Origin of the sequence: Arachnia propionica, from assembly GCF_003932785.1 — a bacterium.
GTDB lineage: Bacteria > Actinomycetota > Actinomycetes > Propionibacteriales > Propionibacteriaceae > Arachnia > Arachnia propionica_B.
The window spans coordinates 1-55,773 of sequence record NZ_RQYT01000005.1 but is presented as its reverse complement, the minus strand read 5'-3'; the positions used below and the strand labels follow the sequence as shown (position 1 = coordinate 55,773).

The 55,773-nt window shown below is 65.7% G+C and carries 59 protein-coding genes, 1 tRNA gene and 2 pseudogenes (1 of these 62 only partly in view); 36 read left to right on the top strand and 26 right to left on the bottom strand.

Features of this window, described 5'->3' with window-relative positions:
- From EII35_RS03905 to EII35_RS03890, 5 genes are all read left to right on the top strand, one after another.
- Positions 1–589 carry the 3' end of a glycosyltransferase 87 family protein gene (locus EII35_RS03905; RefSeq protein WP_125227155.1) on the top strand. The gene continues 986 nt to the left of window position 1, outside the view, so 589 of the gene's 1,575 nt are visible here — the last part of the coding sequence; its start codon lies beyond the left edge, outside the window; the stop codon is at positions 587–589.
- A gap of 78 nt (positions 590–667) precedes the next feature.
- The gene (locus EII35_RS03900) at positions 668–4,384 is read left to right on the top strand and encodes a multifunctional oxoglutarate decarboxylase/oxoglutarate dehydrogenase thiamine pyrophosphate-binding subunit/dihydrolipoyllysine-residue succinyltransferase subunit (protein ID WP_125227154.1); all 3,717 of its coding nucleotides are present in this window, start codon (positions 668–670) and stop codon (positions 4,382–4,384) included.
- Position 4,385: 1 nt separating this feature from the next.
- The gene (locus tag EII35_RS15825; RefSeq protein WP_185744152.1) at positions 4,386–4,562 is read left to right on the top strand and encodes a DUF6104 family protein; all 177 of its coding nucleotides are present in this window, start codon (positions 4,386–4,388) and stop codon (positions 4,560–4,562) included.
- Positions 4,562–5,698: a galactokinase gene (gene galK / locus EII35_RS03895; RefSeq protein ID WP_125227153.1), complete on the top strand. Its 1,137-nt coding sequence runs from the start codon at positions 4,562–4,564 to the stop codon at positions 5,696–5,698. Before EII35_RS15825 ends, galK begins: the two co-directional genes overlap by 1 nt.
- Before the next feature lie 135 nt (positions 5,699–5,833).
- On the top strand, positions 5,834–6,085 hold the full coding sequence (locus EII35_RS03890; protein ID WP_125227152.1) for a WhiB family transcriptional regulator: 252 nt from the start codon (positions 5,834–5,836) through the stop codon (positions 6,083–6,085).
- A 23-nt stretch (positions 6,086–6,108) separates the two neighbouring features.
- Here EII35_RS03890 and EII35_RS03885 read toward each other — a convergent pair whose 3' ends face one another.
- A complete protein-coding gene (locus EII35_RS03885; protein ID WP_125227151.1) occupies positions 6,109–7,554 on the bottom strand; it encodes a sensor histidine kinase in 1,446 nt (481 codons plus the stop codon).
- A gap of 85 nt (positions 7,555–7,639) precedes the next feature.
- Between EII35_RS03885 and EII35_RS16685 the strand changes: the two genes are divergently transcribed.
- Positions 7,640–7,714 (top strand): 50S ribosomal protein bL37, encoded by a 75-nt coding sequence (locus tag EII35_RS16685; protein ID WP_395858221.1) that lies wholly within the window; start codon positions 7,640–7,642, stop codon positions 7,712–7,714.
- A gap of 80 nt (positions 7,715–7,794) precedes the next feature.
- On the opposite strand, the gene EII35_RS03880 is transcribed toward EII35_RS16685, so the two are convergent.
- Positions 7,795–8,073, bottom strand: coding sequence for a zf-HC2 domain-containing protein (locus EII35_RS03880; protein ID WP_125227150.1), 279 nt, complete (start codon positions 8,071–8,073; stop codon positions 7,795–7,797).
- Positions 8,070–8,657, bottom strand: a complete 588-nt coding sequence (locus EII35_RS03875; protein ID WP_260464997.1) for a sigma-70 family RNA polymerase sigma factor — start codon at positions 8,655–8,657, stop codon at positions 8,070–8,072. Before EII35_RS03875 ends, EII35_RS03880 begins: the two co-directional genes overlap by 4 nt.
- Before the next feature lie 147 nt (positions 8,658–8,804).
- Between EII35_RS03875 and EII35_RS03870 the strand changes: the two genes are divergently transcribed.
- The 4 genes from EII35_RS03870 to EII35_RS03855 are packed head-to-tail and all read left to right on the top strand — an operon-like array spanning position 8,805 to position 12,416.
- Positions 8,805–9,302: a DoxX family protein gene (locus EII35_RS03870; protein WP_185744151.1), complete on the top strand. Its 498-nt coding sequence runs from the start codon at positions 8,805–8,807 to the stop codon at positions 9,300–9,302.
- On the top strand, positions 9,299–10,573 hold the full coding sequence (gene aroA / locus EII35_RS03865) for a 3-phosphoshikimate 1-carboxyvinyltransferase (protein WP_125227233.1): 1,275 nt from the start codon (positions 9,299–9,301) through the stop codon (positions 10,571–10,573). The genes EII35_RS03870 and aroA overlap by 4 nt, the downstream gene beginning before the upstream one ends.
- Positions 10,573–11,544: a ribosome small subunit-dependent GTPase A gene (gene rsgA / locus EII35_RS03860; protein WP_125227232.1), complete on the top strand. Its 972-nt coding sequence runs from the start codon at positions 10,573–10,575 to the stop codon at positions 11,542–11,544. The genes aroA and rsgA overlap by 1 nt, the downstream gene beginning before the upstream one ends.
- Positions 11,545–11,585: 41 nt before the next feature.
- Positions 11,586–12,416 carry an inositol monophosphatase family protein gene (locus EII35_RS03855; RefSeq protein ID WP_125227231.1) on the top strand — a complete coding sequence of 277 codons (831 nt, stop codon included), beginning with the start codon at positions 11,586–11,588 and terminating at the stop codon, positions 12,414–12,416.
- Positions 12,417–12,470: 54 nt separating this feature from the next.
- Here EII35_RS03855 and serA read toward each other — a convergent pair whose 3' ends face one another.
- The 6 genes from serA to EII35_RS03825 are packed head-to-tail and all read right to left on the bottom strand — an operon-like array spanning position 12,471 to position 18,556.
- The gene (serA, locus tag EII35_RS03850; RefSeq protein WP_125227147.1) at positions 12,471–13,661 is read right to left on the bottom strand and encodes a phosphoglycerate dehydrogenase; all 1,191 of its coding nucleotides are present in this window, start codon (positions 13,659–13,661) and stop codon (positions 12,471–12,473) included.
- 21 nt (positions 13,662–13,682) lie between these two features.
- Positions 13,683–14,450, bottom strand: coding sequence for an ABC transporter ATP-binding protein (locus EII35_RS03845; RefSeq protein WP_125227146.1), 768 nt, complete (start codon positions 14,448–14,450; stop codon positions 13,683–13,685).
- Positions 14,447–15,268 carry an ABC transporter ATP-binding protein gene (locus tag EII35_RS03840; RefSeq protein WP_125227145.1) on the bottom strand — a complete coding sequence of 274 codons (822 nt, stop codon included), beginning with the start codon at positions 15,266–15,268 and terminating at the stop codon, positions 14,447–14,449. Before EII35_RS03840 ends, EII35_RS03845 begins: the two co-directional genes overlap by 4 nt.
- Positions 15,265–16,074: an ABC transporter permease gene (locus EII35_RS03835; protein ID WP_125227230.1), complete on the bottom strand. Its 810-nt coding sequence runs from the start codon at positions 16,072–16,074 to the stop codon at positions 15,265–15,267. The genes EII35_RS03840 and EII35_RS03835 overlap by 4 nt, the downstream gene beginning before the upstream one ends.
- Entirely contained in the window at positions 16,074–17,033 is a 960-nt protein-coding gene (locus EII35_RS03830; RefSeq protein WP_125227144.1) for an ABC transporter permease, read from the bottom strand. Before EII35_RS03830 ends, EII35_RS03835 begins: the two co-directional genes overlap by 1 nt.
- A gap of 2 nt (positions 17,034–17,035) precedes the next feature.
- Positions 17,036–18,556, bottom strand: coding sequence for an ABC transporter substrate-binding protein (locus EII35_RS03825; protein WP_125227143.1), 1,521 nt, complete (start codon positions 18,554–18,556; stop codon positions 17,036–17,038).
- A 97-nt stretch (positions 18,557–18,653) separates the two neighbouring features.
- On the opposite strand from EII35_RS03825, the gene EII35_RS03820 reads away from it, so the two are divergent.
- Positions 18,654–18,730, top strand: a tRNA-Met gene (locus EII35_RS03820).
- On the opposite strand, the gene EII35_RS03815 is transcribed toward EII35_RS03820, so the two are convergent.
- Positions 18,687–18,941: a helix-turn-helix domain-containing protein gene (locus EII35_RS03815; protein ID WP_260465007.1), complete on the bottom strand. Its 255-nt coding sequence runs from the start codon at positions 18,939–18,941 to the stop codon at positions 18,687–18,689. The genes EII35_RS03820 and EII35_RS03815 overlap by 44 nt on opposite strands.
- Before the next feature lie 490 nt (positions 18,942–19,431).
- Between EII35_RS03815 and EII35_RS16615 the strand changes: the two are divergent.
- From EII35_RS16615 to EII35_RS03755, 14 genes and pseudogenes are all read left to right on the top strand, one after another.
- Positions 19,432–19,620 (top strand): annotated as a pseudogene (locus EII35_RS16615) (helix-turn-helix domain-containing protein); the annotation flags it as partial.
- Positions 19,621–20,289: 669 nt separating this feature from the next.
- Positions 20,290–20,712, top strand: a complete 423-nt coding sequence (locus EII35_RS16390) for a hypothetical protein (RefSeq protein WP_260465009.1) — start codon at positions 20,290–20,292, stop codon at positions 20,710–20,712.
- On the top strand, positions 20,709–20,924 hold the full coding sequence (locus EII35_RS03805; protein ID WP_125227142.1) for a hypothetical protein: 216 nt from the start codon (positions 20,709–20,711) through the stop codon (positions 20,922–20,924). Before EII35_RS16390 ends, EII35_RS03805 begins: the two co-directional genes overlap by 4 nt.
- Positions 20,921–21,787: a type IV secretion system protein gene (locus tag EII35_RS03800; protein WP_125227141.1), complete on the top strand. Its 867-nt coding sequence runs from the start codon at positions 20,921–20,923 to the stop codon at positions 21,785–21,787. The genes EII35_RS03805 and EII35_RS03800 overlap by 4 nt, the downstream gene beginning before the upstream one ends.
- A gap of 127 nt (positions 21,788–21,914) precedes the next feature.
- A complete protein-coding gene (locus EII35_RS03795) occupies positions 21,915–22,478 on the top strand; it encodes a hypothetical protein (protein WP_125227140.1) in 564 nt (187 codons plus the stop codon).
- Between the two features lie 2 nt (positions 22,479–22,480).
- A complete protein-coding gene (locus EII35_RS16680; RefSeq protein ID WP_125227139.1) occupies positions 22,481–22,867 on the top strand; it encodes a PrgI family protein in 387 nt (128 codons plus the stop codon).
- Positions 22,815–25,223, top strand: a complete 2,409-nt coding sequence (locus EII35_RS03785; RefSeq protein WP_125227138.1) for a VirB4-like conjugal transfer ATPase, CD1110 family — start codon at positions 22,815–22,817, stop codon at positions 25,221–25,223. Before EII35_RS16680 ends, EII35_RS03785 begins: the two co-directional genes overlap by 53 nt.
- On the top strand, positions 25,213–27,189 hold the full coding sequence (locus EII35_RS03780) for a CHAP domain-containing protein (RefSeq protein ID WP_185744149.1): 1,977 nt from the start codon (positions 25,213–25,215) through the stop codon (positions 27,187–27,189). Before EII35_RS03785 ends, EII35_RS03780 begins: the two co-directional genes overlap by 11 nt.
- Position 27,190: 1 nt before the next feature.
- Positions 27,191–27,787 (top strand): hypothetical protein, encoded by a 597-nt coding sequence (locus EII35_RS03775; RefSeq protein WP_125227136.1) that lies wholly within the window; start codon positions 27,191–27,193, stop codon positions 27,785–27,787.
- A 105-nt stretch (positions 27,788–27,892) separates the two neighbouring features.
- On the top strand, positions 27,893–28,183 hold the full coding sequence (locus EII35_RS03770) for a hypothetical protein (protein WP_125227135.1): 291 nt from the start codon (positions 27,893–27,895) through the stop codon (positions 28,181–28,183).
- Positions 28,183–30,066 (top strand): sigma-70 family RNA polymerase sigma factor, encoded by a 1,884-nt coding sequence (locus EII35_RS03765; RefSeq protein WP_125227134.1) that lies wholly within the window; start codon positions 28,183–28,185, stop codon positions 30,064–30,066. Before EII35_RS03770 ends, EII35_RS03765 begins: the two co-directional genes overlap by 1 nt.
- Before the next feature lie 33 nt (positions 30,067–30,099).
- Entirely contained in the window at positions 30,100–30,264 is a 165-nt protein-coding gene (locus EII35_RS15815; RefSeq protein ID WP_185744148.1) for a hypothetical protein, read from the top strand.
- Positions 30,265–30,277: 13 nt separating this feature from the next.
- Positions 30,278–31,957, top strand: a complete 1,680-nt coding sequence (locus EII35_RS03760; RefSeq protein ID WP_125227133.1) for a VirD4-like conjugal transfer protein, CD1115 family — start codon at positions 30,278–30,280, stop codon at positions 31,955–31,957.
- Entirely contained in the window at positions 31,957–32,469 is a 513-nt protein-coding gene (locus EII35_RS03755) for a hypothetical protein (protein ID WP_125227132.1), read from the top strand. The genes EII35_RS03760 and EII35_RS03755 overlap by 1 nt, the downstream gene beginning before the upstream one ends.
- Before the next feature lie 70 nt (positions 32,470–32,539).
- Here EII35_RS03755 and EII35_RS03750 read toward each other — a convergent pair whose 3' ends face one another.
- From EII35_RS03750 to mobF, 3 genes are all read right to left on the bottom strand, one after another.
- Positions 32,540–33,670 carry an ImmA/IrrE family metallo-endopeptidase gene (locus EII35_RS03750; RefSeq protein ID WP_125227131.1) on the bottom strand — a complete coding sequence of 377 codons (1,131 nt, stop codon included), beginning with the start codon at positions 33,668–33,670 and terminating at the stop codon, positions 32,540–32,542.
- Positions 33,670–34,302 (bottom strand): hypothetical protein, encoded by a 633-nt coding sequence (locus EII35_RS03745; protein ID WP_125227130.1) that lies wholly within the window; start codon positions 34,300–34,302, stop codon positions 33,670–33,672. The genes EII35_RS03750 and EII35_RS03745 overlap by 1 nt, the downstream gene beginning before the upstream one ends.
- Before the next feature lie 70 nt (positions 34,303–34,372).
- Positions 34,373–40,648, bottom strand: a complete 6,276-nt coding sequence (mobF, locus tag EII35_RS03740; protein ID WP_125227129.1) for a MobF family relaxase — start codon at positions 40,646–40,648, stop codon at positions 34,373–34,375.
- Between the two features lie 576 nt (positions 40,649–41,224).
- Between mobF and EII35_RS03735 the strand changes: the two genes are divergently transcribed.
- Both EII35_RS03735 and EII35_RS03730 read left to right on the top strand, forming a co-directional pair.
- On the top strand, positions 41,225–41,587 hold the full coding sequence (locus EII35_RS03735; protein ID WP_125227128.1) for a hypothetical protein: 363 nt from the start codon (positions 41,225–41,227) through the stop codon (positions 41,585–41,587).
- Between the two features lie 73 nt (positions 41,588–41,660).
- Positions 41,661–41,984 carry a hypothetical protein gene (locus EII35_RS03730; protein WP_125227127.1) on the top strand — a complete coding sequence of 108 codons (324 nt, stop codon included), beginning with the start codon at positions 41,661–41,663 and terminating at the stop codon, positions 41,982–41,984.
- A 14-nt stretch (positions 41,985–41,998) separates the two neighbouring features.
- Here the strand turns inward: EII35_RS03730 and EII35_RS03725 are convergent, their stop codons facing one another.
- The 5 genes from EII35_RS03725 to EII35_RS03705 are packed head-to-tail and all read right to left on the bottom strand — an operon-like array spanning position 41,999 to position 44,987.
- Entirely contained in the window at positions 41,999–42,559 is a 561-nt protein-coding gene (locus EII35_RS03725; RefSeq protein ID WP_125227126.1) for a recombinase family protein, read from the bottom strand.
- Positions 42,556–42,954: a hypothetical protein gene (locus tag EII35_RS03720; protein WP_125227125.1), complete on the bottom strand. Its 399-nt coding sequence runs from the start codon at positions 42,952–42,954 to the stop codon at positions 42,556–42,558. Before EII35_RS03720 ends, EII35_RS03725 begins: the two co-directional genes overlap by 4 nt.
- A gap of 32 nt (positions 42,955–42,986) precedes the next feature.
- Positions 42,987–44,021 carry a zeta toxin family protein gene (locus tag EII35_RS03715; protein WP_125227124.1) on the bottom strand — a complete coding sequence of 345 codons (1,035 nt, stop codon included), beginning with the start codon at positions 44,019–44,021 and terminating at the stop codon, positions 42,987–42,989.
- A complete protein-coding gene (locus EII35_RS03710) occupies positions 44,018–44,269 on the bottom strand; it encodes a hypothetical protein (protein WP_125227123.1) in 252 nt (83 codons plus the stop codon). Before EII35_RS03710 ends, EII35_RS03715 begins: the two co-directional genes overlap by 4 nt.
- 37 nt (positions 44,270–44,306) lie before the next feature.
- Positions 44,307–44,987, bottom strand: a complete 681-nt coding sequence (locus EII35_RS03705) for a DNA-binding protein (RefSeq protein ID WP_125227122.1) — start codon at positions 44,985–44,987, stop codon at positions 44,307–44,309.
- Between the two features lie 201 nt (positions 44,988–45,188).
- Here EII35_RS03705 and EII35_RS03700 point away from each other — a divergent pair, with 201 nt between their 5' ends.
- The 3 genes from EII35_RS03700 (at position 45,189) to EII35_RS03690 (ending at position 46,557) form a co-directional block, all read left to right on the top strand.
- Positions 45,189–45,623, top strand: a complete 435-nt coding sequence (locus EII35_RS03700) for a hypothetical protein (protein ID WP_125227121.1) — start codon at positions 45,189–45,191, stop codon at positions 45,621–45,623.
- Positions 45,624–45,958: 335 nt separating this feature from the next.
- On the top strand, positions 45,959–46,228 hold the full coding sequence (locus EII35_RS03695) for a hypothetical protein (RefSeq protein ID WP_221739668.1): 270 nt from the start codon (positions 45,959–45,961) through the stop codon (positions 46,226–46,228).
- A complete protein-coding gene (locus EII35_RS03690; RefSeq protein WP_125227120.1) occupies positions 46,225–46,557 on the top strand; it encodes a hypothetical protein in 333 nt (110 codons plus the stop codon). Before EII35_RS03695 ends, EII35_RS03690 begins: the two co-directional genes overlap by 4 nt.
- A 4-nt stretch (positions 46,558–46,561) precedes the next feature.
- Here EII35_RS03690 and EII35_RS03685 read toward each other — a convergent pair whose 3' ends face one another.
- From EII35_RS03685 to EII35_RS03655, 8 genes are all read right to left on the bottom strand, one after another.
- On the bottom strand, positions 46,562–47,281 hold the full coding sequence (locus tag EII35_RS03685; protein ID WP_221739667.1) for an AAA family ATPase: 720 nt from the start codon (positions 47,279–47,281) through the stop codon (positions 46,562–46,564).
- Positions 47,282–47,583: 302 nt separating this feature from the next.
- The gene (locus EII35_RS15810) at positions 47,584–48,228 is read right to left on the bottom strand and encodes a hypothetical protein (protein ID WP_185744159.1); all 645 of its coding nucleotides are present in this window, start codon (positions 48,226–48,228) and stop codon (positions 47,584–47,586) included.
- Positions 48,228–48,983 carry a ParA family protein gene (locus EII35_RS03680; protein WP_125227119.1) on the bottom strand — a complete coding sequence of 252 codons (756 nt, stop codon included), beginning with the start codon at positions 48,981–48,983 and terminating at the stop codon, positions 48,228–48,230. The genes EII35_RS15810 and EII35_RS03680 overlap by 1 nt, the downstream gene beginning before the upstream one ends.
- Positions 48,980–49,372 carry a hypothetical protein gene (locus EII35_RS03675; protein ID WP_125227118.1) on the bottom strand — a complete coding sequence of 131 codons (393 nt, stop codon included), beginning with the start codon at positions 49,370–49,372 and terminating at the stop codon, positions 48,980–48,982. The genes EII35_RS03680 and EII35_RS03675 overlap by 4 nt, the downstream gene beginning before the upstream one ends.
- Positions 49,369–49,563 carry a hypothetical protein gene (locus EII35_RS03670; RefSeq protein ID WP_125227117.1) on the bottom strand — a complete coding sequence of 65 codons (195 nt, stop codon included), beginning with the start codon at positions 49,561–49,563 and terminating at the stop codon, positions 49,369–49,371. Before EII35_RS03670 ends, EII35_RS03675 begins: the two co-directional genes overlap by 4 nt.
- A 226-nt stretch (positions 49,564–49,789) precedes the next feature.
- Positions 49,790–51,145, bottom strand: a complete 1,356-nt coding sequence (locus EII35_RS03665) for an AAA family ATPase (protein WP_260464996.1) — start codon at positions 51,143–51,145, stop codon at positions 49,790–49,792.
- Between the two features lie 14 nt (positions 51,146–51,159).
- Positions 51,160–51,819, bottom strand: coding sequence for a tyrosine-type recombinase/integrase (locus tag EII35_RS03660; RefSeq protein ID WP_185744147.1), 660 nt, complete (start codon positions 51,817–51,819; stop codon positions 51,160–51,162).
- A 91-nt stretch (positions 51,820–51,910) separates the two neighbouring features.
- Positions 51,911–53,614 carry a recombinase family protein gene (locus EII35_RS03655; protein ID WP_125227115.1) on the bottom strand — a complete coding sequence of 568 codons (1,704 nt, stop codon included), beginning with the start codon at positions 53,612–53,614 and terminating at the stop codon, positions 51,911–51,913.
- Here EII35_RS03655 and EII35_RS15805 point away from each other — a divergent pair.
- The 6 genes and pseudogenes from EII35_RS15805 to EII35_RS16235 all read left to right on the top strand — a co-directional run.
- A complete protein-coding gene (locus EII35_RS15805) occupies positions 53,602–53,763 on the top strand; it encodes a hypothetical protein (RefSeq protein WP_185744146.1) in 162 nt (53 codons plus the stop codon). The two genes, EII35_RS03655 and EII35_RS15805, sit on opposite strands and share 13 nt — an antisense overlap.
- Positions 53,764–53,975: 212 nt before the next feature.
- On the top strand, positions 53,976–54,314 hold the full coding sequence (locus EII35_RS03650) for a hypothetical protein (RefSeq protein ID WP_125227114.1): 339 nt from the start codon (positions 53,976–53,978) through the stop codon (positions 54,312–54,314).
- Positions 54,315–54,323: 9 nt separating this feature from the next.
- Positions 54,324–54,500 carry a hypothetical protein gene (locus tag EII35_RS15800; RefSeq protein WP_185744145.1) on the top strand — a complete coding sequence of 59 codons (177 nt, stop codon included), beginning with the start codon at positions 54,324–54,326 and terminating at the stop codon, positions 54,498–54,500.
- 75 nt (positions 54,501–54,575) lie between these two features.
- Complete coding sequence (locus tag EII35_RS15795; RefSeq protein ID WP_185744158.1) at positions 54,576–55,019, top strand: hypothetical protein; 444 nt, start codon at positions 54,576–54,578, stop codon at positions 55,017–55,019.
- Positions 54,946–55,302, top strand: coding sequence for a helix-turn-helix domain-containing protein (locus EII35_RS16675; protein ID WP_125227113.1), 357 nt, complete (start codon positions 54,946–54,948; stop codon positions 55,300–55,302). The genes EII35_RS15795 and EII35_RS16675 overlap by 74 nt, the downstream gene beginning before the upstream one ends.
- Positions 55,303–55,570: 268 nt before the next feature.
- Positions 55,571–55,773, top strand: a pseudogene (locus EII35_RS16235) (hypothetical protein); the annotation flags it as partial.

Here is a 55,773-nt window from a genome sequence, read left to right as displayed (position 1 = left end):
CGATCCGAGCTGGACGATCGCCCTCAGCGAGTACAACGCCATCGAGCTGTTCGGCCCGGCCACCGGGCACCTGCTGCGCGTCTCGACCCTCCTGACCGTTGGCTCCATCCTCCTCACCCTCGCCCTCACGTGGCGCCTCGCCCGGAATGTCGACGGCGGCTCGAGGCATCAGCCCCAGGCCGTGATCCTCTGCGTCCTGGCAGTGGTTCTGGCGACGATCGTCGCGAACAAGACCCTCTCCACCCAGTACGTCCAATGGTTGGCCGGTCCGCTCGCGGCCTGCCTCGCCCTACCGGGTGAACGGTGGCTGCGGCGCCCGCTCGTGGTGGTCGCCTCCCTGCTGCTCGCCGTCGCGGTTCTCACCCAGTACACGTATCCGTGGGGCACGTTGGGCATCATGGCCCTCCCCAACGGTGAGGGGATCGAAACCGCTGCCCTCGTGGGCCGCAATCTCCTGCTCGTCCTCCTCGCCGGCCTGGTCGCGGGCCTGGCGTGGCGCGCAACGCGGTCCTCCGGTCCCGGGACGGCCCCGGAGCTTTCCACCCGGGGCGCGGCGTCGTCAGATGACACCCACTCGGAGAACCTCTAAGCTGGCCGCGGGCGAAGAAGCCTTTCGTCCGGTCAAGCAATCTCACGAAGGGGATAGTGGCTAACGCCGCTGGCAAAGATGTCGAATCCTGAGTCCACTGAAGCGTTCGGAGCGAACTCCTGGTTGATCGATGAGATGCGCGAGAGGTGGGAACAGGATCCCGCCTCCGTTGATGCGTCCTGGCAGCGGTTCTTCTCGAAGGGCAACGCCACAGCGGCCGAGAAACCCACCCCCGCCCCAGCGCCGGCCCCGGAGGAGAAACCCACTCCCCCACCGGCCCCGAGGGAGCGCGCTCCCCGCGCGGAGTCCAGCCAGCCCGTGGTGGAGAGCCGCCTCGCCGCGACCACCGAGACCCCCGCCTCGCCCGGAACCGGCGCCGGACTCTCGGCGAATGCGCCGAACCCGTCCGTGCGAGAGGAGGCCGCCGCTGCCGAACCGAAGCTCACCGTGCTTCGTGGCGCACCGATGCGCACCGCGAAGAACATGGATGCGTCGTTGACCGTGCCGACGGCCACGTCCGTGCGGTCCGTCCCGATGAAGCTCGTCATCGACCAGCGCATCCTGGTCAACAACTTCCTCACCACCTCGAAGGGTGGCAAGGTCAGCTTCACTCACATCATCGCCTACGCCATGGTGAAGGCCCTCAAGACCGTCCCCGCCATGAACAACGCCTACGACGTCGTGGATGGCAAGCCGACGCTCATCGAGAATCCCTCGATCAACCTCGGCATCGCCATCGACCTGAAGAAGTCGGACGGCACGAGGCAGCTCCTGGTCCCCAACATCAAGGGATGTGAGCGTCTCAACTTCGCCCAGTTCTGGTCGGACTACGAGAAGGTGGTGGCGCGCGCCCGCAAGGGCGAGTTGACCGTTGCCGACTTCGCCGGGACGACCGCCACCATCACCAACCCCGGCGGCATCGGCACCAATCACTCGGTGCCACGGCTCATGAACGGTCAGGGGATGATCCTCGGGGTCGGCAACATCGACTACCCGGCCGAGTTCCAGGGCACCTCGATCTCGCGGATCACCGACCTCGGCATCTCCAAGATCACCACCCTCACCTCCACCTACGACCACCGGGTGATCCAGGGAGCCCAGTCCGGCGAGTTCCTCAAGGTGATGCACGAACTCCTGCTCGGCGCGGACGGGTTCTACGACGAGATCTTCGAGGCCCTGCGCATCCCCTACGAACCGCTGCGCTGGAGCCAGGACGTCTCCGCCCACCGCGCCAGCCAGGTGAGCAAGCAGGGTCGTGTGCTGGAACTCATCAACGCCTATCGTTCCGTCGGCCACCTCGTCGCCGACACCGATCCGCTGGAGTACCGTCAACGCTCCCACGAGGATCTCCGACTCGAGACGCACGGCCTGTCCATCTGGGACCTGGACCGGGAGTTCGCGCTGGGCACCTTCGGCGCCCAGAAGCGTTCGTACCTGACGTTACGGGACATCCTGCAGATCCTCCAGAACTCCTACTGCCGCACCGTCGCCTTCGAGTACATGCACATCGCGGATCCGCGTCAGCGCGAGTGGTTCCAGGAACGGATCGAGGTGCCGAGGCAGTCCCTCACGCACGAGGAGCACATGCACGCCCTCGACAAGCTCAACGAGGCCGAGGTCTTCGAGACCTTCCTCCAGACGAAGTTCGTGGGCCAGAAGCGGTTCTCGCTGGAGGGCGGCGAGTCCGTCATCGTCCTCCTGGACGAGGTCTGCCAGCAGGCCGCCACGGCAGGGCTCGACGAGGTCTGCATCGGCATGCCGCACCGCGGTCGCCTCAACGTCCTCACCAACATCATCGGGAAGCACTACGGGCAGATCTTCCGCGAGTTCGACGGCACCATCGACGTCTCGGGCACGGGTGACGTGAAGTACCACCTCGGCGCCGAGGGGCAGTTCGTGGCCAACAACGGGTCCACCATCAAGACCTCCGTCGCCGCGAACCCCTCGCACCTCGAGGCGGTCAACCCGGTCCTCGAGGGCATCGCCCGCGCCAAGCAGGACATGCTGGGTGGGGACGACCACCCGGTTCTGCCGATGCTGCTCCACGGGGATGCCTCCTTCTCCGGCCAGGGGGTGGTCTTCGAGACGCTCCAGATGAGCCAGCTGCGCGCCTACCGCACCGGTGGCACCATCCACGTGGTGGTCAACAACCAGGTCGGTTTCACCACGGCCCCCGTGGAGTCCCGCACCTCGACCTACTGCACCGATGTCGCCAAGGCCATCGCCGCCCCGGTCCTGCACGTCAACGGCGACGACCCGGACTCCTGCATCCGGGCCGCCCGCATCGCCTTCGCCTACCGGGAGAAGTTCCACAAGGACGTCGTCATCGACCTCATCTGCTACCGGCGGCGCGGCCACAACGAGGGCGACGACCCCAGCTTCACGCAGCCGAAGATGTACGACCTCATCGAGCAGAAGCGTTCGGTGCGTCGCCTCTACACCGAGGCCCTCATCGGTCGTGGTGACATCTCCGTCGCTGATGCCGAGAACGTCATGAACGCGTTCCGGAACCGGCTGGAGAACGTCTTCAAGGAGGTTCGCGAGGCCAAGACCTCCGGCTCCTCCATCCCGGAGGAGTACACGCGGGTGCCCTACTACCCCACCAAGCCGGAGCGTCGCCTCACCGAGATCACCCCGGAGATGATGAAGCGCATCAGCGAGGTGCACACCCAGCTGCCGGAGGGATTCACCCCGCACCCGAAGGTGATGCCGCAGCTCGAACGTCGCGCGGAGCAGATCCTCAACGGCCCCATCGACTGGGCGACCGCGGAGCTGCTCGCCATCGGCTCCCTGCTGATGGAGGGACGCCCCGTCCGCCTCACCGGTCAGGACTCCCGGCGAGGCACCTTCTCGCAGCGTTTCGCGGCGATCGTCGACCGGGTGACGAACGAGGCCTGGGTGCCGTTGAAGCACCTGAGCGAGGACCAGGGGACATTCGACGTCTACGACTCGCTGCTGAGTGAGTACGCCGTGCTCGGATTCGAGTACGGCTACTCCGTCGCCCGCCCCGACGCCCTCGTCATGTGGGAGGCGCAGTTCGGCGACTTCGCCAACGGCGCCCAGACGATCGCCGACGAGTTCGTCGCCTCCGGTGAGGCGAAGTGGTCCCAGAAGTCCGGTGTGGTGCTGCTGCTGCCGCACGGATTCGAGGGTCAGGGCCCGGATCACAGCTCGGCGCGTCTGGAGCGTTGGCTGCAGCTGTGCGCCGAGAATGCGCTCGCCGTCTGCCAACCGTCGACGGCCGCGAGTCACTTCCATCTCCTGCGCCAGCACGCCTACGTCAACTGGCACCGTCCCGTGGTGATCGCCACGCCCAAGTCGATGCTCCGCTCGAAGGCCGCCTCCTCCATGCCGGAGGACTTCACCTCGGGACGGTGGGAACCCGTCCACGACGACCCCTCCATCCAGGATCCCGCCAAGGTGACCAAGCTCCTCGTCTGCTCGGGCAAGATCCGCTGGGAGCTGGTGGCGAGACGGGAACAGCTGGGTCTCGACGGTTCCGTCGCCGTGGTGGCGCTGGAGCGGCTCTACCCCCTGCCCGGACCCGAGATGGCGAAGGTGTTGGAGCGGTACCGTCACGTCACGGACATCCGGTTCGTCCAGGACGAACCCGCCAACCAGGGACCGTGGCCGTTCATCTCGGTGCACCTCCCGAATGCCGTGGCCCAGCACTCCGACCTGCGTCTCAGCATGCGTCGAGTCGCCCGGCCGTGGTCGTCGGCGCCGTCGGTGGGATCCCTCAAGGTCCACCAGCAGCAGACCGAGGAACTCCTCAAGGCCGCGTTCGAGGACTGAGATGTACTTCACGGATCGTGGCCTCGAGGAACTGGCCGACCGGCGCGGGGAGGAGGAGGTCTCCTTCGCCTGGCTGGCGGATCAACTGCGCACCTTCACGGATCTCAATCCCGAGTTCGAGTCGGCCATCGATCGGCTCGGGTCGTGGCTGGCCCGCCTGGACGACGAGGAGGACTGATGCTGGACGCGCTCGCGACCAGGTTCGAGGAGTTGACAGGAGCCGCCCCGGAGGGCATCTGGTTCGCTCCCGGGCGGGTGAACCTCATCGGTGAGCACACCGACTACAACGACGGGTTCGTCCTGCCCTTCGCCCTCAGCCGTCGGGCCCACATCGCGGCCGGACACCGGGACGACGACCTCCTCGTCATGCACGCGATGGACCTCGACGAGACCGTCGAGGTCCCGCTCGACGACCTGGCCCCCGGAAGCGGGGGGTGGGCGGCCTACCTGGCCGGGGTGGTGTGGGCCCTGAGGGAAGCCGGCCACCCGGTGGGAGCCGCCTCGCTCGTGCTGACCTCCGACGTTCCGCTCGGCGCCGGGCTCTCCAGTTCGGCTGCCATCGAGTGCGCAACCATGGCCGCGCTGTGCGATCTGTTCTCACTCGACATCGCACCGATGCAGCGGGCCGAACTCTGCCAGCGGGCCGAGAACGTCTACGTCGGTGCGCCGACGGGATTGCTGGATCAGGCGGCATCGACCCTGTGCGCCAAGGATGCGGGCATGTTCCTGGACTGCCGCAGCCTCGAGGCGACGTCGGTTCCACTCCCGCTCGCCGCCCACGGGGTGGAGATCCTCGTGCTCGACACGCACACCCCCCACAGCCACGTCGACGGCGAGTACGGGGAGCGCAGAGCCACCTGCGAGGCCGCGGCACGGACGCTCGGCGTCGCTGCGCTGCGAGACGTCGAGGATCTCGATCGGGCCCTCGCCATGCTGCCCGACGAGCGGATGCGGAAACGGGTCCGCCACGTCGTGACGGAGAACGCCCGGACCTTGGCCGTGCTGCGCGCCGCCGAGGCGGGTCGGTTCGAGGAGATCCCACCGTTGCTGGATGCCTCACACGCCTCGATGCGTGACGACTACGAGATCACGGTCCCCACCGTCGACCTGGCGGTCGAGACGGCGAGGGGGGCCGGCGCGTTGGGCGCGCGGATGACCGGGGGCGGATTCGGCGGCTGCATCATCGCCTGGTGCCGCCTCGGCGAGGGTGAGCAGGTCGGTCGGACGATCGGCCAGGCCTTCGCGGAGGCCGGATTCGCGGCACCGACGTGGTTCGTCGCCCATCCCGACCAGGGCGCCGGGCGCACACGCTGACCCTGATCGCCAACCCTCACATTCACGAACAGAAAAAAGAGGGGTTGTTTCTCGCTTCCTACGGGGGTAAGGTTCATCCGCTCGCGAATTGTTTTCTGGACGCGGGATCACCACACGTATGGAGGGGCTCAACCAATGGATTGGCGGCATCGGGCGGCGTGCCTGACGGAGGATCCGGAATTGTTCTTCCCCGTCGGCAACACTGGCCCTGCCCTCCAGCAGATCGAGGACGCGAAGAGGATCTGCCAGCGGTGCGAGGTGAAGGACCAGTGTCTCTCCTGGGCGCTGGAGGCCGGTCAGGACCACGGGGTCTGGGGCGGCATGAGTGAGGACGAGCGTCGCGCCATCAAGCGGCGTCAGGCCCGCTCCCGCGTGCGCGCCAGCTGACCCCCCCCCACCGAGGGCGATTCTCACACGCCACAGGGGAGGACCAGCCTGGCCCGGGTACCCGTGGTCGACTCGGCGGGACCGATCTCCAGAGCTCCTCCCAGGTCCCCCACGAGGGTGGAGATGATGGCCAGACCGAGGCTCTTCTGGTTGCCCAGCTGGAATCCCTCCGGAAGGCCCACCCCGTCATCGATGACGTCGATGTACAGGTGGTCGTCATGACGGTGGGGCTCCACGATGACCCGGCCGGAACCACTCCCGAGGCCGTGCTCGATGGCGTTCTGGCACAACTCCGTGATGACCATGGCCAGCGAGGTTGCCGCCTCGGCACGGATCTCCCCGAAACTCCCCACCCTGGACGCCTCGACGGCCCCCGTCGTCGAGGCCAGATCCCCCACCATCCTGAGGATCCGGTCACACACGGCGTCGAAGGCCACATCATCGTTGATGGTGTGGCTCAGTGTGTCATGGACGAGGGCGATGGAGGAGACCCGCCGCATGGCATCCGTGAGGGCCTCCCGCCCCTCCTCCGACTTCAGCCGCCGGGACTGCATGCGCAACAGCGCGGCGACGGTCTGGAGGTTGTTCTTCACGCGGTGGTGGATCTCCCGGATCGTGGCGTCCTTGGTGACGAGCATGCGATCCCTGGTGCGCAGGTCGGTGGTGTCACGGCACAGAACCAACGAGCCCTGACGTTCCTGCTCGACGACGAGGGGCAGCACGACCAGACGCATGGAGGCGCGGGGCTGCTCCACGTCGAACACGGCGCTGCGTTGCTCCGCCAGGTCGGCCTGCACGGTCTGCCCCACGGACTCCACCCCCTTCATCACGCTGCGGATGAGAGTCGGGAAATCCTCATCGGCCACATCCCCGAGCGCGTTGAGGCGTCGGAAGGCGGTGATGGCGTTCGGGGAGGCGTAACTGATGCGTCCGGAGGGCTGGACCCGCAGCACACCGTCGCACACCCTCGGGGCCAGCGCCTTGTCGCTCACGGGGGCCAGCGGGAAACGCCCCTCCAACAACATGGAGGTCAGCATGTCAGCCGCCTCCAGGTAGTTCTCCTCCAGCGCCCCGGTGGCCCGCATCCCCATCTGGTTGGTGTGGCGCTCCAACACCGCGATGCAGCGCCCCCTGCGAAGGATCGGCACCGCCCACACGTCGACGGGGATTCCCGCGGACAACGCGTTGTCCCCCGTCTCGCAGACCTCGTGGCTGAGGAACGCCACGAGCACCTGATGCTCCAACTCATGGGAGATCCGTTCCCCGATCACGTCCTCCTCCAGGGCCGTCGGTCCGGTAACGGGACGGATCTGGGCGACGCAGGTGAACTCCTGACAGTCCTCGGAGTCGTCGTCGGGCACCCACAGCAGGAGATCGGAGAACGACAGGTCGCTCAACAGGTGCCACTGACTCCTGAACGCGAGAAGCCATTCGGCGTCGGACAACTGGTCCACCTCGGACATCACCATGGGCATACTCTGCCAGTTCGCAGCTGGTGACGTCACGACGGTTCTGGCACAATGGGCGGTCGCATCGCAACAGAAGGAGACCCTCATGGGCAAGACCGGTCGCAAGCGCCGCGCGCGTCGCAAGAGCAAGGCCAATCACGGCAAGCGTCCCAACGCCTGAGGACGCAGCGCGGAGGCTGAACCTCCGCCGTACCACGCCCCCGTGTCCGAGGACCGGGGGCGTATTCCGTTCCCCGCCGTCTACTCCTGACCCGAACGCTCCAGGCAGAGCAGCGTGAGTCGCTGACGCAGCATCGACGGCGCCGCTTCGAGCGGTTGACTGCGGTGGATCATGTGCGTGATGGTCTGCTCGATCTCGAAGCTCTCCATGCACAGCTCACAGGCGTGCAGATGTTCCCGGATCAGATCGGCCTCGACCTCCCCCAGTTCACCGTGGAGGAAGGCGTGCACGGCCTCCAACGCCCGGACGCACTCGTCCATGTCGTCGTGGTCATGGCTCCACATGACGGGATCGGTCATCGGGTCCTCCCGATGCCGCGCTCACGGGCATACTCGGCAAGCGCCTCTCGTAGCTGCGCCCGACCTCGGTTCAGTCTGGACATGACGGTGCCGACGGGGGTGTCCATGATTGCGGCAATCTCCTTGTAGCTGAAGCCCTCGACGTCCGCCAGGTACACGGCGAGCCTGAAATTCTCCGGCAGAGCAGCCATGGCCCCGGCCACGACGGCGTCCGGGGTCTGGTCGAGCGCCTCCATCTCGGCGGACCTCAGTCCCTGCGAGTCGTGGGCCGCCGCCCGCGCCAGCTGCCAATCCGTGACGTCCTCGTCCCCACTGACCTTCGGCGACCGTTCCGCCTTGCGCCACGTGTTGATGTAGGAGTTGGTGAGGATGCGGTAGAGCCAGGCCTTCATGTTGGTCCCGGGCTTGAACGATTCCCGCCCTTTCAACGCCTTGAGGTAGGTCTCCTGCACCAGGTCCTCCGCCTCCACGGGGTTGCGGGTCATCCGGAGGGCAGCGGAGTAGAGGCGGTCGAGGTGGGCCAGGGCCTCTTCCTCGAACGCCAGACCCAGGTCGGCCGCGTCAATCTTCACTGAGGGATCCATCAGGGAAGAACCTACCGCCATTTCGGCCCGTTCGAGCATCACGGTCGCGCTCATGTCCCCGACAACGCGTGCCACCTCCCCGGTATTCCCGGGCCGAAATCGCGGCGCCGGTCCCGAATCGGCCAAGGGATCGGTATGTTTGACGTCATGAGTCTGTTGCGCTTCCTCGCCCGTAGCCTCTTCGCGAGCGCGTTCATCGCCGACGGCGTCCGCAAGGTCACCAGACCGGCGGAACTGGCGCCGGACGCAGAGAGGTTCACCTCCACGGTCACCCCCCTCGTCCAACGTGCCGTACCTTCCGGGTACTCCTCCTACGTCCCCGAGCAGCCCGAGACCTGGGTCAGGCTCTGCGGCGCGGCCGAGCTGGCCGGAGGGGTCATGTTCGCCACCGGGATCGGTCGCCGCGCTGGGGCGTTCCTGCTGACCTGCGCCGCGACGATGGATGTGGTGAACGCACTGCCGAACAAGGACGCCGGTTCCGAGACCCGACCCCAGCGGGATCCGCGTCTCCTGCAGCGGGTTTCCATGCTCGGAGCTGCCCTGCTCGCCACCCGTGATCTCGAGGGGCAGCCCAGCCTCCGGTGGCGTCGCAAGCACCTCACCAAGAAGGTCAAGAAGGCGACGAAGCGGGCGGTGGGGTCCTGATCCCCGCTGCCCTGCCCACCCCGGGCGTCCCGGTCCGGGGTGGTGTCGAGGTACCGGGGTCCAAGTCCGAGACGAACCGGGCGTTGGTCCTCGCAGCGCTCGCCGATGGCCCGGCCACGGTGGTGGGTGCCCTGGTCTCCCGCGATTCGACCCTCATGATCGATGCACTGCGGGCGCTCGGCGTCGCGATCGATGCAACCGATGACGGTTCCCTCAGGGTCTGCCCTCCCCCGCGATTCACCGCGGCGCCGGACGGGATCGACTGCGGACTCGCCGGCACCGTCATGCGCTTCGTCCCACCCCTGGCGGCGCTCGCCGACGGTGTCACCCGGTTCACCGGCGACCCCCACGCCTCGCTGCGACCCATGGCGGGTCTCCTCGACGGGCTGAGGCAGCTGGGGGTGTGCGTGGACGGCGACGGCCTTCCCTTCAGCATCGGCCCGGGGACCCCCCGATGCGGCGATGAGATCGTCATCGACTCCTCCCCCTCCAGTCAGTTCCTCTCGGGCCTCATCCTCATCGGGTGCCGGATTCCCGGCGGGCTCAGGATCCGCCATGAGGGCGATTCCGTCCCGTCCCGCCCTCACATCGCGATGACCGTCGAGATGCTGCGATCCCGCGGCGTCGACGTCATCGAGCACGACTCCATGGCGTGGGAGGTGCGGGAGGGGGTCGTTCGCGCCCACGACACCGTGATCGAGCCCGACCTGACGAACGCAGCGGCCTTCCTCGCCGCAGCGGCTGTCACGGGCGGACGGGTTCGTGTCCCCCGCTGGCCGAGGCACTCCCTCCAACCTGGTGCCCTCTTCCTCGATGTCGCCACCGGGATGGGATGCGAGGTGATCGCTGAGGCCGATGCCGTGACCCTGCAGGGACCGCGACGTCTGCGCGGCATCGAGGTTGACCTGCACGCAGCCTCCGAGCTGACCCCCGTCGTCGCCGCCCTGGCCGCGACCGCCGAGGGCATCACCCGGATCACCGGCGTCGCACACATCCGAGGGCACGAGACGGATCGACTGCGGGCCCTCGCCACGGAACTCAACCGGCTGGGCGTGTCGGCCACCGAACTACCCGACGGCCTCGAGATCGAGGGAAGTCCGCTCCGGGAGACCGACCCGGTCGAACTCAGCACCTACGCCGACCACCGGATGGCCCATTTCGCCGCCGTCGTGGCGTTGACGAGAACCGGGGTGAGGGTTGACGACATCGGTTGCGTCTCGAAGACGATGCCTGACTTCATGACCCGCTGGACCGGCCTGGTCGACGCATGATGGCCCGCTGGCACGACGACCACGCCGCCTTCGAGCGGCCACGCAAACGCAGTCGCCCGCGCACGAAGGACAGGCCCGACTACTCCGACGCCCCCGTCGCGATGGTCGCCTCCATCGACCGCGGCCGGTACCGCTGCCTCCTTCCCGACGGACTCGCCGTCAGCGCCACCAAGGCCCGGATCCTCGGACGCAAGGGGGTCATCGTCGGGGATCGGGTTCGGCTCGACGGCGACGTCTCCGGTGATGACGGCACGCTCGCCCGCATCGTCGAGGTGGAGGAGAGACGCTCCATGCTTCGTCGCTCCGCGGACGATGCCGACACGTTCGAGCGTCCCATCGTCGCCAACGCCGACCAGCTCATGATCGTCACCGCACTGGCCGACCCTGAGCCGCGCATGGGCATGATCGACCGCATCCTCGTGGCCGCCTACGACGCCGGCGTGGCCCCCGTGCTCTGCCTGACCAAGGCGGACCTCGCGAGTCCCGACCTCCTCCGCGAGGCCTACGAACCGCTCGGGGTGCCGATCGTCGTGACCCAGCCCGGCAGTGACCTGGATCCAGTGCGGGAGCAGCTCGCCGATCTCACCACGGTCCTCATCGGACATTCCGGGGTGGGCAAGTCCACTCTCGTCAACGCCCTCGTGCCGGGAACCGGGCGGGCCACGGGCGCTGTCTCGGAGGTGACCGGGAAGGGACGCCACACCTCCACCTCGGCGGCTGCGATCGCCCTTCCGGGGGGTGGGTGGATCATCGACACACCCGGGGTGCGCTCCTTCGGCATCAGCCACGTGCGTCCGGACTCGTTCATCGCAGCGTTCAACGATCTGGCCGAGTTCGTCGAGCACTGCCCCCGCGGCTGCCGTCACGACTCCACCGCACCTGAATGCGGGCTTGACGAGGCCTTCCGCAACGGCCTCCTGGAGGGGGCCCGGTTGTCCTCCTTCCGCAGGATGGAACGGGCATTCGTGTGAGTCCGGCCGGTCTCGGCTAGGTTATGGGCATGGCCACCACCATCAAATCCCTCACCGACGACATCCGGTTGGCTCACGTCATGGCTGACGACGCCGACTCGATCTCCATGGCCCGCTTCAAGGCCCAGGACCTCAGGATCAAGACGAAACCGGACCGGACCCCGGTCACCGAGACCGACACCGCCGTCGAGGAGGCGATCCGACGCACGCTGTCCCGGACCCGACCACGCGACGCCGTCCACGGCGAGGAACTGCAGGACTCCGGGAGTTCACCGCGACGTTGGATCATCGACCCCATCGATGGCACCGCGAACTACCTGCGCGGGGTTCCCGTGTGGGCCACGCTGATCGCTCTCGAGGTCGAGGGGGAGATCGTCGCCTCCGTCGTGTCCGCGCCGGCGCTCCAGCGTCGCTGGTGGGCCACGAAGGGTGGGGGTGCCTTCACGGGACGTTCGATCCTCAACGCCACCTCGATCCACACGAGCCGGGTGAGCCGGATCGAGGATGCGTCCCTGTCCTACGCCAGCATCGAGGGGTGGATCGAGTCCGGGCGCGGGCAGGGTTTCGTGGATCTCATGCGGGATGTGTGGCGCTCCCGCGCCTACGGGGACTTCTGGAGCTACATGCTGTTGGCGGAGGGGGCCGTCGACATCGCATGTGAGCCCGAACTTCAGCTCTACGACATGGCCGCCCTCGACATCATCGTGCGTGAGGCTGGTGGCAGCTTCACCAGCATCGACGGTCGCCCCGGGCCCTATCACGGGAACGCGCTCGCCACGAATGGCCTGCTCCACGAGGCGGTGCTGGCGCGGCTCTCCCCCACGGAGGGCGCCGATGAGGCCGACGACCAGGAGGACACCACGGCACGCTGAGTTCGGGCGGGTACGGGGGCGAGGTCGATGTCGGCCTCGCCCCCGCGGGTTTCGTCAGATCACACGCACCCGGATGGTCTCCTCGAGGCCCTGGAGTTCCTGGAGCAGGCCGTCGTAATGCTCCCCTGAGACGTCGGTGACGGCGTAGCCGTACTCGCCGAGGGTGGCGAGCATCTGCGCGCCGATGTTCATGTTGTGTCCGGCCAGGACGTTGTTGAGGCGGGCGAGGACACCCGGCACGTTGCGGTGGAGATGCAGGACCCTTTCCGCCTGCGCCCCGCCGACCGACACCTCGGGCAGGTTCACGCACATTGAGGTGGTTCCGAACTCCTCGTGGTCGGCGAGCTTGCCCGCCACGTAGCGGCCGATGTCGACCTGGGCCTCCTGAGTGGAGCCGCCGACGTGGGGGGTGAGGATGACGTTCGGGATGCCCTGCAGGGGCGAGGAGAACGGCTCGTTCCTGCTCTTGGGTTCGCTGGGGAAGACATCGACGGCGGCACCGGCGATGTGTCCGGAGCGCAGGACCTCGGCGAGGGCGTCGATGTCGACGACGTTCCCGCGACACAGGTTGAGGAACAGGGTGCGGGGCCTCATCTGGGCGAACTCCTTCGCCCCGATGAGGTTCTTGTTGGAGGCACGGCCGTCGACGTGGAGCGAGATGGTCTCGCAGGTGGCGAAGAGTTCCTCCATCGAGTCGACGCGGGTGGCGTTGCCCAGGGCCAGACGATCCACCAGGTCGTAGAAGTACACGCGCATCCCGAGTGCCTCGGCCAGAACCGACAGCTGGGATCCGATGTTTCCGTAGCCGACGATGCCGAGGGTGCGGCCGCGAACCTCGTGGGCGCCAACCGCGGACTTGTCCCAGATGCCGGCATGCATGTCGGCGTTGCGGTCGCTGAGTCGACGGGCCATGGCAATGATCTCCCCCAACGCCAGCTCCACCACCGACCGGGTGTTGGAGTAGGGGGCGTTGAACACGGGAACCCCGGCCGCCGCCGCGGCATCCAGATCCACCTGGTTCGTGCCGATGCAGAAGGCACCGACGGCCACCAGATCCGGGCACGCCTCGAAGACCGCTCTCGTCAGGTGGGTTCGGGATCGGATGCCGAGCAGCTGCACTCCCTGCAACGCCTCGATGAGTTCCGACTCACCGAGGGCCCCCGGACGCAGGTCGACCTCATGGCCACGAGCGGTGAGCAACCGCACGGCCTCGGAATGGATGTTCTCAAGCAGCAGAGCCTTCACGGGCGGCATGTTACCCGGGATTCACAGGGACAAGCTGGCAGCGACCAGTTCCGCGGTGTAGGGGTCGGTCGGTGTGTCGAGCACTTCCTCGACGGGGCCCTCCTCGACCACCCGTCCGCGTCGCAGCACGATGACACGCTGGCACAGGTGGCGCACGACGTTCAGGTCGTGACTGACGAACAGCATGGCCAGCTGGCGTTCCCTCACCGCATCCAGCAGCAGGTTCAGCACCTGGGCCCGGACGGAGACGTCCAAGGCGGAGACCGGCTCGTCGGCGATGAGAAGGTCGGGTTCGCTGATGAGCGCCCGGGCGATGGCAACTCGCTGACGCTGACCGCCGGAGAGTTGGTGCGGGTAGCGGTCGAGGAGATCCGCCCCGAGCCCGACCGAGTCGACGGCCTCCGTCACCGATTCGGTGATGTCCACCCCCGCCCGCCTGGTCCAGGGGGATCGCAGCGGCTCGGCGACGATGTCCCTGAGTCTCATGCGGGGATTGAGGGAGGAGTTGGGGTCCTGGTGCACCAAGGAGACCCGTCGCCGCATCTCGGCGAGGTCCCGGTCGCTGCGGCCATCGATGCGTTCCCCGTCGAAGAGGACCTCGCCGGCAGAGGGTTGCACCAGCCCGAGAAGGGTCCGCAGGATGGTCGTCTTGCCGGATCCCGAGCCGCCGACCAGACCCACCCTCTCCCCCGGCGCCATGCGCAGATCCACGTCCTGCAGGGCCTGGAAGGTGCGTCGCCCCCGGTGGAAGGTGACGTCCACCCTGTCGAGTCGGACGAGATCGGTCATGGCTGCTCCCAGTGGTCGGCGACGGTGGGGAGCCGCTCCCCCGGGGGGACGGCGGAGATGCGGGCCGCCGCGACGAGGCCCCGCGCATAGGGGTGCTGTGGTTCCTCGATGACCTGGGCGATCGGTCCCGATTCGACGATTCGTCCGTCGAGCATGACGATGACCCTGCGGCACACCTCCCTCACGACGGCCAGATCATGACTGACGAAGATCGAGGCCCTGCCCTCCAGCTGGGTGTCGAGGAGGTCGAGGATCTGCCGTTGGACGATGACGTCGAGGGCCGTCGTGGGCTCGTCGCAGATGACCAGGGACGGCTGGTTGGCCAGGGCCATCGCGATGAGGGCGCGCTGGCGTTGTCCTCCGGAGAGCTGATGGGGGTACGACTCCGCGATGCGCTGTGGGTCGTCGAGTCCCACCCGTTCCAGCCACTCGGTGACGAGATCACGGATCCCGCCCCGGAGCTCCGGATGGTGCAGGGCCACGGCCTCCCCCACCTGTCGGCCGACCCGCATGGTGGGGTCGAGGGCCGTCATGGGTTCCTGGAAGACCATCGACATGGCTTCACCCCGCAGCGCCCGGAGCTCCCGTTCCGGCCGGCCGACGAGTTCCTGCCCGGCCAGTCGGATGGATCCGGTGACGGTGGCGGTCTCCGGCAGCAGGCCCATGATGGCGAGCGCCGTCACCGACTTGCCGGACCCGGACTGGCCGATGATGCCAAGTCTCTCGGTGGGCTCGACGGTGAAGCTGATGCCATCGACGGCGACCTTCCGGCGCCTCCCGAAGGTGATGCGGAGGTCCTCGACCTCGAGCAGGCTCATGTCAGCTCCCTCAGTCGGGGGTCGAGGAGGTCACGGAGGCCGTCACCCAGTAGATTGCACCCCATCGTCGCGACCGCGATCGCCATGCCGGGCCAGAACGCCACCATCGGAGCGGAGAACAGCTGGTCCTGGGCCTCCCGGAGCATGCGGCCCCAGGTGGGGTCGTCGGAGCCCGACGCCAGTCCGAGGTAGGACAGGCCTGCCTCCGCGAGGATCGCGATACCGACACTGACGCTGGCCTGCACCCCGAGCACCGGGGCGATGTTCGGCAGGATGTGGCGTCGTGCGATGTGCCTGCGCGGGATCCCGGACAGCCGGGCGGCCTCGACGTAGGCCTGGCCCATGACCTGCAGGGTGGCGGCCCTGGCGATCCTCACGAAGGCGGGGATGGACGACAGGGCGATCGCCATGAGGGCGGTCCAGGTGGAGCCCCCCAGTGCGGCGGCGAAGAGGATGGCGAGCAGCAACGCCGGGAAGCCGTAGAGGATGTCCGCGCCGCGCGCGATGATCCGGCCCGGCCAGCCGCGGCTCATACCGGCGACGATACCGGCGGGGATCCCCACGGCGGCGGCCGTTCCCACGGAGAGCAGCCCGATGAGGAGGACGAGCCTGGCCCCGGTCATGAGGCGGCTGAGGATGTCGAATCCACCGCCGTCGGTTCCGAGCCAGTGCGCGGGACTGGGCGGCTGGATCCTCGGACCCGAGATGGCCTGTGGATCATGTGGGGTCCAGAAGGTTCCCACGAGGGCGGCCAGGACCACCATGGAGAGGAGGATCGTGCCGAAGACGAGGTTGGATCGACGGATCATCCGGCGCCTCGCGTTCCCCGGAGTCGAGGGTCGACGGCGTGGTACACGGAGTCGACCACGAAGTTGATGACCAGGACCGTCCACACGAGGATGAGCACGATCGCCTGGACGAGGAACAGGTCACGTTGGGAGACGGCGAGCAGTAGTCGGGACCCGAGGCCCTGGATCGCGAAGACCTGTTCGATGATGATGGCGCCGACCAGGAGGGTCGCCACCTGCAGCCCGATGACGGTCAGGAGAGAGATCGCGACGTTGCGCGACCCGTGGCGCAACAGCGCTCCCCAACGGCTCCAGCCGACGGAGCGAGCCGTACGGAACCAGTCCTCGTTGGTGACCTCGATGACCGCGCTGCGCACGTAACGCGACAGGAGGCTTCCCTGCACCAGCCCCAGGGACAGTGCCGGCAGCACCAGGTGGGCGGCCCACTGGGCCGGGTTCGTCCTCAGGGGGACGTAGCCCCCGGCGGGGAACCAACGCAGGTTGACCGCGAAGACGATGACCAACCACATGCCGGCCCAGAAGGCCGGAATGGCCAGGCCGATCTGGGAGATCGTCGAGGTGAGGAAGCCGCTGACGTGGCGTCGCCTGAGGGCGGCGTGGGTGCCGAGGGGGATCGCCACGAGCAGCGCAACGACCATCCCCGACACGATGAGCCATGCGGAGATCCCGAGTTTCGGCAGGATCTGCGCCATCACGTCCTGCCCGGAGGTCAGGGATCGCCCGAAGTCGCCGACCAACACCCCGGAGATCCACTCGACGTAACGGATCGCCAGGGGGCGGTCGAGCCCGAGCCGGGCCTCGAGCCGGGCGATCTCCTCAGCCGTGGCCTGCGTACCGAGCAGGACATTCGCGACACTACCGGGGAGGGCATTGGTGGCGAGGAAGATCAGGACCGACGCCACCAGCAGGCTGGCGACGAGTCCGAGGATGCGCCCGCCGAGGGCGCGGACGTCCATTCTCACCGATTGGTGGCCACGTGGGTGAGGTCGAAGGACAGACCGGTGCCGTTGGCGGCGATCCCGGACACCTCGGTCGTGGTGATGATGATGTTGGGCAGGAGGAACAGCCAGTCCGCGGCGGCGTCGTCGGCCAGGAGCTTCGCGGCCTCCTTGAGGGTGGCGACGTGCTCCTGGTCGCTGGCGGCGAGATCGGCCTTCTTCAACAGATTGCTGAACTGCGTGTTCTCGTACTGCCAGTAGTAGTCACTCCGGGCGAAGGCGCTGAGGTCCCACGGTTCCACGTGGGCGACGACGGTCATGTCGTAGTCGCGCTGCTTGTAGACCGAGTCCAGCCAGGTGGCGAACTCGAGTTCCTCGGTGACGACCTCGACACCGACCTCGCGCAGCTGGGCTGCGACGAGGCGCGCGATGGGCGGCCCGTACGGCAGGGTCGGCACCCGAAGTCGTAGCGTGAGCCCCTCCGCGTATCCGGCCTCGGCAAGAAGGGCCTTGGCCTTCTCGGGATCATGCGGGTAGGTCCTGGAGAGGTCCTCGTACCAGGGGTCGGTGGGGGGAACCATCGACCCGATCAGGGTTCCCTTGCCGCCCCAGGCACCGTCGACGATGGCCTGCCGGTCGAGGGCGTGGTTGATGGCCTGCCGGACCCGTACGTCCGCAAGTGCCGTGTTGGCGTGGTTGAACCCGAGGACGACCTCGCCGTCCGTGGTTCCCTCCAACACCTTGAACTTGGAGGTGTCGCTGAACTGGTCAACGGCCTGCGGCACGGTGAGGTTGGAGACGATGTCGAGCTGGCCCGAGAGCATCGCTGTCACCATGGCGTTGGCATCGGCGTAGTAGCGGAAGTTGACCTCGTCGACGCGGGGCCCGGTTCCCCAGTACTTCTCGTTGCGTTTCAGCGTCACCGTTGAACCGACATCATGCTTCGAGAACACGTAGGGGCCCGACCCTGCGGGCTGGGTGTTGAGGTCGGCCTCGGCGGAGAGGTCATAGATGATGCCCGCCGTCGACGTGATGTTGTAGAGCCACTGCCGACTCGGTTCGGTGAGGGTGACCTCCACCTGTCCGGCATCAACCGCCTTGATGTCCTTGACGATGGCCATCTGTGTCTTCAGCACAGCAGTGGTGTCGGCGCCGTCCCGGGTCCTCGTGAAGGAATCGACGACGGCCTGGGCATCCACCGGCTTGCCGGAGGCGAAGGTCGCCGAGGGTTCGAGGTCGAAGGTGTAGACCTTGGCGTCGGGACTCACCTTCCACGACCGGGCGAGCAACGGCTTGATCTCCCCTTGGTCGTTGATCCTGACGAGCGTCTCGTAGACGTTGTAGAGCAGAACGAAGGGGGTGCCTGCTCCCGTGGTCGTCGCCGGATCGAGTCCGGTGGGTTCGGCGGTGGCGCCGACGTCGAGGACAACCGGCTGGGTGCCGGATCCGCTGGAACCGGTACACGCGCTCAACACCACGCTGACGCCCAGCAGGGCACCTACCAGGGCGACGAGGCGCCGCAGGCGGCGGTTGCAGCTCATGCTCATTCTCCCGAACTCGGTGACAGGACTCGGCAATCCTAACCCCGAGGCCTCGATTTGGCGGTCATCGCTGCGTCGTGTATTGTTGTTCGAGCGACGCGGGGTGGAGCAGCTCGGTAGCTCGCCGGGCTCATAACCCGGAGGCCACAGGTTCAAATCCTGTCCCCGCTACCAGATCGGGAATCCCGACCAGGTCAACCTGGTCGGGATTCTCTGCGTTCCGGGACGGCAGGAGACCCCGCGGGTCCAGCCGTAGCATCTCCGCCGCTGCGAAGAGATCCTGAACTGACCAGGCAACATCCCCTCTGAGCTTCTTGCTTGCCACGGACGGCGTAACACCGAGCGCAGTCGCAAGGTCCTTCGTCTTGAACCGGCGCCGGAACATGGCCGACTGAACGGCGATACCGATGGACTCGTAGATGGAGTACGTGTGGATGATGCCAGCGGCTCGATCCCGCTCAAACTGTCGCGCCATGACCGAATCATAGCCACTGAATGACACTTGATGCAACATGGCGACACTCAAGGCAAGTCTTGACGCAACCCCCGCCTTCCAGTGATACTTGCCGCGTGGATGGTTCATTTAATGACAGTCTCGACCATGAACGGCCATTCTGGTCGCCCGATGAGGTGTCGGCACTCTTGCCGCCTGGGCAGTCCTCGCCCCGCGTCGTTGCGCGCTGGTGCAAGCGCGGACAGGTTCCAGGGGCAAAGAAGCTGCCGAGTGGTCGTTGGGTGATCCCCGCCGCCTGGGTTCGGGAGTTACTGAGCAATGGAGGGAACCTGCCGGAGACGTCGAGCGCAGACGACGGGCCGAGCGGGGCAGCACCTGCAAAAGCGGACCCTCCTGACGCATTGCCCGGGTTGGAGGAGCCGTGAGTATCTGGGCTGTGTCGTGGGCATTGCGTGTGCGGGGGTTGTCTCGGACGGACAAGTTGACGTTGGTGGCGTTGGCTGATTATGCGGATGATGAGGATGAGGCGTGGCCGCGGGTGGAGACGCTGGCCGAGGTGTTGGATGCGTCGCAGCGGACGGTGTTCAGGGCCTTGGATGCGTTGGAGTCGGCGGGGCTGATCTCACGGTTGCAGGGGTTTGTGAAGACTGCTGGAGGTGGGGTTCGGCAGGTGAACTCGGTGTATCGGCTACATGTGCCAGACACTGTCTCACGGAGGTTGGGGCGGGGAACGTCGAGGCCTCAGGAACTTCGCGAGATGCCTGGTCGAGTCCGTGGTGTCACTGGTGTCACCGCGGTGGAGGTCTCGGGTGAATCCCCTTGTGGAGTCCGCCATGACACTGGTGTCACCCCGAACGACGCGGCTGATGAAATGCCTAGTGAGCTCCGCCATGACATGGGTGTCACCCCGGGATTGCGGGGTGACACTGGTGACAGTTCCGGGGTGACACCCATGTCACCCCCATACAAGGAAGAACCATCAGTAGAACCACCAAGCCAAGCCCCCCCACCCCCCACGCCGCCCCTGGGGCGCGACTCGGGTGGCTGGGCTGGGCGGGGCTGGGCGGAGACCGCGACCGACGATGAGGCTCCCCCGGCTTCGGACGGTGCCAGGGTTCCCGTCGAGGGGTCTGGCCTGGTGGCTGGTCCTGGGCCGGAGCGGGCTCCGGCTGGACCATCCCCGACGTCGTCGTCGAGGTTGAGCTCCGGTTCGGGGCCAGGTGTTGGTTCTGGGCCTGGTGGCGGGTCGCCATCCTCGGCGTTGTCGGAGGATTGGGAGTTGGTGCGGCGGTGTCTGCCCGAGGTGATGCAGGCTCTGGATGGGCCGGGGGTTGGGTTGGTGGCGCCGTTGCTGCGTGATCGCATCGGGGCTGGGTGGCGTCCGGAGGCGTTGCGAGAGGTGTTGGCGGCGGATCCGTTGCCGGACCAGGTGCGGCATCTGGCGGGGCTGGTGGTTCATCGCCTGGGTCGGATCCCTGCGGGGGCTGCGCCGCCGTCTCGGTCGTCGTCGTTGCGGCGGCTGCCGGATCCACCGTCGTCGCCGTTGAGCCCTGAGGAGCGGGATCCGGTGGCGGTGCGGGCGGAGGCTGCCCGGATGGAGGCGATCCGGACGGGCTCGCCGGATGCGGAGCGACCACGGTCGTGGTGGATACGTCGCGAAATGAGTCGAATTCTTGGAACACGTGAGCAAGGAGTAACATGAACATCGATCTGACCCCGCTGAAGCAGATCCTGGCAGGTTTCGGCGAGTTGCTTGACATTGCAGGCAAAGTCTTTATCGGCCTTGGGCTACTGTATTTCTACTTCCAGTGGCGCGCCGACGACGGCAAGGGGATGCAGAATGGGCTCTTCATGATCCTCGGGGCTGTCGGAGCGCTCGCTGTCGGCTCGTACTTCAAGACGTTGATCCCATGATTCTGCTTGAGTCTTGGACCGATAAGATCCTGCGGCCGATTCTGGAGGATATGCAGAATGGCGTCGGGGAGGTCTTTGGGCTGTCCTTGAACTCCGTCACAAGCACCCTCGAGGTCTTCAACAACCCAATTTGGAAGCATGTCGGGACCATCGCCACCGCACTGACTGAAGGCGGCGCTTTGGTGATCTTGTTGATTCTGTCATGCATCGACCTCACGGGCAAGCTCCTTGCAGTCGATGGAGACGGGGAGGCTCGTTTCCGGATGTTTGTGGGGGCCGGGGTCAAGTTCGGGATCCTCTGGGTAGCGTTCAAGGCCACCCGATTCCTTCTTGGCGGAATCTACCACTTCTTCAACAATCTGGCGGTGGCGACCCGTCACCTGATAGAGGAATCAAAGCCTCAGGGAGGTGACATCACCCCATTCCTGGATTCTGTTAAGGACCTCGATTGGCTTGGACAGACTGTTTTGGTCGTTCTGATGCTTTTGGCGTGGCTTGTGTACCGGGGCGCCTGTTTGGCCGGGATCGCCCTGGTGTTGATGCGTTTCATCAAGCTGTACATTTATAACTCCTTCTCCCCTGTGCCTATGGCGCTGTTGTCCTCGGAACACTCTCGATCCTTCGGAATCAATTTCATCCGCACCTATGCGGCGACAGCACTTCAGGCCTTCGTGATCGTTATGGCTGTTGGGATCTTCCAGCTGTTGTCGGCGTCTTGGGGGGCGGACGCGATTCCCTCCCTTGACGACGGAGGCGTTGCTGCTGCTTTCTCGTTGGGCGGGATGTATATTTTCATGGGAATCGTCTTGGGGATGCTCTTGCTCGGGTCCGGGCGAATAGCGAATGAGTTGTTGGGAGGTTGAGATGCGTTGGGTTTGGAGAGGGCCGTTACTTGGAGTGGCCTTGCTGGCGTCGGCTTGCGTCACCCATGGCGAGGTACCTGGGGCTGACCCTACGGGTTCGTCGTTGGCCGCCGCGCGTTCGAGTGCCATGGCTCGGCTGGATGAGATGGTCTACGGTGATGTGGCGTCGGCGAGGAAGTCGGTGGAGGAGGCGTCGTCTGTCAGTGAGATCGAACGTGCTGTTGATGCCGCGGTCGAGATTGATTCTGAGGCGAAGCAGCGGTATTGGGAGTGTGCGGGGAAGGGGCCTGGCCTGCTGGAGAGCTCTCGTTGGGAGTCTTCTTTGTCTCGTTCCGGCAGTGGTGTTCCGTTGCCGGTCACGCTTGAACTCAACGACGGAGGTGCAGCATCCATCACAGTGGGGGGCGAGCTTCCTCAAGAGAACGTGTCTCAGCAGCATGAGCAGCTTGCCCGCTTGGCGGGAAGCGTTTCGTCCTGGCGATCCGATGCGGCGGAGCTGGTTGCTGAGCAGCGTTGGATCGGCACGGACAGCGGGGCTTCATATCAGGGGCCGGGCGCCTGTGATTTCCCATTCACACTCACATTGACAGTCGACGGAAAGGATGAGGATTTCTCCGCCAAGCTGGTGATCTCCAAAACTCCACGCTTGTTCGTCTTGGGTAACGGATTCACCGCGGCCGTGAAGGAGTGACCATGGCATTGGAGGTTCGCGTCTACGACGAGGTGACTGACATTGATCCCAAGGTAATGTGGGGACTCACTTTCCGGCAGCTCATCGCGGCCGGGGCGATGGTCGGTGTGACTGCCTTGGTGGTATGGAGGGGCGCATCAACCGGGTTCGTCAAGGATATCCCCGCCTGGATCCTTGGCGCCTGTGCTCCGTTCGTCTTGTGGGCGTGGACAAGACCAGCTGGGCTTCGCCTGGAGCGTTGGCTCCCCCACGTCACGAGAGCGATGCTGGCGCCACGAAGACTCCTCTACGTCGACGACGTCATTTGGAAGCATCAACACAAGACCAGGAGATCACATGTTTCTCGGACTGCTCGGAAAGAAGCAAACCAAAGCGAAGCAGGGCGATAACGCCACCTCCACCCCGAGGCGCAAAACCCGTGCCGCATCGATTTTTGCTGCGCGGCGCGCTCAAGACTTCTTGCACTACGAAGCCATGCTCGAGTCAGGGGTCTGCATCTTGGGTGGCGGCGAGTACTCCATCACGCTGCGACTATCTGACGTCTCTTACCAGGTGGCCACTCAAGAAGTGAAGCAGCGACTCCTGGAAGCCTACGCGGAGTTCTTGAACCAGTTCGGCTCCGGGGAACGTTTGACCATCACGGTGGCATCGCGTCGTGTGCCACGCGACGAGCTGGTGGGCCGTGTTCTTTTCCAAGAACCACGCTACCCTGACCATCTGTCTGCGTTCCGGATGGATCACAATCGGATCGTTCAGTCGATGATCGGGGATCGTGAGTACGCGATTGTTGCGGAGAAGTTCTTGACGATCACCGTCTCTGCCCCGAACCTCGAGCAGGCCAAGGCCAACCTGGAGGACTTGGCAGGGTTGGCGAAGAAGGATCTCCTCAAGCTCCACTGTCATGCGGAACGGATGAACGGGGCAGAGCGGATCGAGCTGATGAGGGAGTGGACCAGGGGCTGCTACAGCCGCGGCTTCGACTACCGGGCAATGGCTGAGTCGGGAGCCACGACCAAGAGCGAACTTGCTCCCCAGGCGGTCGAACGAGGTAACCAGTCCTGCGTCGTTCTGGCCGGGGATGAGGAGGAGCTGCACTACCAGGTTCTGATGGTTCGGACCTTCGCGCGATGGCTGGGAGACGACGTGCTGGCGCGTTTGGCGAAGGTTCAGACTGACCTGGTGACCTCGCTTCATGTGCAGCCGATTGAGAAGACTGAAGCACATGAGCTGGTGATGAAACGCAAGGCAGCCCTCGACATGGAGTTGCTGTCGGCACGACGCAGACTCATCAAGGCCCACATGGATCCCGACGTCGATCTGCCGATCCGCCTGCAACGTGGAGTCGAGGAGGTCCGCTCGATGCTCGAGGCGATGGACAAGGAGGACCAACGACTGTTCACCTGCACCCTGGTGTTGATGGTGCGGGCCTCGTCTGCGGACGAGCTCAAGCAACGTGTCGACCAGGTGCGGAAGGTTCTTCGGGGTAAGGCCTGCGATGCGACCATCCTGCGGTACTGGCAGGAGCAGGGGTTCAACGCGGCTCTCCCGTTGGGAGGGAACCGGCTGCCGTTCCATCGCACCTTGACAACTGCGGCGTTGGCGGTCTTGATGCCGTTCAGCTCGGAGGAGATCTTGGATCAGACGGGGATTCTGTACGGACGCAATGCAACCACCGGTAACCCGATCATCCTGGACCGGAAGCGGAAACGTAACGGCAACGGTTTCGTGCTTGGCACTTCTGGGTCCGGGAAGTCGTACACCTGCAAGGCCGAGATCGAGCAGGTCGTCATCGGCTACCCCAAGGACGAGGTGATCGTCATCGACCCCGAGCAGGAGTATCGGGCGGTGGGTGAAGCTCTGGGAGCCACGGTGATCGAGGTGCATGCCGGTTCCACACAGACCATGAATCCCTTGGACATTGAGCTGTCCACCGTGGAGGGCGATCCGATCCGTCTCAAGACGGAGGCTGTCTTGGGCATGCTTCAGGTTCTTCTGGCCGGGCCCGAGGGCCTGACCGGAGCCGAGCAGTCCGTGTTGGACCGATGCCTCAACAGTATCTATCGCCGCTGGGAGCGGAACCGGGGTGCCATGCCAACCCTCGTGGACGTGCTCGAGGAGCTCAAGCAACAACCCGATGACTCAGCGGTGGCCTTGGTGGGGGCGTTGGAGTTGTATGCCACAGGCACCTTCAGCGGCTTCGCCAGACAAACCAATGTCGAGACCGACAACCGTTTCATCGTCTACGACACCTCAAAGCTGGGGCATGCGTTGCGGAATTTTGGGCTCATGGTCGTGCTGGATGCTGTGTGGCGTCGAGTGATCGCCAACTACGGGCGCGGTATCCGTACCTGGCTGTACGTCGACGAGTTCGCCAGTATGTTCAGCGACCGCCACGCGATGGAGCAACTGATGAGCTTCTGGACACGGTTCCGGAAGAAGGGAGGCATCCCGACCGGAATCCTGCAGAACATCACAGCCCTGCTGGAGGTCGAAGAAGGACGCCGGATGCTGAACAACGCCGATCTGCTGCTGCTGATGGGACAACAGGAGAACGACGCCGACGCCTTGGTCGATCTGCTCAGTCTCAGTGAAGCCCAGGCCCGCGTGCTGACCCGGGCACAACCTGGTGAAGGACTCATTCGACTGGGGTCAACGGTGCTGGAACTGGATGCCCGCCGCCCGCAGGACGGACCACTCAACGAGTTGTTCAATACCGCATTCCAGGACGACGAGGATGACTCGTAAGTTCGGGCAGTACAAGCTCACCCAGCAGTGGACCTACCGGATCCCTCCCGATACGCCGTCGACTCAGATCCAGCCCCGGCATGGTGGGCGCATCGTCTCCGCCGACAACGGCAGGGTGATCGAGACCGCCACACCCATCCAGAAGGCTGAACAGGCTGCCCGAATGGCAGGCCAGGATGCGGTCACTGTGGCACGCACCCTGGGACGAGGAGCATCGAAGACCAGTCAAGCCGCCTTCCACGTCGGGGGCCGCATGGGTGGGCGAGTCGTGCGCGGTGGCCTGAGTCAACTGCGCGCCGCGGAATCGATGGGAGACTCCGACGTTGATGGCCAGGTATCTGGTTTCACCCATCGGCGGGCACGAGGAATCACACGAGGAACGGGCCGAACCGGGAAGCGGCTGATCGGGGCTCCCGTGAAGGCGGGGAAGGCTGCTGTCCGCAAGGCCGTTGAGAAGCGACTTCACGGACACAAGATCCGCGTCGTGGGAGTGAGATCGGCCACCCAGATCGGCCGCGTCCTAGGCCGCAATGCACGTATCGCCGGCGGAGCGATGGGCTCGTCCATCCGCGATGGCGGTCAGCTCGACGTCGACCAAGCATCGGTGCGCGTCATGCAGCACATATGGCGCCGCTCCACGGGAGTCACTGGCCGCGCGGGAATGAAGATCGCCCGTCCAGCCATGCGCCTCGGCGCACGCCATGCAGCACGGGCTGGACGGTGGGCGGGGCGACACTTGATGACAGCAACGGTCCAGGCCACCGTCGTGACTGTCAAAGCACTGCTCGCGGCCCTCGGCGCAGCCACAAGCGTCCTTCCCACCTTGGTCGGCATCATCGCAATCGTCGCGGTCCTGTGCGCCATCCTGCCGTCCTTCATCACCGGCGTCGGGGCTGAGCAACAACGACGAAAAGACGCCGAATACGCACGCTCGATTGCGTGCAGCGGCCCGGGCTCGGTGACGGCCGAGGACGTCGCGAAGCTTCTGCCCTCTCCACGTGGCACGGACATCTCCGGCTCGTTGACGGAGGAGCAGCGGGCGACGGCGACTGCGATTGTCGAGGAGGGGCAGAAGGCTGGGATTCCTCCCAGGGGATGGGCGATCGCTTTGATGACGGCGATGCAGGAATCAACGATGGGAGCCGACCCGGCCACCAAGAAACCGAACCAAGATGGGGACGTCGGGGTTTTCCAACAAAGAGCGATCCCTGGCTGGTATGCCGACGGCTCGACGATGGAAGAGAATACCGAAATCCTCAACGACGTTCATTATGCGGCAAAGACTTTCTACCTGGGCCACAAGGTGGCGGTTCGGTATTCCGGAGGGGCGGGGGATATTGGTTATCATATCCCGGGTTTGGTGAATGTTGAGGGCTGGCAGTCGATGGATCTGGGTCAGGCGGCGCAGAAAGTCCAGGTGAGTGCGTTTCCGGATCATTATGGGAAGCATGAGGCGACGGTGGCGGCGTTGTTGCCGACGTTGAGTCCTCAGGGCTGCGCTGCTGCTGGGGCTCCGGGGTCGAGCGGCTTGGCGGGGAAGGACGATTATGGACCTTGGTATGCAGGGTTGCCGGACATGGTGAAGTCGGAACGGTACGACCCGAATGGTTTTGCTTGGCGACAGTGCACGTCGTATGCGGCGTTCGCGGTGCGGACTTACAGCAGCCACAAGGATTTCAACAACTGGTGGCGCCAGGACGGCAATTTCGGGAATGCGAATACGTGGCATCTGGCTGCCCGGAAGGCGGGGATTCGTGTGGATCATTCTCCGGCGGTAGGGGCAGTTGCGCAGCGCACCACAGGCCAGTGGGGTCATGTTGCTTATGTTGTCGAGGTCAATGATGATGGCAGTTTCGTCGTGAATGAGTACAACCGGAATGACACGCGCGAGTTTTCGTCTCGGACGGCCCGGGTGGGGAAGGGGTCCAGTGACTTCGACAATTTCCTGCATTTTGAGGAGGGGTGAGATGAGGCGTCGGGTTTTCCTGGTCGTGGCGGCCGCGTTGGTGTTGTCCGGTTGTGGCAGGGGTGAGGGTGCCGGTGGGGATGTGGTTCCGGATCCGGCAGTGGCTGTCTCCACTCCCCCACCTTCGTCGCGGGGTGTGGCGGCGACGGTGATTCCGTCGTGGGTGGGGGCTGGGCCTGCGCGTCGGGCGGTGGAGTTCGTGGTTGTGGCGGCGACGCCGGATGTGCGGGTGGATGAGGTGCCGTCGGGGGCGTGGCGGCGTGCTGTGTCGATGATGACTCCGGCCCTGGTGGAGGAGCTGGAGGCGGGGTCTGCCCTGGGGCAGCTGTCGGGGTGGGGTCGGTTGCAGCGCCTGGATGGCTGGGTGTCGGTGGAGTTCGGCAATGTGATCGGTGATGAGCCTCAGGCTGCTCCTGGGCCAGAGGATTCCCCTGCCCCGGCTGGGGAGGGTGTGGAGGTTGAGGTGGTGTTCACCCGGATCATCCATGTGGAGGGGCAGCGTGATGTGCGGGAGCGGGAGCCGTTGGTGTGGCGGGTCAGGGTCGTTGAGGACCGGGTGGCGGGGTTGGTGACGGTGGCCACGACGAATCCGGGGTGAGTTTGTCCACAGCCGACCCGGCTTCAGGGAGCAGGTGACCGTCGGTGTGGGTCAGCGTCTAGATACAGGGGTGAAACGTGATGCCTCGTGGAAGGGAGCGGTGAGATGCAGGATGCGTGGCGGGTGTGGGGCCTGGTGCTCTGGGCAGTGAAGCAGCTGAGTACCGAGGACCTGGGGGACGTGGATCTCCAGCTGGCAGGGCTGCCGTTGGCGGCTCTGCGATTCGTCCCTGCCGAGGAGGGGGCTCCCAGCGTGGTTCCGATGTTTGAGGGGGTCTCGGGGCGTGCTGCGTTGGCGGAGGCGGTCGAGATCGTCAAGCGTTGGGAGTTCTCCAACGCTGAGGACCTGGGATTCTTCCTGGATCTGGTGGATGTCCGCGACGCTGTGGGTGCGTGATGGGGTGGCGTGAGATCACCTGGGAGGCTCAGGACCGGCTGGCCGGTGGAGTGCCGCTGGGCCTGGAGTCGTGGCGTGCTGTGATGGCTGCCGTCGCCCCGGTGGCTGGGGAGGACCCGGCGGTGACGGCGGTGGTGGGGATGGCTGCAGCGTCTGGGAGCTTCCGCGGCGCAGCCCCGAGCGCCACGGATCCGCTGGTTGCCGACGTCATCGAGGCCGCTACCCGGGGCTGGGATCCCGAGGGTGGCCGTGCAGCCGTGGCGGCGGTGACTCATCTCGCGCTGCGCTCGGCGGCAGATGAGCGTCACGAGCAGGTCTTGGCGGCCGCGGAGCGCGAGCTGCTCGTCCATCAGGACCCGTCGCCCTTGAGCGCGGCGCTGCGGGCCTGGCGGGACCAGGTCGCGGTGACAGATGTCGGACCGCACGAGGCCTTGACGATCGCTGCTACGCAGGCAAGCCTGCTTCGTCGGGCCAAGAGTTGGATCGACCAGGTGGACGCGCCGCCAGGGTTGGAGCTGCCGGAGCTGCGCGCGGCGGTGGCGACAGCGGGCGAGGCGTGGCAGCTCGCTGTGACGTCGTGGAGTGATGTCGCGCAGAGGGAACGGGTCTCCCCTGCTGGGGTGACGGAGTTGTCTCGTCGGTGGGCGACTGTCGCGGCTGCGATGCGGGCGGAGCTTTCCCCGGCTCGTCGGGTGGAGGCTCTTATCGACACTGGGTTTGGTGGGTGTCTGCAGGCGGGGTTGAGTGTGCGGGCTCCTGGTGAGACGGACACCGTCTTGACGCAGGTCGGTGTGTCCTTGGAGATCGCGGCTGACCCGTGGCATCACGCTCGTCTGCACGATCACGCCCCAGCACACGGGGGTCGTCCCGAACCACCTGCAGCAGCTGCTCCCAAGGCGGATGCGCCTGGGAGGATGTCGGGGCAGTCGCGGCAGTGGAGGGGTGGGGTCGAGATCGACCCCGTGGAGAACACTCATGTCAATCATGTGGCGGCGGCTCAGGCCTGCCGTGCCGGGGTGATCGCGCAGGCTGCGCTGGACGGGGACCCCGTCGCGACTCGTGTGGCTGCTGGGGCGTCTCGTGGTGAGCTGGAGGAGCTGGCCCAGCGGGGCCGTCGGGCCAGGGCGCAGCTGATCGACCTCACCCGCCCCATGGTTGCGGCCGCACTTCGCCGGCAGCTCGCGTTCCGGTCCAGGGAGGCTGGCCGGGACCTTTACGCCGCGGTGTTGACCCGTGTGGCGGAGAAGATCGATTCGTGGGATGAGAACCGCGGCCGGTTGAGCACCTGGGTGAATTTCATGGCCCGTCATGAGACCCAGCGGGTGGCGGCTCGCCAGGAGCAGCCCATCCTCCAGCACGAGGCGCTCATGCCGTCCGGAGTTGTTGATCCTCACGAGTGGGGACGCGACCGTGGCCTTGATGTGGCTGAGCAGGTCACGACGGCGTGGACACTGGCGGATCTGCGTCGTCGTGTGGCGGAGCTTCCCCAGCTGCAACGCACGATCGTCACGGCGCGTTTCGGCCTGGCCACTGGGGTTCCTGAGTCCCATGCCGTGATTGCTGAGCGCCTGGGTATGCACCGCCAGGCGGTGGCGCGGGTCGTGCAGCAGGCCCTGGGCGAGCTGCGAGACGTCCAACGCCACGAGCGGGATCAGTCCCTGCCCGGGTTGGCGGCTCGTCTGCGTGAGGCGACACCCCGGGATCTGGCAGCCCGTCTGAGCGCCGAGAGGCAGCACCGTGTCGTGAGCAACGAGAAGCGGCCGTTGATCGAGCGGATCCAGGAGCGTGCAGAGGCGGCACGCCAACAGACGCAACTTGGCCGGTGGCTGAGCAGGCAGCCGGACAGGGCCGCCAGGGATCGCGGGGAAGGACCAGAACGATGACCACACAGAGCGTTTCTCCGGGAGGGGGTGGCGGTGATGCCGGAGGTCGTGCAGATGGCCTTGGCGGTGGTGGCACTGCTGGTCGCGCTCAGGGTGGCTGGGCTGGTACTGGCGCTGCTCGCGGAGCTGCGCCGTTGGGTCCTCGGCATCCTCGGGCTGGTGCTGGCCGCCGCCTTGGTCGTGGAGCTGCTGAGTTGAAAGGCAGGATGTGATGAAGAAGAGCACGGGTGTCTTCGCCGTCGCCGTCGCCGCGGCGGCGGGGTACGCGGCGAATGTGATCTCCGCAGGGGTCCGGGGTGATGGACATCTGGGGTCGTGGGTGCTGCGGCTGCCGGATGCGGCGAAGCGGGTGGTGGCGTGGCCGCCGTCGTGGTCGTGGGAGCCGCGGGATCTCCTCATGGCGGCCGCGGCCACCGCCTTCTCACTGATCCTGCTCGCCGCGTGGGCAGTCACACTGCCCCAACGGTCCGGCGAGGAGCACGGCTCAGCCCGCTGGGGCAGGCCCCGAGATCTGCGGCCGCTCACGGACCCAGACATCCAGCGCAACATCTGGCTCACCAGGGAGCACCGGCTCCGCATCACCCGCGCCCGGAAGCCGGAACATCAGCGCAACCTCAACATCTTGTGTATCGGCGGTTCCGGCACAGGCAAAAGTCGTTTTTTCGTGATGCCGAATCTGGTGCGTGATGCCGGGTCGGTGCTGGTGACGGATCCGAAGGGTGAGTTGTTGGCGACCTGCCGGGAGGATCTGGAGGCCACCGGCCACCGGATCGCGGTGCTGAACTTGATCGACTTCACTGCCTCGGATGGTTTCAACCCGCTGGCGTATCTGCGCCCTGGGCATGAGCCGGAGGACATTGCTTTGCTGGCCAAGACGATCATTGCGAACACGGATCCGCCGCAGAAACCCACTGGAGAGCCGTTCTGGGAGCGCGCGGAGGAGGGACTGATGAATGCTTTGATCAGCATAGTGGTCGCGACGTATCCACCAGAGCGGCAGCACCTGGGTGAGGTGATGGATCTGCTCGGGCAGATGACCCCTGACACCGGCGACCACTCCCCTGTTGGCGCGTTGTTCGCGGCAGCACGTGGCCTGCCCCCGGAGGAGCGCTCCGAGCTGCTTGACTACGCAGTGGCCCAGTTCCAGGTGTTCCGGCAGTCGGTCGACAAGACCGCTTCCGGGATTCTGGTCACCACCGGTGCCCGGCTCGCCCCGCTGCACATCCCCGGGATCCGACGGCTCGTCGCCCGGGACACGATCGGTTTGGATCGGGTCGGGTTGGAGAAGACAGCCGTTTTCGCGGTCATCTCTGACTCGAACAAGCAATTCGCGTGGTTATCCGCGATGCTGTTCTCCGCCTTCTTCCAACGCAACGTCTGGATCGCCGACCAGCAGCCCGGCGGCATGCTGCCGGTCCCGGTGACGTGCTGGCTGGACGAGTTCGCCAACATCGGCAGAATCCCCGACGTCGATGTGACGATGGCCACGGTTCGTTCCCGCGGCATCTCCGTCATCCCCGTCGTGCAGGCCTTGAACCAAGGTAAGACCCTCTACAAAGACGCCTGGACCACGATCATGGCGAACTGCGACACGGTGCTGTTTTTGGGCTCTCAAGACCAAGAGACCCGGAAGTGGATGGCGGAGGCCCTCGGGAAGCAGACAATCCGCACAGTGGATTCGTCGATCTCGCACGGCCGCCGTGGTGGCGGATCCCGCAACGTGAAGACGATCGCCCGCGAGTTGTTGAGTGCGGATGAGGTTGGTCGACTTCCCGGTGATGAGGCCCTGGTCCTGGTCCGAGGCCTGCCACCGTTCAGGGGTCGGAAGCTGAAGCCGCTCACTGATAGGCGACATGGCAAGACCAGGGCAAAGAAGGAAAGGAGTCGGTGATGAGTGAGCACGTCGACGAGCAGGCTGTTCGGGATGATGCGGTCTCCAGGCTGTCGCAGGAGGTCGCCCAACAGTCCGCTCTGCTGTCGCAGGTGATCGAGCGGCTGCGGCAGACCGAGGCCCGCACCACCACCGTCGCCACGCGTGGCGGGAAGCAGGAGGCGGTGGTGTTGTGGCCGTGGAGTCTGGACCCTGACCGCACCGTGGAGGAGTGGGAGCGGTTGATCGTGTGGGTGGATGGGATGTGCGTCACCCACGCGGTGACCGCGATCCCGCCGTGCTGGCTGGCTCACCCTGACCTGGTGAACCAGCTCGAAGCGCTCAGGTGTGCGTGGGAGATCGCGGCCGCGAACCACCCTGGGCCTGAGCTGATCGCCTGGTACACCTACTCCTGGCGCCCCTTCTTGGGGTATGTCCAGGGGGTGGATCGGTGTCGCAACGGCCATCAGCCGGATCCGCCGGCGACGGTCACCGACGCCCGTTTCCATCCCCTCGCGGCCGAGCAGGGGTGATCCGAGCGCCCGGTCCGGGCGGCGGTCAGCGCAGTCGTTCCAGGCAGTGCATGCAGTGCAGCCGACTCAGTCAGTGCAGCGATGGTGCAGGTGTGGCGGAGGCGCGGTGGGTGCGCCAGTGAGTGAGACTGATGATGGCGGCCTCGGGGTCGGGGATGGTTTCGCCGGTCCAGCGGGCGATGGTGGCGGCGGGCATGGCGGTGGTGGTGGCGATGGAGTGGCTGTCCCAGCTGGTGATGCGTTGGAGAGCTTGGGTGAGCAGGCGGGGATGTTCCTCGCCGACGTGGATGGGCTCACTGGTGCGCCATCCTCGGGCAGAAAGTTGGATGAACAGGCTGCGTGCCCGCTGGGCGGTGATGACCTGGAGTCGTTTCGCGGCCATGATGATGGCGGCCAGGCTGGTCCCGTATTCGGCTTTGATGGGAAGGTAGCCATTGAGGTTGAGGGTGTCAGTGACCCGGCTGCGGATCATGCTGGCGGGAAGAAGAAGGGCGCTGGCGAAGTCGTGGGCGCGTTTCTCTTGGGGGCTCCTGGAGCTGGTCCAGGGCTGGGTGTCCTGGTCCCAGATCAGGTGAGCGAGTTCGTGTGCCAAGGTGAACCTGGCTGCATCTCCTGGTAGCGGGGAGGCCAACGCGATCAAGGGGCGCGTCGGGTTCGCGGCCGGGATGGAGATCCCGGCATGGGCCGATGCGTCGTCCTCGGCGGGTGTGAGCTGCCAGATGACTGCGATACCGAGTCGTTCCAGCAGGCGGGTCATGTTACCGATGGGGACGGTGGCGTCGATCCCGGCGATGCGTCGAAGTTTCCCCGCTGCAGCGTCGACGTCGAGGGTGGCGAGGCTGGGAGGGATCTGGTTGGTGTGGTAGCCGGATGCTTCCGAGGCGTCGGCCCACACGCGGGCGGCTTCCCGGTAGGTGCGTAGGATTCGTCGTTCGTCTCCGGCGCGGGCGGTGCTGGCCTTGCGGAAGGTGGGGATCCCGACCTCGAGGACGCTGGGTGGGACGTGGAAGAACTGCGCTGGGAGGTCGTAGTGACGGCTGGCTCGGTCGATGAGTTCGGTGCTGAGGGGACGTTCCGCCTTCTCGATCTTCGACAGGGCGGGCTGGCTGATTCCCAGGGCATGGGCCAAGTCCTGCTGGGTCAGCCCCAGCAGCTCCCGTAGCGCGAGCAGCCGACGCCCGTTCGGCAACAACTGGATCATCAGTCTGTTTCCTCGGCCTCAAGGATCTCGTAACTGCCGAACAGGTCCTCCTCCTGATCCTGGGGAAGGAACTCGAGGTCCTCGAAGGTGGTGCCGTGGCGGGGGATCGCGACGTCGAGGTCGCAGGGAACCGTGCCACGATACTTCCCTGCCCCAACAGGATGGATGAAACGGAGACTGAACCCGTCAAGCCGGTTCCGCTCATCGCTGTAGTCCCACAACGCAAGGAAGACAACCTCCTGACTTGGGGCAGCTGGCCAGTTCGGATCCAACGGAGGCTGCTGCCATACCCTGATGCGTGCCTGGTTCGATCCGGCGTGAGGGACACGGTTGGGTTGGAGTGGGTTGGCCCGCAGCAGCCGCAACGACATCCGGCCGGGGTCTTGGAGGATGAGCTGCCCCATACGGGCAGGATTCCCAGCCAGCTGCCACTTCTCGGGCAGGCCGAGACGTTCCAGTTCCTGGCGTGCGGCAAGACGCACGTGCAGCGCCCGGATGAACCGGTACTCCTCGTGCCGATACGCAGCACACTCTCGCTCAGCCCTGGCGATCGCCTCGGCCAAGGCCTCGTCCAGGACCCCGGTGAGAGTCCCCGTGCTCTGCAGCAATGAGACAACGTGCTCGTGGTTCACAGCTCAACCCCTTGAAAACCAGCCAATACAACCTATTTCGGAATAATATACCCCACAATGTTACACCGGTTCAGCGTTCAGGGGCGTTGCGGTCGCGGCGTGGCGCTGGTGGGGTGGGCTGCTCTGGCGGCTGGGGGGTGTGGCGTTTGAGGGCGGCGGTGTCGCGGATCCGGTCGATGAGGGGCCGGGACCTGTCGGCTGCGATCGCGCGGGCCTGGGCGTCGATCGCCTGAGCGCGTTGGGCTTCGACGGCGGCTTGGTGGCGTTCGAGGCTGCGTTGCAGGGCGGGTTTGTTGAGGTCGTGGAGGCGGTCTTCGAGGGTGGCGATCTCGCGGTCGAGGTCGGCGCGGGCGGTGAGGACCTGCAGGAGGGGGGTGCCGGGGGTGTGGTGGAGCTGGGTCCGGGCACGCTGGGCGGCGTCGAGGTCCATGGTCAGGGCTGCCCGTTCGGGGAGGGTCTCCATGCGCTCGGCCAGGGCTGTGAGCTCCTGGCGGACCTCCCACCGGGCGATGATGTCCTGCAGCGACTCCGACTGCTGCACCGGCTGCACTGGCTGCGCTGGGTGGGGCTGCTGCACGGACTGGACTGGGTGTGCTGACTGCATGGCTTGCAGTGTGTGCAGCGGCTGTGCTGGTTGAGTGTCGTGCACTGGGTGTGTGGGGCGGGTGATGGCTGCGGTGTGGAGGGGTGGCAGCAGACCGGCAGCAGGCAGTGGCGCGCCGGGTGTGGGCTCGGGCGCCTGCACAGCCGGGGTGCGCGGGGGTGTGGTGGCCACGCCGAGATGGGCGGCGAGGTCCTGGAGGCGCTCTCCGGCCCTGGGCCGGACCCTGACCCCTGGGCCGTCAGGGACAGGCTGGGCCTGCTGTTGGACTTCCTGGGTGACCAGGTCACGCAACGCCGCCTGGTGCTGGGCGGGGTCGAGATCGTGCAGGGCAGCGGCCACCAGGTTGGTGTGGTAGTCGCGCTCCTCGGTGGGGAGGTCGGCGATGAGCTGAGCTGCTTGGCGGGCGACCGCGAGTCTGGTGTTGGCGTCACCGACCAGGTGGTCGGCGTGCTCGGCCACCATGCCGACCAGGAGTTTCCCGGCGACGGTGGGGGCGGCGTCTTCGAGGATGAGGGGCATCTGCAACGCCTCCGCACCGCCGTCGCGTTGCAGGAGTTCGGCGGGGTCCTTCACCGGTTGCCCGTCGGGCGGCAGGAGGGGGAAGTCCCGGGCGAGGATGCCGTGGCGGATGAGGAGCTCATGGTCACGGGCAGCTGCTTTCTGCCCGGCGGCGTCGGTGTCGGTGGCCTCCCACACCCGCACCCCCTGGGCGGCGATCGCCTGGGCCTGCTGCTCGGTCAGGGCGGTCCCGAGCGGGGCAACCCCCACCGCGCGGCCGTTGGTGCCCAGCGTGATGGCCAGGGCATCGAGTGGGCCCTCGACCCGCACCAGGTCCGCGCCGTCTTTCACCAGGTCCTGGTGCTCGGCGAGCCCGAAGAGGATCTCGCTCTTGTGGAAGGCGCGGGTGGTCGCGGTGTTCAAGTACTTGGGGACGTGTTTGTCGGCGTCGGGTCGGGCGCGGCCGACGAACCCGACCAGGTCGCCGTCGAGGTTGTGGATGCCAAGAATGAGGCGGTCACGGAAGACGTCGATGATGCCGCGGCCGTCTCGGGCGGGTTTCGCAAGACCGGCGTCGATGAGCTCCTGATCACTGGCACCGTGACGGCGCAGGTGCTGGGCCAGGCGACTCCCGGAAGGGGCGTACCCGACCACGACCTCGGGATGATCTGCCACCAGGTCGGTGCCCAACCGCTCGCGCATGTAGTCGGCCGCGGCCGAGCCGACGTAGTGCTCCTTGAAGAACTGGGCGGCTTGGTGGGTGAGGTCGATGATCCTGTCCCGGCTGGTGGCCCCGAGGAGCTCAGGCTCGAGCTCGGCCGCGGGGGTGAGCTTCGGAACGGTCGTCGGCACGGTCTCGGTGGGCGTGTCGCGGGGTGCCGGGGTCGGTGTGGCCGCGGGCTGGATCCGGCGTGCGGGCTCGGAGGCGGCGCGACGCACCCCACCCTTGTCGGTGGTGGGTGTGGGGGCGGTGAGCACCGGCACCGGGGCAGGCTGTGAGGGCTCTGCTCCCCCGCCGGGACTGTCGTCGGGTGTGGGGATGGCGCGGCCAACCCGGAGGTCGGAGGCGGCGGCGTGGAGGGTGTGCAGCCAGGTCGCTGCCTGGGCCCCGACGGCCTTGGACCGTGATGGGGCAGGCAGGGCGGTGACGGGGTCGGTGTGGTCGGTGAGGCCGCGCCAGGTCTCGATCTGCCCCGCGACCTGCTCCCACCTTGCGCGACGAGGATCATCCACGTGGGGGACGGGGCCGAGATAGGTTGTGGCCCAGTCGGGTGGGTCGAGGGCCAACGCGGCGCCTCGGGTGGTGATCGCGTCGGCGACCTGGTGACGCATCTGGGTCAACGCGGCCGCCCAACTGCTCGGCATGGCTGGGTCGTCGGTGCCGTGGCCGGAGATCGCCCATGCGGGGGCCCCGAACCGCTCCACCTGGGCGGGGTGGGGGTCGAGACGCCGACGCTGCGACTCGATCCACAACTGCTTCCGGAGTTCCTGCACGGCGGTGAAGCCGAGTTCAGCGCGGCCCACATCGCCTGCGAGGTTTCCGGGGCGCTCCGGCATCGTCGCGGCCCCCCGCTGCACCGTCTCACGATGCCATGACGGTCCGTCGAGGCGGTGGCGGGTGGTGGTTTCCTCCCGCAGCTGGGTTGCGGTCCGGGTGGCCTCATACCGGTCGTTGCGCAACCGTTCGAGGCGAGCATCCAGATTCTTCAGCAGCTGTTCGGAGGCCGGGGCTTCTGGGTCGCGCAGCAGTTGTCGGATGTGCCGGCGGATCTCGGTGATCGCCCGCGATGCGGCCTCGGCGCGGCCGCGGGCGTCACGAAGTCGGGTGGCGAGCTCGGAGTCGTCGAGGTGGCCGTAGACGCGGTGTTGCCACGAGGGCACCTCCACGCCGCGTTTCGTGACCGCCGGGACCGGGTCGGTCTCCCACGCCGTCTTCTTCGTCGCTTTGAGTTGGTTGAGGGCGGTGGTCTTGTCGATGGTGGCGGAGTGGAGCTGGGCGGCGAGCTCGAGATCCGACAGGTGGCTGAAGCGGCGCGTGATCTCACCCTGCTTGGAGGCGTGCTGGGCGGCGAGGGTGAGGTGGCGGCGGATCCGCCACGCAATCAGCCCGGCGGGCTCGGTGACGCCGTCGGGCAGATTCTCCGCGCACTCACGCAGGATCCGGGAGGGAGCAAAGCCGCGTTGTTCTGCTTCGTGGAGTGCTGCGTGGAGACGGTGGAGCTGCGGCGAGGTCTGGACCTGGACCCACACGGCGGGATGCTCCAGGCGCATCACCTGGTTGTAGCGGTGGGTGTCGGCGCGGCGTTGTACGTCGGTGAGGATCCGCACCAGGGTCGCGGGATGCTCCGCCTCCGCCTGGGCCTGGGCAATCAACTCCCGTGCAGAGGATGCTTGGACGTCCTTCGATGCCGCTGCTCGGAGCATGTCGGGGGCGGTGGTGCCGTCAGTGACGGCCCACACCTCGTTGTTGCTGCGGCCGCGGGTGAGGCCGACGTACACCGCGTCATGCCCGATGGCGGTGGTGTCAAGGAGGAGGTGGCTTGAGTCGACGGTGCGGCCCTGGGCCCGATGCACGGTCGTCGCATACCCCAGCCCGGTCCAGGAGCGGATGTAGTCGGCGGGGAGGGTGCAGGTGCGGTTGTGGTCGTCGACGACTGCGACACTGCCGTCGGCGTGGATCTGTTGGATGGTCCAGCGGTCGCCGTTCTTCACAAACGAATGGCCGCTGCCTGTGGTCAGGCGGCGGTCGTTGCGGCGGGTGAGGATCCAGTCTCCCACCCCTGCTTCGGCCCCGTCGGCGAGGGTGATGGTGGTGGCGGTGTTGACGTGGCCGTCGTCGATGCGCTGCTGCTGCGCCAACAGATTCAACGCCTCTACAGAACTGTTGGTGGTGGCCATCATGAGCGTCTGAGCGCCCTGCTGGAGGTCGCGGTTCCAGGCCTGCACCATGGCCTGGTGCATGGCTTGGGCGGTGCCGCCGTGGACCCGGCCCTGGGAGATGTGCCACTCGACGTCCCCCTGGTCCCGCAACCTGAGTGACGCGGACGCCTCCTCGGGGTTGGTGAAGCGGTGGAGCTGCTCGAGGCGCACGACGTCGGCCTCACCGGTGAGCATCTTCAGCGCTCCCCCGGCGCCGATGGCCTGGAGCTGACGGTCGTCACCGACCAGCCGCACGAACGCACCGGCGTCGCGGGCGGCACGGGTGATCGCCGCCAGATCGGTCGCGGAGGCCATCCCAGCCTCATCGACAACGATCACGTCACCAGGTCGAATCTGGTGCCTGCCCTGGGGATGGTCGTGCAGCCATTTCGCGATCGTCGTCGAGGGCATGCCGGTGGCCTGCTGGAGTTGGTCGGCGGCCGCGGCCGAGACCGTCACACCGTGGACTTGGGCCCCGGATTGGGTGATGGCTTGGGTGGCGACGCGCATGGCGGTGGTCTTCCCGGCACCTGCCGGACCGATCCCAACAGTCAGCACCTGGTCGTTGAGAGCAACCTGTCGGGCCAGGGCGATCTGGCCTGGATCGAGCTGGAGTTCCTGCTCCGCCAGGACGGCGTCAAAGACCTCCGCGGTGACAGCCGGGAGGTGGATGTCGTGGGCGGCATCCACGAGCAGATCCTCCGCCTTGAGGACCTGGGCTGAGGTGTGGAGGCGTGCCGCCGGGGGCTGATAGATCGACGTGCCGTCGGGGTTGAGGAGCTCCGGCAACACCGGGGTTTTCACCTCGGGCGTGATCTGGATGGATGCCCGATTCAACGCGGCATCGAGCACTTGCTTACGCAGCTCATCGGTGATGAGCTCGGCCCTGGCGGCGGCCCACATGTTGACCCTGGTGGAGACGTGGTTGCGGTTCCACACCGACTGCCGAGCCGAGAGCTCGGCGACGATGTCGGCTGCGACCTGCTCCACATCCACCGCATCAATCCCTGGGTCCGGCTCTTGGCCTGGGACCAGGGCAGCAGCAGGCATGGCAGTCGATTCGGCGTCGAGCTGTGCGCTGATCTCGGCCTGGATGCGCTCCGCATCGGCCCCGAGATGGCCCCGCCATTGCGTGCGGAGTTCGTCGCGGGAGATGGCCTGGGACTTCGGGATCCTGGTCTCGAGGGTGGCCTGCTGCGCCAGGGCCAGGCGGGTCTTGCGGTCTGGTTCGTGGCCACGCTCAGCCACGAACTCGGCGACGAGCTGTTCGGTGCGGGCGGTGATCGCGGCCCGTCGTCCCGAGCACTGATCGATCAGCTCATCACTGATCGCGGCGAGTTCCATGCCGCGGTAGTCGCCGCTGGGTGTGGTGCGCTCCCGCAACTCCACCCCCAGCTGCTTGAGTTCGCTGGCCAAGGCTTCGTTGTAAACCGATGAGGCGGTGACCGTTGCCTTGTAGAGGCTGCGGGAGTCGATGGTGAGCCACTTGATGCGGCCCTGCGCGTCGGTGATCTGCACGCGATTGGCGATCACAACGTGGTCGTGCAGCTGGGGATCTCCCTCGCGGGACTCCCAGTGTCGGAAGCGGGTGGCGAGGAGGCCTTCTGTGGCGTGGAAGGCGATTCCTTGGGCTCCGCTTCGGGCCCTGATGACCTCGTCCTCGAGCCAGTTAATGGTCCTCTCGATGGCTGCTTCATGCGCCTGCTCGAGCTGTTTGGCCTGCTCGGGTGAGGCGATTCCCCACGCCACAGACAACGACTTCGGCGCGCTGAAGGTGAGGTCAAATCCGGCCACGGTGTTCTGCTTGCTGCTGAGTTCTTGGCTCATCCACTTGGCGACTTCGACCCGGTTTCCGCTGCGTCCGTGCGCCTCTTTGAACGCGATTCCTGCGGTTTTCATTCGCACCTTCAGGCGCTCATTGGCGTCAAGATCACGGCCAAGACGACGTTCCTCAGCACTCACAGCGTCGTCAATAGCGCGTCGAAGTTGGCTGTCCGGGACCTGGTATGCAGCGAACTTCCTGCCCAACCTGACAGCCTCGATGGCCTTCTTCGCGCTCACCCCGGCGGCGATCTGCTCGGCGATGAGACGATCCGCCTCAGGGTGCAATCCCTCACCGAACAGGGCCTTCATCTGGGCCTCTGTGACCTCACCCTCGATGCCCAAGGCGGCCGCTCCACGCCCCATCCACTGACCTGGAGGCGTGCCGCTCTCCAAGTAGTAGTCGCCCAACTCCTGGTCTTTGGACCGGTGGTCTGCGCGCGCTGTGACGCTGGTGTAGTACTCATAGCCATCCCCGGCACTCAGGCGGGAGATGGTCATCATGGGGCGCAGTCTAGCATCAGGGATTGCTTCGAGGGCTGAAAGTGCCAGTAGTGTGACGGCTGGAGATGCCTGAACCCCTTCCGGGTTGGGTGGGAGCGTAGCGACTTCAAAATCTGCTCGGAAGGGGTTCAGGCATCTCCAGCCGTCGTGGGTGCGCGGAGCGTTCCCACGTGATGGGTCAAGGTCGAAGCTTGCACACGGTGCAGGAGAGTCAATCCGGGGTTGTGCCTGCTCCGTCAGGAGTGGGCACAACAGGTTGTGGTTTTTCCGCCCTCGATGGGCGGAAAAACCACAGTGGGCCGCACCGCACCCAGACGGCAACTGACCGGCTGTCCACAGGGGACACGCCTGACCCGCGCACGGTGCACCCAACCGGCAGGGTTCCCCTGTGGACAGCCGGTCAACACAAGTTGGCAACGCAAACGCGGGGTGGCGGGCCTCGATGGCCCGACACCCCGATTCAGTCCCGCGAGAGGGAACCTGAGACGCTCGAGGCGACCAGGGACGTGGTTGTGTGTGGCCTCGATGGCCACACACAACCAGCACGCTAGCTATCCTTGATGTGTGCGGAAAACGATGACGAAGACCAGCGCACGCATCGCCGTGCGCGGACGCAGCAGCTCTTTCGCCGAACGCGAACGACGCCTCGAGAATCTTGCGGTCGAACACCTCGTGCTCACCGACAAGATCGCCGCCCTCGAAGCAGAGCGCAACACCGTCGTGCTGAAGCTCTACGACGAGGGGCTCCGTCGCTCCGAGATTGCGCAACGACTCGACCTGGACCTTCGCGAGATTCCGACGCGGAAACGCCTCACCCCTGAGGCAGCATCCGAGACTGAGGACAGCGACGATGACAGAACGCCTGACGGAGCTGACAACAGCAGCACAGAACCCGACAGTAGTGACGAGGTTTCAGGCGAAGATCCATCGCAGTCCTGACCTGGAGTGCTGGCTGTGGACCGGAGCCATCTCAGGGAAAGGTCACGGCCGGTTCTGGATCCACGATGACCTGGTGGTGATCGCGCATCGGTTCGCGTGGCTCATCGATCAACTCGAGCACCACCAGGTCGTCACCACCATGCCGGATGTCGTCTCGCACGACTGCGACAACCCGATCTGCCAAAACCCGTCCCATCTTCGCGTCGGGACGGCAACGTCGAATCGACGTGAATGGGTGGCGCGGCGAGACATCCCGGGGTCGCCGCTGCGTGACCTCCGTGGAGCACGCGGCCGCGCTGAAGCACTCCGCGACGCCGCAAAGACCAGGGCAGATCTTGCCACGGTGATCGACGACGGAATGGGTGACGTCGATCGACTCCAAGAACGGCTCTGGTGACGCCCGGTTGGGTGTTAGGCGAGGGCGCGCTGCACTGATGATTTGCTGACCTGGAGGATGCGGGCGATCTGCGCCAACGAGTGCCCTTCAGCGCGGAGTGTCTGGGCGGCCTCGAGGCGCTCGAGTGTCATCACGGTGGGGCGGCCGCCGATGCGTCCCTGGGCCCGGGCATGCGCGAGGCCGCGGATGGTGTTTTCGCGGATCGTGTCGACGCGGAGCTGCGCGAGGACGGCCATGATCCCGATGATCGCCTGCCCCATCGGTGTGGAGGCATCGACGTCGAGGGCGGGCTCGGTGAGGCTGCGCAACCGGACCCCACGGTCGGCGAGATCCCGGATCACCTCGAGCGCGATCCGCTCCGTGCCGGCAATCCGGTCCAGGGCCCGCACCAGCAGCGTGTCACCAGGGCGGAGGTAATCCAGACAGGCGCTCCACTGCGGACGGTCCACTGTGCGGGAAGAGTGACCGTGATCGGTGAACACCTTCACCGCCCCCGCGGCCTCGAGCTCTGCCCGTTGCGCCTCCGGGTTCTGTTCCCGGGTTGAGACGCGGGCGTAGCCGATGATGCTGCTCACAGTCCGATGCCTCGACTGTGTCCAGTCTCATGGTGGTGGTAGTAGTCGTCATGATGCATCCGGTGCCGTGCTTCATCGGCCCGCATCTGTCGTTGTTGTTGGTCCTGCTGCTGTGGAGTCACCCGCTGAACGGCTTCCCAGTAGAGCCTATGCAGCTTCCTCCTCCACTCCAACGCCCGCCGTGGCTCATCTGGCCATGCCTGACAGGCAATCGAAAGGACCTTCCACGACGTCACGGCTTCCAGTCTGCGCAGGACATCCTCAGGCGGGGCCTGTTCGAGGGCCTCGAGGGCTGCCTCCATGTGGTGAAACCAGCGCTGGGCCTCCTCCTGGGTGAGTGCGGCCGCGTCGCGTGCCTGGTCGACAAGAACCTCAAGGCTTGGGTGTTCACTCATGACCTGGTCTCCTTCCTGGGGGTGGGGTGCGTTCAACGCTCCAGCCCACCGCGGCCGCGGTCAGGACGCGGTGGAGCCGGACGATGCTGGGCCCTGGGAGCCGTCGCCCTCGACGACGGGCGGGTGATGGTGGCTGCCCGTACTGCTGCCCAGTGATGCCTCTGCAGAGCATCGATCTGATGGCGCTGCTTGTTGGGCTCCGTCGGCCATGCCGTGGCCGCGATCGCCGTCGCGTCGCGGGTGGCCAGCCGGGAGGAGACCTTCAGGAGGTCCTGGTCCAACGGCACGTCCTTCAAGGCCTTGAGGGTGATGGTTGCGGCCTGGAACCAGGCCCGGGCCTGTTCTGGGGTCATCGACGTCACGTCGCGGGCCTGGTCGACCACCTCACGGGCTCGAGCCGCAAAGCTCGGCCCACTGGCGGAGACGTCGAGGAAGACTCGGCCGTCACGGTCCTGGATCACGAGACGATCCAGTTGGCTGGAAGCCACCAGGGCTTCAACAGTGGCCGGGACCATGGCAGCGCGGTCGTCGTGGCCCTGGGCGGTGACGGCTCGACCCGCGCCGAACTCCTGGGCCTGGCCGACGTAGCGGGCGAGTGTGCCCAGCCGGGACACTTCCAGCGGGACGGCGACCACGCGCAGTTCTGTGCCGTAGCCTGCTTCACGGTAGGCGGCGAGTTCCTCGAGGAGGAAGTCCTTCTGCCGGAGGGTGCTCTCCACGATGGCGGAGATCCGTTGCTCGCGCAGCCAGTGGCTGGCCATCACGACCCACTGTCCGATTGCCTGGGCAGTGACATCGGGCATTGCCAACGGGTTGGTGGTCATGGTGTGTTCGTAGGCTGGGTGGAACCGTCGGAGATCGTCGCCGTTGACGATCACTGATCCCCGGTGGGCTTGGCCGCTGGCATCGACCGCTGCGGTCTTCCCGGCACCTGGTTGTCCACCCACACACACGAACCAAGGACGATCCCCTACCTCGGGGCGTTCCGGGTTACGGATCTCCTCGAGGTAGGGGATGACCTGGTTGGTGAACAGTTCCTGGAGCTGCTGCGGTGACAGGTCACTCATGCAGCGACGGCTGGGGCTTCAACCGGCATGGAGCGAAACAGCTGCCGCAGCTCCTCACGCTTGGCGGCGATCGCCTCCACGTCGTGCGCCCGGACCTGCTGCACCCCCTTTGTGACCTGACTGGCCTGGTTCATCCAGTGCTGCTTGACCGCTGGATCCGTGGCCTGGTTCGCCCAAGCGATGTAGCGGCCACACACCCGGGTCGCCATCTCCTTCATGATGTCGAAGGACATCAGATAGTCACTCATCTCGCGCTCTCCTTCACAGGGGCCACTCCCCCACAGTTTACTTCGCCTTGTTCAGCTCGGTGCGGAGCTGTTCGAGCTGGGCCGTGAGCTGTTCGCTCTGGGCCTCCGCCCGGTCAGCGCGGGATCGTTGGCCCTGGAGTTGAGCCTGGAGGTCCTCAACCTCGGCGCGGAACTGCTCGGCCTGGGTCTCTGCCAGGTCGGCGCGGGACCGCTGCTCCTGGACCTGGTCGCGGAGCTGCTCGAGCTCGGCGCGGAGCTGCTCGAGCTGGGCCGTGAGCTGTTCGCTCTGGGCCTCCGCCCGGTCAGCGCGGGATCGTTGGCCCTGGAGTTGAGCCTGGAGGTCCTCGACCTCGCGGCCACGCTGCTCGGCCTGGGCCTCAGCCGCATCCAGAGCTGTCTCCAGCTCACGAGTCTCGGCCTGGGCCTCGGCGACCTGCGCGGTCAAACCTTCACGTTCGGCCTCGTGCTCAGCACGCGCTGCCACGACGGCCTCACGCCAGATCCCGACGGCCCGGAGCTGCACCGCCTCGGGCATGGGCGGCACCTCCTGAGACTTCTCCTGCTGCTCGTTCCACTCCCGCGCCACAGCGGCGGCGACAGCCATCCTCACCCCCGCCGCTTCTCTGATGGCGCGGGCCGTCACCCGCTCCCCCTGCGCTGCGACCTGCTCGGCCGCCCGCCGCGCACGCTCCTCCGGTCCAGTGGTGGCATCGGACATGATCGAACCCCTTTGGTAATGGTGGTAACAGTGTTTCCTGTTTCCTATGTTACCACGAGCAGAAACAGGAAACAACCCGCGCTACAACAAGACGACGCCGGTTAATTGAATGTTTGTCAGTTTCTGACGGTTCCTGCCCGAGCATCCCGGCGGTGCTGCCACGATGCGCTCGTCCAGACAATCCAACGAAGGAGGACAACAATGCGTCGCATCATCTCCGTGCTGGCCACTCTCGCCCTGGCCTGCGGACTCCTGTTCACGAACCCCGGCACAGCCCAAGCCGCCCCCCACCACCACAACACCCTCCCCTACCCCACTGGCTGTGGACGGAACGCGGTGGTGATCTCCCGCCAGAACATGGCAGGCGGCACCGCCTCCGTGGTCTACAGCAGGAACTGTGGCACCAACTGGATCGAGTGGTACGGACCAGCCATCACTACTGCCAAGAGCATTTACGCCGGAACTTCTTGGACTATCCCTGAGTGGGATCACACCCGCTGGTCCTACTCAAGACAGGTTTCTGCCCCCGGCAGCACCCCCATCGGGGCTCTCATACAGGTCTTTCCTTCCAATGGGCCTATGGAAGACTGGGGCGTCAGCTGCCAGTGGACCTGCACCTGGACCCGCTACGCATGATCCATGGAGCACCGTGCGTCCCACCTGACGACACGTGGGCCCGGGGACGAGCGTTCCCGGGCCCACACGTTGTCACAGCACCCCTTCGGCCTCTGCGCTGACTGCACTGACAGCAGTTGATGCGCTGACAACCGGGGTCGACTCAGAAAGGCTTGATCCGGGCTTTCGGGTCACTGAGGCTGTGGGACGGGTTTTTGGGTCGCCTGTGGAAGGGCGGGTTGGGGGTGTCGAGGGTGTCGCTGGGGTGGTTCGTTATCGGCCGTTACTGGAACGCGCCAGACACACCGCCACCCTGACCGGCGAGCTGTGGCCGCTTTGTGTGCTACACTTTTGGTGTGGGAGTTCACTTCACCGACAGCGCTGACAAGCACCGCGTGCCCCGTGAGGATTCGCTCTACGCGATCATGCACGCGGAGGCATCAGCTGAGATCGACGGGTTGCCGGGAGAGGTCACGAAGGTCTATGTCGGGCACCCCCACGCACAAACTGATGACTACATCGAGGTGATCGCGGCACATCGCCCACCTCGAACCATCGTGATCTTCCACGCGATGCCTCTCAGCGACCTGTTCCGACACCTCCTCGACGAAGGGACAACAACATGATGACGACGAGCTATGACGAGCTGGCGGCACGCGCTGAGCGCGGCGAGCTCACCGTGAAGCCCGGCACCGTGCTTCGGGGCGCGGATGCTGCGGACGAGGCACGACGCAGCCTCATGGACGCAGTGGGCACGGCAGACCTGGAGGAACTGACCCACATCGTTGCTGGGCGGCCGAGGGTCGGTACCGGCTCCGGGGCCTCACCAGTGGTGCGAGCCCGGGTCCCTCAGGCCCTCAAGGATCGTGTGGCAGAGGTGGCCAGGCGTGAACACCGCAAGGAATCAGACGTGGTACGTGACGCCCTGGCGGCATACGTGAGCCGAGCAGGATGATGGCTCATCCTTCGTTCATCCACCTGTGGGCTTGGTGCAGGGCATCATGCAGGTCGTCGGCGGTGACACGTGTCCCTTGGTTCAGGATGACCGTCTTGGCCGCATCCTCTGCTGCCCGCACCAACCCGGCGTGCGACAGGCCCTGCATCTGCTGTTCCAGCCCTGCCCAGCGAACCCCCTTGACCAGCGATCCCAGCCTGCCCTTCATCACCGCCACCGCCTGACCGGCATCAGGCAAGGCATAGTTGAGTACCATGTCGAACCGCCTGAACAGTGCTTTGTCGAGAATCGCTCGGTGGTTGGTTGCCGCGACGACCAGACTCTCCGAGGAACTGGCCTCCAGGAACATCAGGAAGGAGTTGAGGATCTTTCTGGCCTCCCCGACATCGCTGTTGGACCTGTCGCCACCCAGAACATCGAGTTCGTCGAACAGGTAGACCCCCCGATGATCCACCACCGCGTCGAAAACCGTCTTCAGCTTGGCCGCCGTCTCACCCATGAACTTACTCATCAGCGCATCCAGACGGATCGTCAACAAGGGCAGGGACAACTCATGGGCCAGTACCGCCGCCGTCATGGTCTTGCCGGTCCCGGGCGGTCCCTCCAACAGGATGCGATGCACCGGATCAAACCCATGATCGAGCAACTGACGCCGCTGCCGCTGCTCCACAAGGATCCGCTGCACCTCAGCTGACAGCTCCTCCGAGAGCACGAGCTGCTTCAACCCGACGACAGGGTGCGAAGCGATCACGAGTTCCGTGAGCTCACCTCGCGGCTGTGCGATGGACACCACCCGCGCGGAACGATCCGTCCGTGAGGCCTCGATGGTCTTCTTCAGGTCCTCAGCAAGTCGACGATGCCCCTGCCTGGCAGCCTGTGCCGCAACCTGCAGGGCCACCGAGTAGAAGGCATCATCATCCCCACTGGCGTGACTGTGCACCAACGCCTTGACGTGTTCACCCGAACCAGCCACGCCATCGCCTCCTCCCCTGCAGCATGTCTTCCTCACTTCTCTCTCAGCGACTGTCATTTGTCTAGGGTCCTTTCTGCGCGGGCGGGGAGTCGGCCGGGGAGGCGGTCGGGTGGTGTGGGGAGTGGGCCGCGCTGCCGTGCGGCTTCGGTGGCGGTTGTGATCGCGGTGGCCGCCCATGCTGAGAGGCTGATCCAGCGCCCGGCGGCGCAGTCGCTGCTGTGGGCGGATTCGATGATCGCGCGGGTGTGGTCGGCAATGCGGAAGCTGCGGGTCTGCCCGGAGGCTCCTGTGGGCATGGTTGAGCGTTCGGCGGTGGTGCGGGTCGCGTGGGTACGCAGAGCTTCTTGGATCCAGGCGGCGAACGTCTCGGGCCCACCGTGTTCCCAGTCGGCGAGGAATGCCGCGCGGGCGTCGTGGAGTTGCTGGTTGGTGAGGCTGACCGAGATTGTCCCCGCTCCTCCCGCGGCGGCTGCACTGATTGCGCTGGGGGCAGTGGGTGCACTTTCTGCGCTTTGTGGGGTGGGTGAACTGGGAGTGTCGGCCGCGCTGGGTGTGCTGCCTGTAGTGGCTGCGCTGGGTGCATTGGCTGGGTTGTCTGCACTGTGTGCCGGCGGAGGTGTGCCGGGGTCCTTGGGTGTGAGGTTGTCGCGTGCTGCGCGTCGTCTGTCGGCCAGGGTTGGTTTCTTCTTGGCGGGCATCAGCGCACCTCCTGCTGGGTGATGTGCTCGAGCGCGGCACGGTAGTCGGCTGCGATGTTCGAGTCGGGGGCATAGATCCCGAGTGGGAGTCCTGCGAGGTAGGACTCCCGGGCGGCGACGGCTTCCCTCACGGGTGGGGTGACTCGTCCGGGCCAGTGTCGGTGGAGCTGAGCGAGGACGTCGGCGTCGAGGCACCGTCCGACACGCTGTTGGGTTGGGATGATCCAGCCGATGTGCTGCTCTGGGCGGATGCGAGGAGCAATCCGGGACTGGATCACCTCCGCCAGCTCGTCGATCTGGTCGAAGGCTTCTCCGGCCGCGACGACCGGGACGATGATCTGGTCGGCGGCGGCGAGGGCTGCGAGAGTGGCCAGGTCGATGGCGGGCGGTGTGTCGATCACCACATCGTCCCAGTCGGTGAGGGTGGGGAGGATGTCGCGGAGGGCGGTAAGGACCTCGGGGTGTTGGTGGAGGTGTTGGAGGTCTCGGGTGCCGACCAGCACGTCGGCACCGGGTACTGCCGGGGACGGGATCGCGGCCTCGGTGATGGTCGCAGTGCCGATCAGGACCTCAGCGGTCACTGCGGTGACCTCGGTGTCGTCGGTGATCCCCAGCCGGGTGCCAAGGTCACCTTGTTGGCAGGCGTCGATCGCCAACACCCGGCGGCCCTGGGCTGTCAGGTGAGCGACGAGCTCCGCCGCCGTCGTGGTTTTCGCGGATCCGCCTTTGGGCAGGGCAACGGTCCAGATGGTCATGATGTTCTCCTTCGCAGGTTGTGGCGGTTGGGGGTGGTGATGTCTTTGAGTTGCAAGTCTCGGGAGGCCTCAGCCAACGCTGCGGTGTAGTCACGGTCGTACTCGTGCTGAGTGATGGTCTCCAGCGCGATGCAGGCGCTGTCGAGGGTCTCTGTCAGACCGGGACTGTCATCATCGAGACCGCGTTCACGGCACTGTTGCTCATGGTGCTGGAGCTCGGCCAGGAGCTCACGGATCGGGCGGATGCAGGGGGTTTCAGGCTCTCCCGCAACAATCTGGATGGCACGCTCGATGCCGTCTTTGAACCCATCCAGCCAGGTGACGTCTTCGTGGTTGTCGTGGCTGTGGAGCTCGACCTCGAGCGCGACGATCAGGTCATGGCGGGTCATGGTGTCTCCTCCTTCATGGTTTTCCAAGTGCGGATCCGGCGTAGCCAGTCCTTCTTTTGTGACCACGCTCCGCGCAGGGCCCAGCGACGCAGGACCCGCCATCGTGGGGTACGTCGCCATTCGGTGAGGGTGTCGATGCTCTGCTCACTGAGCATCTCCTCCAACGCCTCAAGGGTCTCCGAGGGCATCATCAGATCTCCTTCCATGTCAGTTCAGCCAGTCCAGCCACTGCACCCAGCACAGACACCGCAACCGCTCCACCCAGCACAGTCAGCGCAGACGATGCAGCCAGTGCGGTGCCTACAGCCAGTGCAGACACTGCTTCCAGTGCACGCGGTGGTGGCAGTGTGGTCAGTGCTCCCAGTGCAGCGACCACGGGGAAAGGAGTGGGTGGTGGGGTCATGGGATGTCCTTGTGTTAGAGGCCTCGGGCAACAGCGGCGGCGGCGTGGAGCCACGCCCGTTGGGTGGCGGGTTTGAGGGTGGTGCTGTGCAGGCGACCACCAACCAAGGCCAGGTCGTAGGGGATCGTGACGACGTCCCTCACCAGGTCACGAAATCCGTCAGTGATGCGCTTGATCACAGCAGGCTTCACTCCAGGGTCAGCCTGGGAGACGATCACAACCGCGCCCTGGGCCAGCTCGGCACCAACCGCGTCACGGCGCGCCAACGCTTCCAACAACAACGCCCCGGCCTCGGCATGATCGTTGCGGGTGGTCGTAGCAATGACGAGCTGGTCGGTGTGGTCGATCATCCGCTGCCACATCGGATCGGACTCATCATTACCGGAATCCATCAGGATCAACCGGTAGTACTTCGCAGCGACGGCGTGGACCGCGTCCACGTCGTCGGCGCTGACCCGCTGAGCGGCGGCGAGCTCCAATGGCTGCGACCTGAGAACGTCGTAGCGGTCCCCGGTCTGGTGGTGCACGTAACTGGCCAAGTCAGCGGCCTGTGCGCCGGTGCCGAGCAACCTGTCGGTGTGGGGGAGGAGATCGAGGACGGTGGCGTCATGAGGGCCCTGCTCGGTGCGCCATCCGAGGGTGCCGCGGGTCTGGTTGTTGTCCCACGCCAGGACTCCGGCTCCGCCGTAGCGGGCCAGGATGGCAGCCAGCAGGATGGTGGTCGGGGTTTTCCCCGCACCCCCCTTGCCGTTGACGACGGCGATCGTTCTGGGTCCGGGCCAGTGCTGGCTGACGGCCTGAACATCGGCACGCTCGGCCCGCTCCGCAGCACCCGGAGCGATCCGCCACCCCAGACTGGTGAGCAGCCCGCGCCAACCCTGCCGAGCGGGTTCCTCTGGTGCCTGCTCGTCCAGGAAGGAGCGTCTGGGCGGCATCCCCGCCGCCTCATCATCACCATCCGTACCGACTGCACTGGGAGCACTGACCGCGCTGGGAGGGCCGTCTGCACTGTCTGTGCTGTCTGCACTGGGTGCAAGGGGTGTGCTGACTGTGTTGGGTGCACTGAGTGGAGGGTCGGCCTCGGTGTCGTTCTCCAGCTCCTCCTCATCGTCTGCCGGGGTGAGGAGGAGGTCCCAGCAGCCGTCGGTGACCTGGACCAGGGTCACCGCGCCCGGGGCGTGGTGGCCGTGCTGGTCCATGTCCTGGATCACCGCGGTCACTCGGCCCTGGGAATAGGGCTGCGTGTCGCGGAGCAGGGTGCAGAAGTCGGCAACGCTGAGGCTGCTCGGGTAGTCCCGATCGGGGTCACTCCAGGTGATCGAGAGCATGCCGTCCTCACCATGGACGGCGTGGGCGTAGTGGTGGGTCATGGCGGGCCTTTCTTCTAGGCTGCGATTTGGTTGACGGCGTCGCGGAGCGCTTCGTCTGGGATGGCCAGGTATCGCTGCGTGGTGGTGATGGAGGCGTGGCCGAGGAGTTGCTGGACGACCACGATGTCGCGGGAGGCGCGGAAGGCGGATGTGGCGAAGCTGTGTCGGAGGCAGTGCAGAGACCAGGGGCGTGAAAGCTTCGCGTTGACGAGCTTCCCCAGCCATGTGGCTGAGATGTGCCCTTGGTCAGCTCCTGGGAACAGCCAACCGCTGTTGATCGCGTGGCGGTTGGCGTAGACGGTAATGGCTTGCTCGAGTGCTGTTGAGAGCGGTACGAGGCGTTCAGCTCCGCCCTTGCCGTGGACGATCAACGATTTTCCTGTGAGGTCGTCGATCAGGTATTCCAGGGCAACGAGGACGATCTCGCATCGTCGGAGTCCTGCCCATGCCGCGAGCCGAGCTGCAAGGGCAACGCGGTCGTCGTCGCAGGCCAAAATGTCGTTGAGAATGTGGTCGGGTGCAGGCCGCGCGACGGCGCGCGGGCGGCGGATGGTTGGCATGGTGATTGTGTGGCCGTGGAGCCAGCTCAGGAACGATGACCACGAGGCATGGACGCCGTGGCGTGTTTCTGGCTTCCAAGGCTTCGCCGCGGTCCAGGTCAAGACGTCCTGCACGGTGACATCGTGGGGTTCCAGGTATGAGTGCGCACGTGCGAAGTGGACGATGTGCTGGCGTCGGACCCGGACAGTCGCTGGGCGCAGGCCCTTAGCTTGCAAGAACATGACCCACTGGTCCAGAGGTGTCTGCCAGAACGGTGGTGTCGGTTTGAGGTTGAATCGTGTGCCCATGTCGGCATGGTGCGGGGGCAGCCCATCCGGGTTCCAGCTCGTCATGCTGCCAGATCCAGGGGGCGGACCCGGAGGCCACAGGTTCAAATCCTGTCCCCGCTACCACGTTCGACTCGTTCGAACAATCGACCTTCTGGTCTTGACCCGAAGGAGCGACGCAGAAGGCGTCGGGCACCCGCCCGGCGCCTTTTTCGCACCCTCCACGGATCCGCGCCACCACATCCTGCTCCTCAACCAGCACCGACGTGGTCTCGCCGTCGTCATCCAGCCAGATCCCGGAGAAGAACGCCCCCAACAACTTCCGCCTCACCGCAGGCACCGCAGCCGCATAGAACCGCTCCGGCTCCCCCAACAGATCCAGATACGCCACCACCCCCTCACTCTCCCGACGCAACTGTTCATCCGAGACCTCCAACCGCTGCACCACCACCGCCCGACGCACCTGCACCTCCCGCAACCGCTTCCGCAGCTGCGTCGTCCCCAACTCAGCATCAAAGGCCAGATCCAGCAGCCGCTCCTCCCGCGCACCCAGCCTCGCCAGTTCCTTCCGCAGCCGCTGCCTGGCCTCACGCTCCACCGCCTGCCGTGCCTCCAGGCTCCCGGTGACCTCCTGGCGCAACCGCGTCGCCAGCCCGGGAGCAAGCCGCAATAAAGCAACCTCCCGCACCAACGCGTCCTCCACATCCCTCACCCGCAGATGCGGCAACCCACACCCCGCATCCATGCGATTGATGCACGAGTAGTACTCATACGCCTGACCCGCATGGTTGACCGGCTGGGAGTACACCAACTGACTCTCCCGACCCGCCGACCGACACCGACCACACTGCATCAACCCCCGCAGGAAATGACAGTGCCGCTGATCCCGATGCGTGCGACGCCGCCGAACATCCAACACCTGCTGCACCCGCTCAAACAGTTCCGCCGAGACCAACGGCACATGACGCCCAGGAAACACCTCCCCCTTGAACGTCACCTTCCCGATGTAATACGGATCCCGCAAGATCAACGCCAACTGACTCCGAGACAGCGGCCGCTCCACCCACTTGGCGGTGCGACGCGTCGTCAAACCCTGCCGCTCCAACTCCGACGTCAACGCGGCGAGGCTGTATTCCCCCGTGGCGTACTGCTCGAACGCCCACCGAATCAACGGAGCCCGCACCGGATCCACATCAACAGTGTTGACCAGCCGCCCATCAAAATCCTTACGAACGTTGAGGTATCCCAGCTTGGCCCGCCCAGTAGTGCCCCCATTCTGCGCCTTGTGCCGCATCTTGTTCGAAATATCCTCACCATTCTGCCGGACCTGCACCTCATTCATGATGTCAGTGATGGCCTCCATGGCATCACCCATGTAACCCTCACCGAACTCCTCCTTCGCGGAAACCAACTTCACCCCCATGGTCGCCAGCACCCGCTTCGCAATCGCAGCATCAGTGAAATTACGAAAGGCCCGCGACCGCATATAGATCACCACATACCCGATCTGAGGATTGTCCTCCACATAGCGCAGCAACTCCTTGAACACCGGACGCTTGGCAATGGACTGGGCCGAGACACCAGGCCCAACAAACTCACGAGCAATCGCTGGCGGCCAAAGCATTTTTCGTGCACCATTCATATAGTGAGGCGACGCTGGAGCAGTTTCAGCAGATCATTCGTGGGCAGGCGCTTGCAATGCGTGAGGCGGTCATCAAGGGCTGCCGCTTTGACACGGACCACCTCCTGCGGATCACGAAACTGGAGCTGCTGCACGGGAGGCAAGAATGAGCAAACGCGAAGTGACGAGTGAACCGTCAGTTCAGCCATCTGGCTGACAGCGTACTCTTCTCACCCTCTGGGCTTAGCGCCATGGCTGCATCTAGAGTGGCTTCGCACTCAGGGCGGAGGTGACAGCGATGCGCTACTGGCGACCAGTGACAACCATGGTGGTCGCGGTGTGTCTGCTGGCGGCTGGGTGCGTCTCGGAGTGGGATCGGGGGATGCAGGCACTGAAGGCTGATCCGATGGCCTCAGCAAGCTGGGAGGGCCTGGAGCAGGTGGGGACCAGCCAGACGGTGAACGAAGGATGGAAGCCTCGACCGCCGAGGTTCACGCGCTGCTTCAAGCTGTCTATCACTCCCGAGGAGGCCCTCAAGACTGTCCTGGCAACAGCCGAGGAGCATGGCTGGGTCGAGGATGAGTCGTTGCGTGAATACATTTATTCGAGGTCGCGAAAGAAGCTGCAAGGTTTCAGTGGTGGGCTTGCCATGTCACCTGACAACACAGGTTGCGAACAGTACCCTGAAGCAGATTTCCGCATCACGTTGGACTATCCCTAAGGATCCGTAATGGCCAAGAAAGTGCCGCCGTTTGTTGTTCTGATTGGCCTACTCATCTCATTTTTAAGTGTGGTGGCGCCGGCTGCTCGTGCTGAGACTCCGCCAACACGAGTGGTGCATATGACGCTGCTGGGTGATTCCTACTCGGCAGGGAATGGTGCGGGTGATTACGATACTGCTGCATGAGGTGCGTATCGGAGTCGTAACAACTGGGCGAATCACTACCGCGACTGGGTGGAGCGTGAGGGGATTCATGCTCCGTTGACAGTCCTCGTCCACTCAGGGCATGTCATCGAAGATGTTCTGAAGGAGCAGGCACCTAACATCCCGCCGAACTCTGACATCGTGATGTTCACGATCGGCGGGAATGATGGCGGGTTCGGAACAGTGGTCAAGGAGTGTTTCGCGATGGGTTTCCGAGATGCAGGAGGTTGCAGGGAAAGCGTTGACAAGTTTCGAGACTTCGTCAAGGACCCAGGCCCCAAGGGGTTACGCAAACGTACTAGAGAGGTGTTCAGCGCTATCGATCAGCGACTGAAGGGCCCTGATCGCGATCTCAAGCAGATGCTCGGCAGTGTCATAGGGTCGTGGAAACAGTGCTGGTCAAAGGCAGGAGGCTGTGTTGCGGCGGATGTTGACGATGACCGATCGGGCTGCGATCGCACGGGGGTTGGATCAGGGATGGTCACTGCGGCGGGTTGCTGAGCGGATCGGTCGTGATGTCTCAGTGGTCTCACGGGAGATCGCCCGGAACACGGTATCTGGTGGGTATCGGCCGGTGAGCGCGGATGTGGCGGCCCACCAGCGTCAGTGTCGCCCGAAGGTACGCAAGATCGACGCCAATCCAGTGTTGAAAGCCAGGATCATGGCTGACCTGGCACGCTCGCGGACACCCCGCCAGATCGCAGGGCGGCTGCGAGCCGAAGCCGCTGATGAGACCCTTGAACCATGTACCGGGCACCGCAGCGGCTGGGTGGAGGAGTCGTGACACCGCGAAGCGATCCACCACCTGGATCTACGCGATGCCGAGACCCTGCGTGAGCACGGGATCCTGCTGCGCTCGAAGCGAACCTCCCGGAAACCCCGACGACAGCTCGGACAGCGGAAAGCCGCGATCGTGGGGATGGTCAGTATCGATGACCGTCCCGATCAGGCCACCGACCGGCGGGTCCCAGGCCATTGGGAAGGAGACCTCATCATCGGGGCCCACAGGAGAGACCGCTGCGATCACCCTGCTAGAGGGCACCACCTGGTTCGTGACCATCCTGGCCCTTCCCAAGGGCAAGGACGCCGACGGGGTGTGTGACGCCCTCATCAGCCACGTCACCGGACTGCCCGACCTGATGAAAGGCACCCTCACCTGGGACCAGGGCAGCGAGATGCACCGGCCATGCCGCATTCACGATGGCCACCCAGATGCCGGTCTACTTCGCCCACCCCCACTCCCCCTGGGAGAGAG

Coding starts and splice junctions, on each gene's coding strand:
- EII35_RS03900 (WP_125227154.1), top strand. CDS start 668: ATGTCGAATCCTGAGTCCACTGAAGCGTTCGGAGCGAACTCCTGGTTG.
- EII35_RS15825 (WP_185744152.1), top strand. CDS start 4,386: ATGTACTTCACGGATCGTGGCCTCGAGGAACTGGCCGACCGGCGCGGG.
- galK (WP_125227153.1), top strand. CDS start 4,562: ATGCTGGACGCGCTCGCGACCAGGTTCGAGGAGTTGACAGGAGCCGCC.
- EII35_RS03890 (WP_125227152.1), top strand. CDS start 5,834: ATGGATTGGCGGCATCGGGCGGCGTGCCTGACGGAGGATCCGGAATTG.
- EII35_RS03885 (WP_125227151.1), bottom strand. CDS start 7,554: ATGGTGATGTCCGAGGTGGACCAGTTGTCCGACGCCGAATGGCTTCTC.
- EII35_RS03880 (WP_125227150.1), bottom strand. CDS start 8,073: ATGACCGATCCCGTCATGTGGAGCCATGACCACGACGACATGGACGAG.
- EII35_RS03875 (WP_260464997.1), bottom strand. CDS start 8,657: ATGGATCCCTCAGTGAAGATTGACGCGGCCGACCTGGGTCTGGCGTTC.
- EII35_RS03870 (WP_185744151.1), top strand. CDS start 8,805: ATGAGTCTGTTGCGCTTCCTCGCCCGTAGCCTCTTCGCGAGCGCGTTC.
- rsgA (WP_125227232.1), top strand. CDS start 10,573: ATGGCCCGCTGGCACGACGACCACGCCGCCTTCGAGCGGCCACGCAAA.
- EII35_RS03845 (WP_125227146.1), bottom strand. CDS start 14,450: ATGACCGATCTCGTCCGACTCGACAGGGTGGACGTCACCTTCCACCGG.
- EII35_RS03840 (WP_125227145.1), bottom strand. CDS start 15,268: ATGAGCCTGCTCGAGGTCGAGGACCTCCGCATCACCTTCGGGAGGCGC.
- EII35_RS03830 (WP_125227144.1), bottom strand. CDS start 17,033: ATGGACGTCCGCGCCCTCGGCGGGCGCATCCTCGGACTCGTCGCCAGC.
- EII35_RS03825 (WP_125227143.1), bottom strand. CDS start 18,556: ATGAGCTGCAACCGCCGCCTGCGGCGCCTCGTCGCCCTGGTAGGTGCC.
- EII35_RS03815 (WP_260465007.1), bottom strand. CDS start 18,941: ATGTTCCGGCGCCGGTTCAAGACGAAGGACCTTGCGACTGCGCTCGGT.
- EII35_RS03805 (WP_125227142.1), top strand. CDS start 20,709: ATGAACATCGATCTGACCCCGCTGAAGCAGATCCTGGCAGGTTTCGGC.
- EII35_RS03800 (WP_125227141.1), top strand. CDS start 20,921: ATGATTCTGCTTGAGTCTTGGACCGATAAGATCCTGCGGCCGATTCTG.
- EII35_RS03795 (WP_125227140.1), top strand. CDS start 21,915: ATGGCTCGGCTGGATGAGATGGTCTACGGTGATGTGGCGTCGGCGAGG.
- EII35_RS16680 (WP_125227139.1), top strand. CDS start 22,481: ATGGCATTGGAGGTTCGCGTCTACGACGAGGTGACTGACATTGATCCC.
- EII35_RS03785 (WP_125227138.1), top strand. CDS start 22,815: ATGTTTCTCGGACTGCTCGGAAAGAAGCAAACCAAAGCGAAGCAGGGC.
- EII35_RS03780 (WP_185744149.1), top strand. CDS start 25,213: ATGACTCGTAAGTTCGGGCAGTACAAGCTCACCCAGCAGTGGACCTAC.
- EII35_RS03775 (WP_125227136.1), top strand. CDS start 27,191: ATGAGGCGTCGGGTTTTCCTGGTCGTGGCGGCCGCGTTGGTGTTGTCC.
- EII35_RS03770 (WP_125227135.1), top strand. CDS start 27,893: ATGCAGGATGCGTGGCGGGTGTGGGGCCTGGTGCTCTGGGCAGTGAAG.
- EII35_RS03765 (WP_125227134.1), top strand. CDS start 28,183: ATGGGGTGGCGTGAGATCACCTGGGAGGCTCAGGACCGGCTGGCCGGT.
- EII35_RS03760 (WP_125227133.1), top strand. CDS start 30,278: ATGAAGAAGAGCACGGGTGTCTTCGCCGTCGCCGTCGCCGCGGCGGCG.
- EII35_RS03755 (WP_125227132.1), top strand. CDS start 31,957: ATGAGTGAGCACGTCGACGAGCAGGCTGTTCGGGATGATGCGGTCTCC.
- EII35_RS03750 (WP_125227131.1), bottom strand. CDS start 33,670: ATGATCCAGTTGTTGCCGAACGGGCGTCGGCTGCTCGCGCTACGGGAG.
- mobF (WP_125227129.1), bottom strand. CDS start 40,648: ATGATGACCATCTCCCGCCTGAGTGCCGGGGATGGCTATGAGTACTAC.
- EII35_RS03735 (WP_125227128.1), top strand. CDS start 41,225: ATGACGAAGACCAGCGCACGCATCGCCGTGCGCGGACGCAGCAGCTCT.
- EII35_RS03720 (WP_125227125.1), bottom strand. CDS start 42,954: ATGAGTGAACACCCAAGCCTTGAGGTTCTTGTCGACCAGGCACGCGAC.
- EII35_RS03715 (WP_125227124.1), bottom strand. CDS start 44,021: ATGAGTGACCTGTCACCGCAGCAGCTCCAGGAACTGTTCACCAACCAG.
- EII35_RS03710 (WP_125227123.1), bottom strand. CDS start 44,269: ATGAGTGACTATCTGATGTCCTTCGACATCATGAAGGAGATGGCGACC.
- EII35_RS03705 (WP_125227122.1), bottom strand. CDS start 44,987: ATGTCCGATGCCACCACTGGACCGGAGGAGCGTGCGCGGCGGGCGGCC.
- EII35_RS03700 (WP_125227121.1), top strand. CDS start 45,189: ATGCGTCGCATCATCTCCGTGCTGGCCACTCTCGCCCTGGCCTGCGGA.
- EII35_RS03690 (WP_125227120.1), top strand. CDS start 46,225: ATGATGACGACGAGCTATGACGAGCTGGCGGCACGCGCTGAGCGCGGC.
- EII35_RS15810 (WP_185744159.1), bottom strand. CDS start 48,228: ATGCCCGCCAAGAAGAAACCAACCCTGGCCGACAGACGACGCGCAGCA.
- EII35_RS03680 (WP_125227119.1), bottom strand. CDS start 48,983: ATGACCATCTGGACCGTTGCCCTGCCCAAAGGCGGATCCGCGAAAACC.
- EII35_RS03675 (WP_125227118.1), bottom strand. CDS start 49,372: ATGACCCGCCATGACCTGATCGTCGCGCTCGAGGTCGAGCTCCACAGC.
- EII35_RS03670 (WP_125227117.1), bottom strand. CDS start 49,563: ATGATGCCCTCGGAGACCCTTGAGGCGTTGGAGGAGATGCTCAGTGAG.
- EII35_RS03665 (WP_260464996.1), bottom strand. CDS start 51,145: ATGACCCACCACTACGCCCACGCCGTCCATGGTGAGGACGGCATGCTC.
- EII35_RS03655 (WP_125227115.1), bottom strand. CDS start 53,614: ATGAATGGTGCACGAAAAATGCTTTGGCCGCCAGCGATTGCTCGTGAG.
- EII35_RS03650 (WP_125227114.1), top strand. CDS start 53,976: ATGCAGGCACTGAAGGCTGATCCGATGGCCTCAGCAAGCTGGGAGGGC.
- EII35_RS15800 (WP_185744145.1), top strand. CDS start 54,324: ATGGCCAAGAAAGTGCCGCCGTTTGTTGTTCTGATTGGCCTACTCATC.
- EII35_RS16675 (WP_125227113.1), top strand. CDS start 54,946: ATGTTGACGATGACCGATCGGGCTGCGATCGCACGGGGGTTGGATCAG.